Origin of the sequence: Streptomyces sp. NPDC059718 (assembly GCF_042733315.1) — a bacterium.
Lineage (GTDB): Bacteria > Actinomycetota > Actinomycetes > Streptomycetales > Streptomycetaceae > Actinacidiphila.
This window is the reverse complement of sequence record NZ_JBHWGA010000032.1, coordinates 57,044-105,234: the sequence shown is the minus strand read 5'-3', so window position 1 is coordinate 105,234 and position 48,191 is coordinate 57,044. Positions and strand designations below refer to the sequence as shown.

Genomic DNA, 48,191 nt, shown 5'->3' with positions numbered 1-48,191 from the left:
CCCCCGGGGCCGCCGCCCGGCCCGTCGCGCGAGGGCCCGCCGCCGCCCGGCGCGCCCGGGGGCCGCCGCTGACCACGGACGGTGTCCGCCAGGCGGAACACATGTCCGTCCGGGGCGCGGTGCCCGATACGGTGGAGGCACCATGAACGACGCATCGCAGGCGACCGCTGCCACCGCCGCCAATGTGCCGACGCTGCTGGTCAAGATCTTCGGGAAGGACCGGCCGGGGATCACCGCCGGGCTCTTCGAGACGCTGGCCCGCTTCCAGGTGAACGTCATCGACATCGAGCAGGTCGTCACCCGTGGGCGCATCGTGCTCTGCGCCCTGGTGCCCGCCCCCGCGGGCCGTTCGGTGGAGGGCGAGTTGCGCGCGACGGTGCACGCGTGGGCGGAGTCGATGCGCCTGCAGGCCGAGATCATCTCCGGCATCGGTGACAACCGGCCGCGCGGCGAGGGCCGCTCCCATGTGACGGTGCTGGGGCACCCGCTGACCGCGGAGTCCACGGCGGCCATAGCGGCCAGGATCACCGGCACCGGCGGCAACATCGACCGCATCTTCCGGCTCGCGAAGTACCCGGTGACGGCCGTGGAGTTCGCCGTGTCCGGTGTCGCCACCGCCACGCTGCGTCCCGCGCTGGCCCTGGAGGCCCACGAGCGCGGGGTGGACGTGGCCGTGGTCTCGGCCGGCCTGCAGCGCCGGGCGCAGCGCCTGGTGGTCATGGACGTGGACTCCACCGTCATCCAGGACGAGGTGATCGAGCTCTTCGCGGCGCACGCGGGCTGCGAGGACCAGGTCGCCGAGGTGACGGCCGCGGCGATGCGCGGCGAACTGGACTTCGAGCAGTCCCTGCACGCGCGGGTCGCCCTGCTCAAGGGGCTGGACGAGTCCGTGGTGGACAAGGTCCGCCAGGAGGTGCGGCTGACGGCCGGGGCCCGCACGCTGATCCGCACGCTCAAGCGGATGGGCTACCAGGTGGGCGTGGTCTCCGGGGGCTTCACGCAGGTCACCGACGACCTCAAGGAGCGGCTGGGTCTGGACTTCGCCGCCGCCAACACCCTGGAGATCGTGGACGGCAAGCTCACCGGCCGGGTGACCGGCGAGATCGTCGACCGGGCGGGCAAGGCCCGGTTGCTGCGGCGCTTCGCGGCCGAGGCCGGGGTACCGCTCAGCCAGACCGTCGCCATCGGCGACGGCGCCAACGACCTGGACATGCTCAACGCGGCGGGCCTCGGGGTCGCCTTCAACGCCAAGCCCGTGGTGCGGCGGGCCGCGGACGCCGCGGTCAACGTGCCGTTCCTGGACACCGTGCTCTACCTGCTGGGCATCACGCGCGAGGAGGTCGAGGCGGCCGACGCCGGGGACGGCGCGGCCTCCGGGGACTGACCGGCGCCGACCCACGGGCAGGGAAAGGGCTCCGGAGCAGGTGCTCGGTGCTCCGGGGCCCATTCCGTACGGTCCCTGCGTCCCTGCGGCTCGGCCGGTTGCGGCCTCAGTCGTGCGGCGACCAGAAGTCGACGAGGCGGCCGACGCCGTGCTCGACCGTCTTCCACGGACCGGAGAAGGTGATCACCGCGATGGCCGCCGTCGGGAATCCGGTGCGGTTCATCCGCGCGCGGGCGTCCCCGTCGCTCTCCCCCGCGAGGGCGTCGGCCAGTGCGTGGATGGTCGGGTTGTGACCCACCAGCAGCAGGTCGTCGACGTCCTCCGGGGTCTCGTTGAGGAGGGCGATCAGGTCACCGAGGGTGGCGTCGTAGAGGCGCTCCTCGTAGACGGTCCGCGGGCGGTGCGGGAGTTCGTGGGCGGCCAGCTTCCACGTCTCGCGGGTGCGCGCGGCCGAGGAGCAGAGGGTCAGTTCGAACGGGATCCCCAGCTCGGCGAGCCTGAGGCCGGCGACGGGGGCCTCCTTGCGTCCCCGTTCCGCCAGCGGTCGCTCGTGGTCGGGGACGTCGGGCCAGTCGGCTTTGGCATGCCGGAGCAGGACGATCCGGCGGGGCGATGCAGCTGCGCTCATGACCCTCAGCTTTCCAGAAATCCGGCCGCCAGGCGCGGGCTGCGGGACGGATCACGGTTCGCCGCGGGAGGGTCACAGCAGGTGCTGCAGGAGCCCCGGGAGCCCTTCGCCGACCGCGTGCAGGAGCTGTCCGACGGGCTCCGCGGCCGAGGCGTCCGCGGCGCCGGGGCCCGCGACCAGGGCGAGCAGCGCCACGAAGGCGAGTGCGGGCAGGGCGAGCGCCCACCACGGCAGGCGCGTCTGCGTGCCGTCCCCGACCGCCGGGCGGGCGGCGCGGGTTCGCGGGGTACGCGAGGGAACAGCCTGCAGGGACACGGGACGCCTCCGTGGGTCAGCCGGGGTGCCGGAGCGGTGTCCGACCTTGCACCACGACGCTACGGAAGGGCGGCCGCCGGGCCCATCGGGTGGCCCACCCACTCGACCCTGACCCTGGCCCCCTAGGGGAGGTGGGGTTGTCCCTACCCCGGGTCTCGGGGTCGCAGGTCAGCCGAACTTGGCGCCGATGATCGCGATCACCGCGACGAGGGCGGGCACGGCCATCATGAGGCCGAAGATGATCAGGAGCTTCTTCTGCGGCTGCGGGGGATCGGGCTCGAGCACGGGCATGCGGCCCAGTCTCGCACCCGGTCGCGGCAGCCGCGCACGCGGGTGGTCAGAGCTCGTCCTCCACGGCGCGGTCGCGGCCGGCGACCACGCCCGCGGCGATCTGCGGCACCAGCAGGGCCAGCATGAAGGCCACCGGCAGGTCCCAGCCGCCGGTGTGCTGGTAGAGGGCCCCGACGAGGATCGGACCGGGGATGGAGAGCAGGTAGCCCGTGCACTGCGCGAAGGCCGACAGCCGCACCACCCCGCTGCCGGTGCGCGAGCGCATCCCGATCATGGTGAGGGCGAGCGGGAACGAGCAGTTGGAGATGCCCAGCAGCAGGGCCCACACCCAGGGCGCGGCGGCCGGGGCCGCCCACAGGCCGCCGTAGCCGACGATCCCGAACAGGCCGAGGCCGACGGCGAGTCCGCCCTGGTGCCGCATCCGGCCGGCGAGCGCGGGCAGCACGAAGGAGAGCGGTACGCCCATCACCATGGTGACGGCGAGCAGCACGCCCGCGGTGGAGGCGGAGACCCCGGCGTCACGGAAGATCTGCGGCAGCCACCCCATGGTGATGTACGCGCCCGTGGCCTGGAGCCCGAAGTAGACGGCGAGTGCCCAGGCGGTACGGCTGCGGGCGATGCTGCCGGCCGGCGCCCGCTCCGCGGCCGGAGCCGCGGGGGTGGCGGCGGGGGCCGCGGGAGCGTGGTCCCGGTCCCGGACGAGGGCGAGCCAGGGCAGTACGGCGAGGGCGGCGATCACGCCCCAGGCGGCGAGGCCGAGCCGCCAGTCGCCGCCGAAGGCGCGGGTCGCCGGGACGGTCACCGCGGCGGCGAGGGCGGTGCCCAGGGACAGGGCCATCGAGTAGAGCCCCGTCATGGTGCCCACCCGGTCCGGGAACCAGCGCTTGACGACGACGGGCATCAGGACGTTGCCGACGGCTATGCCGCCGAGTGCGAGGGCGCTGGCGGCGAGGAAGAGCGCCGTGCCACCGGCGAACGGACGCAGGAAGAGCCCGAGGGTGATCGCGACCAGCCCCGCGCAGACCACGGCGCCGGGACCGCGGCGGCGGGCCAGCCGGGGCGCGGTCACCCCGAACACGGCGAAGCACAGCGCGGGGACGGAGGTGAGCAGCCCCGCGACGGTGCCGCTCATGCCGAGGCCGTCGCGGACCTCCTCCAGGAGGGCGCCGAGGCTGGTGATGGCGGGCCGCAGATTGAGGGCGGCGAGCACCAGCGCGACCGCCACCAGGATCCGGGTGCGCCGTACGCCTTGCGCGGCGGGGGGAAGGTGTGCGGGCATGGTGGCCCGTTCCGTGGCAGGGTCGAGCGTCGCTTCGTCGTCACGCATGCCGACCATCATAGAATGATGGGATGAATGTTGAGGAGACCCCATGCCCCTGACCTCACCCCGGCGCTCCGCCCTGGCCGACCAGGTGATCGCGCAGCTGCGCGCCCAGATCACCTCCGGTGAGTGGCCGGTGGGGTCGCGGATTCCCACCGAGACCCAGCTGGTCGAGCAGCTCGGGGTGGCCCGCAACACCGTCCGCGAGGCGGTGCGGGCGCTCGCGCACAACGGGCTGCTCGACATCCGGCAGGGTTCCGGCACCTATGTGCTGGCCACCAGCGAGCTCGCCGGGGTGATGCACCGCCGCTTCGCCGACGCCGACCCGCGGCACGTGGCCGAGCTGCGCAGCGCCCTGGAGGCGTCCGCGGCCGCGCTCGCCGCGCAACGGCGGACGGACCGCGACCTGAAGCAGCTGGACGCGGCCCTGGCCCGGCGCGAACGGGCCTGGGAGTCGGGCCGTACCGAGGCCTTCGTCGACGCCGACGCGGCGCTGCACCTGTCCGTCGTGGCGGCCTCGCACAACGACGTCGTCGCCGAGCTCTACGCCGACCTCGGCGAGGTGCTGCGCGCTTTCCTGCGCGCGGACGTCGGCGAGGAGCTGCGCGCCGAGCAGTACGTGGACCACGCCCGCCTGGTCGAGGCGATCCGGGCCGGCGATCAGGAGGCGGCCTCCGCCGAGGCCTCGGCGCACGCCTTCAGCTGCCGCTTCAGTCCAGCGTCCCGGTGACCCAGACCTCCTGGATCTCCTCCCAGCAGCGGTCGCTGAGCGTGACGGTCTGCGCGGGTCCGACCGGGACGGGGGCTCCGTCGACGTCCGGGTCCCACCACTGGAGGCACTCGATGTGCAGCTGCACGCGGTCCAGGTCGGGGTCGGGGTTGAAGCACACGGCGACGCCCTCGCTGCCCTGCACCGAGGTCCGGCACTGCGCGACGTCCGGCAGCCGTGCCGCGGCCCCCGCCGCCGCGGCCGCCGGGCCCACGCCCGCGGCGAGCGCCGCGACCACCGCCGCGGCGCATACGTAGGGACGCACGATCGACGCCCTCCCTCCGCTCGCCCCCGGCCCCCGCACAGCCATCCTCCCGGCCCGGGGGGTCCGGCCACCCGGTCTGCTGGGCCGAACGGGGGACGGCGCCCCGAACGCGCGTACGGCCCTGGTGCCGCCCGAGGGCGGCACCAGGGCCGTACGCGAAGGGGCCGGAACGGCCCGTACGGTCAGGCTCCGACCGCGTGCAGACCGCCGTCGACGTGGATGATCTCCCCCGTGGTCTTGGGGAACCAGTCGCTCAGCAGCGCGACGACACCGCGGCCGGCGGGCTCGGGGTCGGCGAGGTCCCACTCGAGCGGGGCCCGGTGGTTCCAGACGTCGGCCAGCTCACCGAAGCCCGGGATGGACTTGGCGGCCATGGAGCCGATCGGGCCGGCCGAGATCAGGTTGCAGCGGATGTTCTGCTTGCCCAGGTCCCGGGCGATGTAGCGGGAGGTGGCCTCCAGCGCCGCCTTGGCCGGGCCCATCCAGTCGTACTGGGGCCAGGCGAACTGCGCGTCGAAGGTGAGGCCGACGACCGAACCGCCCTCCTGCATCAGCGGCAGGCAGGCCATGGTGAGCGACTTCAGCGAGTACGCGGAGACGTGCATCGCGGTGGCGACGGACTCGAACGGCGTGTTGAGGAAGTTGCCGCCGAGGGCGTCCTGAGGCGCGAAGCCGATGGAGTGCACGACGCCGTCGAGGCCGCCCAGCTCCGCGCCGACCACGTCGGCGAGGGAGGCCAGCTGCTCGTCGTTGGTGACGTCGAGCTCGATGACCTTGACCGGCTTGGGCAGCTTCTTGGCGATGCGCTCGGTCAGCGTGGGCCGCGGGAACGCCGTGAGGATGATCTCGGCACCCTGCTCCTGGGCGAGCTTCGCGGTGTGGAACGCGATGGAGGACTCCATCAGCACGCCGGTGATGAGGATGCGCTTTCCAGCGAGGATTCCGCTCATGGTGCTCAGTGACCCATACCCAATCCGCCGTCGACGGGAATGACGGCTCCGGTGATGTATGCCGCCTCGTCGGAGGCGAGGAAGCGGACCGAGGAGGCGATCTCCTCGGGCTGCGCGTAGCGGGCCAGCGGGACCTGGCTGACGATGTTCTTCCGCTGCTCGTCGGTGAGCACACGGGTCATGTCGGTGTCGACGAAGCCGGGGGCGACGACGTTGACGGTGATGTTGCGCGAGCCGAGCTCACGGGCGAGGGAGCGCGCGAAGCCGACCAGGCCGGCCTTGGACGCGGCGTAGTTCGCCTGGCCCGCCGAGCCGAGCAGCCCCACCACGGAGGAGATCAGCACGATGCGGCCCTTGCGGGCGCGCAGCATCTTCCTCGACGCGGCCTTGACCACGCGGAAGGTGCCGGTGAGGTTGGTGTCCACGACGGAGGTGAAGTCGTCGTCGGACATCCGCAGCAGCAGCTGGTCGCGGGTGACGCCGGCGTTCGCCACCAGCACCTCCACCGCACCCTGCTGGGCCTCGATCTCCTTGAACGCCTGCTCGACCTGCTCACCGTCGGTGATGTCGCACTTGACGGCGAAGAGCCCCTCCGGGGGCTCGCCCGAGCGGTAGGTGACGGCGACCTTGTCGCCCGCGTCGGCGAACGCCCTGGCGATGGCGAGGCCGATGCCCCGGTTTCCTCCGGTGACGAGAACCGAGCGGCTCAACGGATCACCCTTTCCCTAGAGGTCTGGTACTCCAGAAAACTATCTGCCTACCTCGCGGTACGGAGAATCGACCCCCGACAGGGGCGTGTGCGAGTCGCTGTCGAGTCTCTACAGAAAACCGCAGGCGGGCGGATTGTCGGAGCGGCATGATTCACTGCGGAGACCTTGACGATTGGACAGAACGGGAGGCCGTCGTGCCCCACGAGGTCGATCAGTCATTCCTGGCGCTGCCCCTGCGGGCGCTCGCGGACGCGGCGCTGGCACGCGCCCGCGCCCTGGGAGCCGAGCACGCGGACTTCCGCCTCGAGCGGGTGCGCAGCGCCTCGTGGCGATTGCGCGACGGCAGGGCGTCCGGGTCGTCCGACACCACGGACGTCGGCTACGCGGTGCGCGTGGTGCACGGCGGGGCGTGGGGCTTCGCCTCCGGGGTCGACCTGACGATGGACGCCGCGGCGCGCGTGGCCGGGCAGGCGGTCGCGATGGCGAAGCTGTCGGCCAAGGTGATCGCCGCGGCGGGCTCCGACGAGCGGGTGGAGCTGGCGGCCGAGCCGGTCCACTCCGACAGGGTGTGGGTCTCCTCGTACGGGACCGACCCCTTCGAGGTGCCCGATGCCGACAAGACGGGTCTGCTGTCCGAGTGGAGCGGCCGGCTGCTGGCCGCCGACGGCGTGTCGCACGTCGACGCCTCCCTGATGACCGTCCACGAGAACAAGTTCTACGCGGACACGGCGGGGACGACCACGACCCAGCAGCGGGTGCGGGTGCACCCGGAGCTGACCGCCGTCGCGGTGGACCCGAAGTCCGGGGAGTTCGACTCGATGCGCACCCTCGCGCCGCCGGCCGGCCGCGGCTGGGAGTACCTGACCGGCACCGGCTGGGACTGGGACGCGGAGCTCGCGGAGATCCCCGGGCTGCTCGCCGAGAAGATGGCGGCGCCCTCGGTGGAGGCGGGCTCGTACGACCTCGTGGTCGACCCCTCGAACCTGTGGCTGACCATCCACGAGTCGATCGGCCACGCCACCGAGCTGGACCGTGCGCTGGGCTACGAGGCCGCCTACGCGGGCACCTCCTTCGCGACCTTCGACCAGCTGGGCACGCTGCAGTACGGTTCCCCGCACATGAACGTCACCGGTGACCGCACCGCCGAGCACGGCCTGGCGACCATCGGCTACGACGACGAAGGCGTGGCCGGGCAGTCCTGGGACCTGGTGAAGGACGGCGTCCTGGTCGGCTACCAGCTCGACCGCAGGATCGCCCGGCTCACCGGGTTCGAGCGCTCCAACGGCTGCGCCTACGCGGACTCCCCCGGCCACGTCCCGGTGCAGCGGATGGCGAACGTGTCGCTGCAGCCCGCGCCGGACGGGCCGTCGACGCAGGAACTGATCGGCGGCGTCGAGCGCGGCATCTACGTCGTGGGCGACCGCTCCTGGTCGATCGACATGCAGCGCTACAACTTCCAGTTCACCGGCCAGCGCTTCTTCAGGATCGAGAACGGCCGGCTGGCCGGGCAGCTGCGCGACGTCGCCTACCAGGCGACCACCACGGACTTCTGGGGCTCCATGGAGGCCGTCGGCGGGCCGCAGACCTACGTCCTGGGCGGCGCCTTCAACTGCGGCAAGGCCCAGCCGGGTCAGGTCGCCGCGGTCTCGCACGGCTGCCCCTCCGCGCTCTTCCGCGGCGTCAACATCCTCAACACCACGCAGGAGGCCGGTCGATGAGCTCCGTTTCGAAGCCCCACGAGATCGTCGAGCGCGCCCTGGAGCTGTCCCGGGCGGACGGCTGCGTCGTCATCGCCGACGAGGAGTCCTCGGCCAACCTGCGCTGGGCGGGCAACGCGCTGACCACCAACGGCGTGACGCGGGGCCGCACCCTCACGGTGATCGCCACGGTGAACGGCTCCCAGGGCACCGCCTCGGGCGTGGTGTCCCGCGCCGCGGTCACCGCGGACGAACTGGAGCCGCTGGTGCGGGCCGCCGAGGCGGCCGCGCGCGCCGCCGGCCCCGCCGAGGACGCCCAGCCGCTGGTCGAGGGGGTGCCGGCGAGCGCCTCCTTCACCGAGCCGCCGGCCGAGACCTCCTCCGAGGTGTTCGCCGCCTTCGCGCCCGCCCTCGGCGAATCCTTCGCCGCGGCCCGGGCCGGCGGCCGGCGGCTGTACGGGTTCGCCTACCACTACGTCACCTCCACCTACCTGGGCACGTCCTCGGGGCTGCGGCTCCGGCACGACCAGCCCAGCGGGACCCTGGAGCTCAACGCCAAGTCGCAGGACATGTCGCGCTCGGCGTGGGCCGGAGCCGGCACCCGCGACTTCACCGACGTCGACCCGGCGGCCCTCGACGCCGACCTGGCGCAGCGCCTGGCCTGGGCCGAGCGCCGGATCGACCTGCCCGCCGGGCGGTACGAGACGCTGCTGCCGCCCTCCGCCGTGGCGGACCTGGTGATCTACCAGCAGTGGAGCGCGGCGGCCCGGGACGCCGTGGAGGGCCGTACGGTCTTCAGCCGGCCGGGCGGGGGCACCCGGGTCGGCGAGAAGCTCTCGGAACTGCCGCTGACGCTGCGCAGCGACCCGGCCGAACCGGGGCTGGAGTCGGCGCCGTTCGTCATCGCGCACGCCTCGGGCGACACCGCGTCGGTCTTCGACAACGGGCTGCCCGTCGAGGCGACCGACTGGGTGCGCGAGGGCGTGCTCAACCGCCTGTCCACCACGCGGCACAGCGCCGGTCTGACCGGGCTGCCGTTCACGCCGTCCGGGGGCAACCTGATCCTGGACGGCGGCGGCAAGCGGTCGCTGGAGGAGATGGTGGCGGACACCGAGCGCGGCCTGCTGCTGACCTGTCTGTGGTACATCCGCGAGGTGGATCCGGCCACCTTGCTGCTGACCGGGCTGACCCGGGACGGGGTCTACCTGGTGGAGGGCGGCGAGGTGACCGGTGTGGTCAACAACTTCCGGTTCAACGAGTCGCCGGTGGACCTGCTGGGCCGGGCCACCGAGGTGGGCCGCACCGAGCGGACGCTGCCGCGCGAGTGGAGCGACTGGTTCACCCGGGCCGCGTTCCCGGCGATGCGGGTCCCGGACTTCAACATGAGCTCGGTCAGCCAGGGGGTCTGACCAGGACGATGGGTGGGGCGATGGACGAGAAGCAGACGGTCAAGGTCTCGAAGTTCCTGGCGCGGGTGCTGCGGCACGACCCGGCCTCGATCGGGATCAGCCTGGACGAGGCCGGCTGGGTGGACGTGGACGAGCTGATCGCCGCGTCCCGCCGGGCGGGCCGGCGTTTCTCGCGCACCGACCTCGACCACGTCGTGGCCACCAACAACAAGAAGCGGTACGCGTTCTCGGAGGACGGGCGGCGGATCCGGGCCAGTCAGGGGCACTCGGTGGAGGTCGACCTCGGGCTGTCGCCGGCGGAGCCGCCGGCCGTCCTCTTCCACGGCACGGCGAGCACCACCCTGCCGACCGTGCTGCGCGAGGGGCTCAAGCCGATGTCCCGGCAGGACGTCCACCTGTCCGCGGACGTGGAGACGGCCGTGCGCGTCGGTACGCGGCACGGCCGTCCGGTGGTGCTGGCGGTGGACGCGGCCGGACTGGCCGCAGCGGGCCACGAGTTCCGGGTGAGCGCCAACGGCGTGTGGCTCACCGACCTGGTGCCCCCGACGCATCTGCGCCAGCACGTGCTCTGAGCCTTGAGCGGGGCGCCCCTGTCAGGTGGCCGTCCGCCGCCGCCTGCCGCGGATCGAGGCCCACAGCGGGGTGATCACGGCGACGACGAGGATCGCGCCGAGGATCTGGAGCACGTGACGGATCCAGTCGATGCCACCGGTGTGCCGGACGCCGATCCATCCGGCGACCGCGTTGCCGAGGAAGGCGCCGAGGATGCCGCAGATGATGGTGAGCCACCAGGGGATGTCCTGTCTCCCCGGCAGGAGCAGCTTCGCCAGGAAGCCGAGCACGATGCCGACGATGATCGCCCAGAACCAGTTCATGCGGCCAGTCTCGGCGTGGCCCGGGTACGCCGCATGCCGAAGGCGGCCATACGCCGTACGGCGGGTGCTGTCACACACGGACGGCCTCCCCGGTCTCCTCTGCGGCAAACCCACGGCGTACCGTGGACAGTGCCGGAACCGGGTGGCTTCCGGCGTTTCGAGCAGGTGGTGGAACGTGATGCGGAAGCGGAGCGGTACCGAGGTCTTCCGGATCACCGGGACCGCGGCAGGGCTCACCGACGACGTCCGCGGAAGGCAGCGGCGCTACATCATCTCGATGTCGGTCCGCACCGTGTCCTTCATCCTGGCGGTCGTCCTGTGGAACGTCTCGACGCCGCTGGCCTGGATCGCGCTGGTCCTCGGCCTGGTGCTGCCGTACATCGCGGTCGTCATCGCCAACGCGGGCCGGGAGAACGCCCCCGGACTGCCGTCGGCCCGGATCGCGCCGCCGGTACGGCCGGCGCTCGGCCCCGGTGAACCACTGCTGCCGGCGGAGCGGACCCCGGAAGAGGACGGACGCTCCCCCTCCGGTCAGGTCTGAACCTTTCCACCGCTCCGGGGCTGCTCAGGGGCCGCTCCGAAGCTCAAGAAAACCTCAGATCAATCATGGGGATCCACTGCACTGCGGGCCTTTCCGCGTGACATACTGCGTACGCGCTCCGCATCCCCCGTCGGAGCGACGGACCGACGCCGGGCGGCTCCCCCCGTGGCTGCCCGGCGTCGCCATGTTTGGATGGGGTTCGTGAACGACGAATCCCCGATCTGCTCAGCCAAGGGTTGCCGCGCCCCCGCCGTGTGGGTGCTCGCCTGGAACAACCCGAAGATCCACACACCCGAGCGCCGCAAGACCTGGCTGGCGTGCGAGGAGCACCGCGAGCACCTCTCGTCGTTCCTGGGCGTCCGCGGCTTCCTGAAGGACGTCGTGCCCTTCGAACGGTGGGAGTCGAGCTCAGCCGCCGATGGCTGACATGGGCCGCTCGGGCTGCAGGAACGTGGGGTCGTCCAGGCCGGAGCCGGCCTTCTTGCCCCACATCGCCGTCCGCCAGAGCTCGGCGACCTCCTCGTCGGAGCCACCGGAGCGGAGCGCCGCGCGCAGGTCGGTCTCCTCGCGCGCGAACAGGCAGTTGCGCACCTGACCGTCGGCCGTGAGCCGGGTGCGGTCGCAGGCCCTGCAGAAGGGCCGGGTGACGGAGGCGATCACACCGACCCGGGCGGGCCCGCCGTCCACCAGCCAGCGCTCGGCGGGGGCGTGGCCGCGGGCCGCGTCGGGCTCGGCGGTCAGCGTGAACCGGGTCCGCAGGCTCTCCAGGATCTCCTGGGCGGTGACCATGTCGCTGCGCTGCCAGCCGTGCTGGGCGTCGAGCGGCATCTGCTCGATGAAGCGCAGCTCGTAGTCGCGCTCCAGGGCCCAGGCCAGCAGCTCGGGGGCCTCGTCGTCGTTGATGCCGCGCATCAGCACGGTGTTGACCTTGACCGGGGTCAGACCCGCGGCGTGGGCGGCCGCCAGGCCGCGCACGACGTCCTCGTGCCGCTTGCGACGGGTGAGGGTCTGGAAGACGTCGGGACGCAGGGTGTCCAGGGAGACGTTCACCCGGTCCAGACCCGCCCCGTTCAGCGCCTGCGCGGTACGGGCGAGGCCTATGCCGTTGGTGGTCAGGGAGAGCTTGGGGCGGGGCTCCAACTCCGCGCAGCGCTCGACGATCCCGACCAGGCCGGGGCGGAGCAGGGGCTCGCCGCCGGTGAAGCGGACGTCCTTGACGCCGAGCAGGGTGACCGCGATCCGCACCAGCCGGACGATCTCGTCGTCGGTGAGGAGATCGGGCTTGCCCAGCCACTGCAGGCCCTCCTCGGGCATGCAGTAGGTGCACCGCAGATTGCACCGGTCGGTCAGCGAGACCCTCAGGTCGGTCGCGATCCGGCCGTAGGTGTCGACCAGCACGGCGCGCCTCCCTCTGAGACCTGGTCGGTGGGACGGCAGTGCCGTCCCGTTACTTCGCAGCCTACGGGACGGCACCGACGTTCAACAGCATGTTTAATGCGCTCCGGCTCCGGTGAGGGAGCGGACCTCCAGTTCCGCGTACTTGCGGTCGGCGTCCTCTTCCGGCTTGGACAGGAGCGTGCCCACCACACCGAGGAGGAAACCGACGGGGATGGAGACGATCCCGGGGTTCTCCAGCGGGAACCAGTGGAAGTCCACGCCGGGGAACATCGCGGTCTCCTTGCCCGAGACCACGGGCGAGAAGACCACCAGGAACACGGAGGTGATCAGACCGCCGTAGATGCTCCACAGCGCCCCGGTGGTGTTGAAACGCTTCCAGAACAGGCTGTACAGGAGCGTCGGCAGGTTCGCGGACGCCGCGACGGCGAAGGCCAGGGCGACCAGGAAGGCGATGTTGAGCTTGCCCGCGAAGATGCCGAGCAGGATCGCCACGGCCCCGATGGCGACCGCCGCGATCTTCGCCGCCGCGACCTCCTCCTTCTCGCTCGCCGTGCCCTTGCGGATGACGTTGGCGTACAGGTCGTGCGCGAAGGACGACGAGGAGGCGAGGGTGAGGCCCGCGACCACGGCCAGGATCGTGGCGAAGGCGACCGCGGAGATCACGGCGAGCAGGATCGCGCCGCCCGTGGAGTCCGCACCGCCGCCGATCTCCTGGGCGAGCAGCGGGGCCGCGGTGTTGCCGGCCGCGTTGGAGGTGGTGATCGTCTCCGGGGTGAGCAGGGCGGCGGCCCCGAAGCCCAGCGCGATCGTCATCAGGTAGAAGCAGCCGATGATGCCGATCGCCCAGTTCACCGAGGTACGGGCGGCCCGGGCGGTGGGCACGGTGTAGAAGCGGATCAGGATGTGCGGCAGGCCCGCGGTGCCGAGCACGAGGGCCAGGCCCAACGAGATGAAGTCGATCTTCGAGGTGGCCGTGACGCCGTACTTCAGGCCCGGCTCCAGGAAGGCCGCGCCCTTGCCGCTCTTCTCGGCGGCGGCGCCGAGCAGCGACGACAGGTTCCAGTGGAACTTGGCGAAGACCAGGAACGTGATCAGCAGGGTCCCGCCGATCAGCAGCACCGCCTTGACCATCTGCACCCAGGTGGTGCCCTTCATGCCGCCGATGGTCACGTACAGCACCATGACGACGCCGACGAGGATGACGATCAGACGGCGCGGCCCCTCACCGGTGATGCCGAGCAGCAGGGCCACCAGGGCGCCGGCGCCCACCATCTGGGCCAGCAGGTAGAAGATGCTGACAACGATGGTCGAGATGCCCGCGGCCGTGCGCACCGGGCGCTGCCGCAGCCGGAAGGCGAGGGCGTCCGCCATGGTGAACCGGCCGGAGTTGCGCAGGGGTTCGGCGACCAGCAGCAGCGCCACCAGCCAGGCGACGAGGAATCCGATCGAGTAGAGGAAGCCGTCGTAGCCGACGAGGGCGATGGAACCCGCGATGCCCAGGAAGGACGCGGCCGACATGTAGTCGCCGGAGATCGCCAGGCCGTTCTGGAAGCCGCTGAAGGAACGGCCGCCGGCGTAGAAGTCGGTGGCGTCCTTGGTCTGGCGGCCGGCCCAGACGGTGATGCCGAGCGTCGCGACGACGAAGACCGAGAACAGGGTGATGATGAGCGGTCGGTGTTCGCTCGCGCCGACCGCGACCACCTGGACTCCCGTGGTGTGCAGCGCGGTCATGCGGTGGCCTCCGTGCTCTCGGTGTCGTCGGTGCCCTGGGGGCCAGGGCCTTCCAGGCTCGCCTTGATGGCGTCCGCGCGGGCGTCGAGCTTGGCGTTCGCGTGCCGGGAGTACCACACGGCGATCCCGAAGGTGGTGGCGAACTGCGCAAGCCCGAAGACGAGGGCCACGTTGATGTGGCCCACGACCTTGGTGTCCATGAAGCCGCCGGCGTAGTTCGACAGCAGGACGTAGAGCAGGTACCAGGTGATGAACGCGACCGTGAGCGGGAACGCGAACGAGCGGTATGAGCGGCGCAGTTGGGCGAACTCCGCGCTCGCCTGCACCTCGGCGTACGAGTCGGCAGACGGCGGACCGGAGCTTGCCGACGGTCGTGCGGGGTCCACGATGCCTCCTGTGGGGCGGAGCTTGAGAGGGCACGAGCAGGCGACGCGACCCGCGTGGGCGCACGGGGGCGCCGACGTGAGCTACGTCACGTAAAGATCGGACCCGCGCATGGTAGATGCGCGACCACGGCCTTCGACAGGGGGCGGTAGTTGAAAACTGGTTGTTCCTCGGCAACCGGAACTTGAGCTTTCTTTACCAATCCATTGATAGCGCGCCGACGGCGGCGATAGCTTCCAGCGTCATGTACCCGTCCAAGGGCAACACGGCCGCCAGGACGGGTGTTTGGACGATTGGAGATCCCATGGCTCCACTGCCAAGACGGCGCCGCGCCTTCGCTATACCGATCGGTGTCGCGGTGGCGAGTGCTCTCGCCTTCCTGCCGAACGCCGCCTCGGCCGCCACCGCCGGATCCGCCTCGGGCGGCGGCAGTGCCGCGTACGACGGCCCGACGCTGTCGTACGTGGTCAACACCAAGACCGACCGGGGAACCATCAAGTCCGTGGAGCGGGCCGTGTCCCGCAGCGGTGGCGACGTCGTCACCACCTACGACCGGATCGGCGTGATCGTCGTCCACTCGGCGAACCCCGCGTTCGCCTCCGAGATGCGCAAGGTCCGCGGTGTGCAGACCGCCGGGGCGACCCGGACGGCCGCGCTGTCCACGGCGTCGACGACGGAGCTGGGCGCGGTGCAGGAGATCACGGCCGCCGACGCCGCCCGGGCGAAGTCCGCGGCCACCGCCGCGCAGGAGCCGATGGAGCCGGACCAGTGGGACCTGCCGGCCATCGGGGCCGACAAGGCCGCCCGGATCAACCCGGGCAGCCGAAAGGTCACCGTCGCCGTCATCGACACCGGCGTCGACGACACGCACCCGGACCTCACCGCCAACTTCTCCGCCTCGCAGTCCGCCAACTGCGTGGGCGGCAAGGCCGACACCAGCCCCGGCGCCTGGCGCCCGTACACTCCGGACGCCTACCACGGCACGCACGTCGCGGGTGAGATCGCCGCGGCGCGCAACGGGATCGGCGTGGCCGGTGTGGCCCCGGGCGTGAAGGTCGCCTCCATCAAGGTGGCCGACCCCGTCACGCAGCTGTTCTTCCCGGAGAGCGTGGTCTGCGCCTTCGTCTTCGCCGCCGACCACGGCGTCGAGATCACCAACAACAGCTACTACATCGACCCGTGGCTCTACAACTGCTTCGGCGACGCCGACCAGCGGGCCATCGTCGACGCCGTCAACCGGGCCGCGCAGTACTCCCACAAGAAGGGCGTGCTGAACGTCGCCTCGGCGGGCAACTCCAACCACGACCTCGACTCGGACGCGATCGTCGACTCGACGAGCCCCGACGACACCACCCCGGTCACCCGGACCATCGACCCGCACGTCTGCTGGGACATCCCGACCCAGCTGCCGGGCGTCGTCACCGTCTCCGCGACCGGCGTGCAGAAGCTGAAGTCGTACTACTCCAGCTACGGTCTCGGCGTCGTCGACGTCGCGGGCCCCGGCGGCGACCGCTACCAGATCCCCGCCACCCCCTCGGCCAACGGGCGGATCCTGTCCACCCTGCCCGGCAACACCTACGGCTACCTGCAGGGCACGTCGATGGCCAGCCCGCACGTGGCCGCCGTCGCCGCGCTCATCAAGAGCCGCCACCCGCACGCCTCCCCGGAGCAGCTGCAGTGGTTGCTCAAGGCCCAGGCCGACGACCCGGGTTGCCCGACGGGTCTGTACGACCCGGACGGCAACGGCGTGCAGGACGCCACCTGCACCACCGGCCGGCACGTGACCAGCTTCTACGGCCACGGTGTCGTCGACGCCCTGGACGCCGTCACGAAGTGACGCGCCCCGCGTGACACGAGGAACGCCCGGCGGGATCCCCGCCGGGCGTTCCGCTGTCCGGGCGTTCCGCCGTCCGGGCCCGGGTCAGGCCTTGACGAGGACCTTCAGCGCGGTGCGCCCGTCCATCGCCTTGTAGCCGCCGGGGACGCCGTCCAGGCCGACGGTGAGGTCGAAGACCGGGGACGGGTCGATGGTGCCGTCGAGGACGTCCGGGAGCAGTTCGGGGATGTAGGTGCGGACCGGGGCGACGCCGCCGCGCAGGGAGACGTTGCGGTCGAACATGTCGCTCAGGTCGAGGCCGGTGCCGCTGCCGTGCGGGACGCCGACGTAGCCGACGGCGCCGCCGTCGCGGGTGATGGCGACGGCGGTGCGCATCGACTGCTCGGTGCCGACGGCCTCGATGACCGCGTGGGCGCCGTGGCCGCCGGTCAGTTCGCGGACCGCCGCGACGGCGGCCTCGCCGCGCTCGGCGACGACGTCGGTGGCGCCGAAGGTGCGGGCGATCTCGGTGCGGGCCTCGTGCCGGCCGAGCGCGATGATCCGCTCCGCGCCGAGCCGCCGGGCGGCCAGCACACCGCACAGTCCGACCGCGCCGTCCCCGACGACCGCGACCGTGGCACCGGGCCGCACACCGGCGCCGACGGCGGCGTGGTGGCCGGTGCCCAGTACGTCGGAGAGGGTGAGCAGACCGGCCAGCAGGCGGTCGTCGGAGAGCGCCTCCGCGGGCAGCCGTACGAGGGTGGCGTCCGCGAACGGCACGCGCACGGCCTCGCCCTGGCCGCCGTCGGAGCCGACCTGGCCCCAGAAGCCGCCGGCCGGGCAGGAGGTCGTCAGACCCTCCACGCAGTAGGCGCACGTGCCGTCGGACCACACGAAGGGCGAGACGACCAGGTCGCCCGGCCCCAGTCCGGACACCTCGGAGCCGGTCTCCTCCACGACGCCGAGGAACTCGTGCCCGATGCGCTGTCCCGGCTGACGGGCCGACTCGCCGCGGTACGCCCACAGGTCGCTGCCGCAGATGCAGGCCAGCACCACGCGCACCACCGCGTCGGTGGGCTGCCGGACCGCCGGGTCCGGCACCTCCTCCACCCGTATGTCGTGGGGGGCGTGGATCACGGTGGCGCGCATACGGAGGTCGTCCTCGCTGGTCGTACGAATGGGGTCGTACCACCGTACCGGCCGGTGGAGAGCAGGAACTGCGCCCCCAGATAGGTGAGCATGATCCAGAAGTCGGCCGCCGGGAGCTGCGGGAGGTCGGCGAGCCGGATCGCGAGCAGGGTGTCGGAGAGCAGGAAGAGCGCCCCGCCCACCGCCGTCGCCCGTGGGCCGAGCGCGGCCGCACCGGCCGCCATCGCCGTCAGCAGCAGGCTGTACGCGGCGACCGGGATCCGCAGCCCGGAGGGCAGGCCCGGCCACACCACCACGAGCGCGGCGACCCACACGACCACGTAAGCGGCCGCCGTCAGGGCGGCGCGCCGCCGGTCGGCGAAGGCCCCGCGGGCGGCGAAAAGTGTGAGGTAACAGACGTGCCCGGCCGCGAAGGCGCCCATCCCGGCGAGGAAGGACGCGTCCCCGTCGAGCTGCAGGAGCACGTCCCCGGCCCAGCCGCACAGCAGCGCGGCGACCAGCAGCCGGGGGCCGCTCCGCAGCGCCGCGCAGACCGCGAGCAGCGGTACCAGGACGGGCTTGGTGAGGTGGTCGGCCGTCACCGACCCCGCGAGCTGGGCGGCCAGGTGGACCACGGCCGCCACCGCGAAGACGGCCAGTGCCGCGCGGGCGGCGCGCTCCCGTGTCACGCCGCCGGCTCCTCGCCCCGCGGACGCCAGCCGGGACCGCGCAGGACGTGGCCCGCCCGGTCGCGCCAGGTGCGGGCGGCGGCGACGTCCCGGGCGATCGCGGCGTACTCGTGGGTGGCCACGCGCAGCGGGTTGAACGTGGTGATGTTCTTGGTGAGTCCGAAGACCGGGCGCTGCGCCTCCGCCGCGAAGGAACCGAACAGCCGGTCCCAGACGATCAGGATGCCGCCGAAGTTGCGGTCCAGGTAGCCGCCCTGCGAGGCGTGGTGCACGCGGTGGTGCGAGGGCGTGTTGAGGACGAACTCCACCGGGCGGGAGAGCTTGTCGACGCGCTCGGTGTGGATCCAGAACTGGTAGACGAGGTTGAGCGAGGAGCAGAACGCCAGTGCCGCCGGGTGCACCCCGCAGACGATCATCGGCAGGTAGAACACCCACGACGTCATGCCGGTCCAGGGCTGGCGCAGCGCGGTGGAGAGGTTGAACTTCCGGCTGGAGTGGTGCACCACGTGGGACGCCCACAGGATGCGGACCACGTGGTGGCCGCGGTGCTGCCAGTAGTAGAAGAAGTCCTGCGCGAGCAGCATCAGCGGGATCGTCCACCACACCACGGGCACCCGCAACGGGGTGAACGCGTACACAGCGGTGTAGACCGCGACGATCGGGATCTTCCAGAGGAAGTCGAAGAACAGGCTGCCGAGTCCCATCGACAGGCTCGTCGCGGTGTCCTTGGCGGCGTAGCCGGCGGCGTCCTCGTCCGGATGGATCCGGTAGCTGATCAGCTCCAGGACGGTGAGCAGCACGAACGCGGGTATCGACCACATCACGGCATCGGGCAGTTGCGGCATGCGCGCACCTTAAGGGCGCACGGCGGCCCCGGCTAGAGGTCGTTACCGATCGGTTCTACCCAGGGGTACCCGCGGGATTCCGCCGGGTCGGCCGCCTCGGAGGGGCGACGGCGCAACGGGGTCCACGCGATGGGTGGTTGACCCGCGGGGGCCGCGCCCGGAGGGCCCCGCGCGCCGCCGCGGCCGACCCCTCCCCGGCGGGATCCGACGGTGCGCCAGGGGCGGGTGGCGGCGGGCGCTGTCGGTGGCCGCCCGTATTGTGTTCCTCCATGCACGCGCCCCAGCTTCCGCACCCGTCGTGGCCAGAGGCCTACCCCGACGGATACGCCGTCGTGGACGTCGAGACCACCGGCCTCGGCCGCGACGACCGGATAGTGTCCGCGGCCGTCTACCGGCTGGACGCGCGCGGCGAGGTGGAGGACCACTGGTACACCCCCGTCAACCCGCAGCGTGACCCGGGCCCGGTGTGGATCCACGGCCTCACCTCGGCCATGCTGGCCGACGCCCCGCTCTTCGGCGAGGTCGCCGCAGAGTTGGCGGACCGGCTCTCGGGCCGGGTATTCGTCGCCCACAACGCGGTCTTCGACTGGTCCATGCTCGCCCGGGAGTTCGCGCGGGCGGGCACCGTGGCGCCGGTGGAGCACCGGCTGTGCACCATCGTGCTCTCCAAGGCGCTGGGGCTGCCGCTGGCCAACCACAAGCTGGAGTCCCTGGCCGCGCACTTCGGCGTCGTCCAGCAGCGCGCCCACCACGCCCTGGACGACGCGCGCGTGCTGGCGGAGGTGTTCCGCCCCAGCCTGCGGCAGGCCGCGGCGGGCGGCATGCAGTTGCCGCTGCACGCCTGCCGCCCCCTGACGGAGTGGATCGACACGGCCGTCCCCCGGCAGTCGGTCTCCGCGGGCTACCGCAGCACGTACCGGCCGATGAACTGGCGGACCTCGCGGAAGCGGCCGGCCTGCCCCTATCCCAACCCGGGGCGGCTGGAGTCCGGCGGACCGCTGGTCCAGGGGATGCGGGTCGCCTTTTCGGGCGACACGGGCATCGACCGCGAACTGCTGGAGGACCGCGCCACCGAGGCGGGTCTGCACGTGTCGTCCTCGGTGAGCCGGCTGACCAGCCTCCTGGTGACCAACGACCCCGACGCGCTCACCACGAAGGCCGTACGGGCCCGGCAGCTGGGCACCCCGGTCGTCGACGAGCGCCGCTTCGCCGAGCTGCTGCGGGACGTCGCCCCCGCGCCGGACGTGCACGGCTGACGCCTCCGTTCGAGTGGTGCGCCCGCGACGCACCCGGTCACCGATTGCCGCGCCAGGGCCCGGCCCGCACCCTGGGCCTCATGGCCCGATGCGAAGTATGCGGAAACGACTACGTGATGAGCTTCGAAGTGCACGCCCAGGGGGCCGTGCACGTCTTCGACAGCTTCGAGTGCGCGATCCACCGGATGGCGCCCATCTGCGAGCACTGCCGGGTACGGATCGTCGGCCACGGAGTCGAGGTCGACGGCCACTGGTACTGCGGCGGCCACTGCTCCAAGGCGGAGGGCCGCAGCGGCATCGTCGACCGGGTCGGCTCGCTGCCCGGCGGCGCCTGATCCCGGCGCCTGATCCCGGCGGCCGCGCCACGGCGCCGTCCGACCCCTCCGGAAGGCGCCCCGCGACCGAGTTGTACGGTCATGGGGTGTACCGCTTCCTGTTGTCCCGGCAGTGGGTGATCCTCACCCTCATCGCACTGCTCCTGATGCCCGCCATGGTCGAGCTGGGCTTCTGGCAGCTGCACCGGCACGAGCGCCGGGTGGCCAGCAACCACCTGATCGCGGACAACCTCGAGGCGGAGCCCGTCCCGGTGGAGTCGCTGACCGCCCCCGGCGCGGCCGTGCCGAAGCGGCAGATCTACCGCACCGTCACCGCGACCGGGCACTACGACACGGCCCACGAGGTCGTCGCCCGCCAGCGCACCGCCGCCGACGGGGACAGCATCGGCTACCACGTGATCACCCCGCTGGTCCTGGCCGACGGCCGGTCGGTGCTGGTCAACCGGGGCTGGATCCCCGCCGGCACCGACCTGACCACGTTCCCCAAGGTCCCCGCGGCGCCGTCCGGCGAGGTCACCGTCACCGGCCGGCTGCGCCCGGACGAGACCACCGCGGCGACCGGCATCAGGAACAAGGGCGGACTGCCCGACCGCATGATCATGCTGATCAACAGCGGGATGGTGGCCCAGGACCTGCCCGCGGCGGAGCGGCCGGTCGGCGGCTACATCGAGCTGGCGGCGACCTCCCCCAAGCCCTCCGGGCGGCAGCCCGAGCTGATCCCGGATCCCGACCACAGCAGCATCGGCATGCACATGGGGTATGCGATCCAGTGGTGGCTGTTCACCGCCATGGTGCCGGTCGGCTGGGTCATCCTCGTCCGCCGCGAGCGGCGGGAGCGGCTCGCCGCCCGTGACGTGGCGGCGCAGGAGAGTGCCACGGCCGAGCCGGCCGCCGCTGCGGTCGCGTCGCCCTAGCGCCGGGGGCACCCTCGTAGAGCGGGGACCCTCGTAGAGGGAGAGACGGAGGCCGACCGTGGCGGCACTGATCGAGGACTACGCGATCATCGGTGACCTGCAGACCGTCGCGCTGGTCTCCAGGAGCGGCTCCATCGACTGGCTGTGCCTGCCCCGCTTCGACTCCGGCGCCTGCTTCGCCGCGCTGCTGGGCGACGAGGACAACGGCACCTGGCGGATCGCCCCGGCCTCCGCCTGGGACGAGGAGCCGTGCACGCGCCGCTCGTACCGCGAGGGCACCCTGGTGCTGGAGAGCGTGTGGGAGACCCGCGACGGCACCGCCAAGGTGATCGACTTCATGCCGCAGCGCGATCGCGCACCGGACGTCATGCGCATCGTCGAGGGCGTGCGCGGGCACGTCGCCATGAGCAGCGAGCTGCGGCTGCGCTTCGACTACGGGCGGGTCGTCCCCTGGATGCGCCGCACCGACGGCCACCGCGTCGCGATCGCCGGGCCGGACTCGGTGTGGCTGCGCACCGAGCCCCAGGTGCCCATGTACGGCAGGGGCTTCGCCACCCACGCCGACTTCACCGTCGCCGAGGGCGAGCGGATCGCCTTCGCCCTGACCTGGCACCCCTCCCACGAGAGCCGGCCGCGCCTGATCGACCCCTACCAGGCGCTGGAGCAGAGCTGCGCGGACTGGGAGTCCTGGTCGGCCAAGTGCCGCTACGACGGTCCCTGGCGGGACGCGGTGCTGCGCTCGCTGATCACCCTCAAGGCGCTCACGTACGCGCCCAGCGGCGGCATCGTCGCCGCGGCGACCTCCTCGCTGCCCGAGGAGATCCGCGGGGTGCGGAACTGGGACTACCGCTTCTGCTGGCTGCGCGACGCGACGCTCACCTTGAACGTGCTGGTGGAGACCGGCTACCTCAAGGAGGCCTACCACTGGCGCGACTGGCTGCTGCGCGCCGTCGCCGGCGACCCCGCCGACCTGCAGATCATGTACGGGCTGGCCGGTGAGCGCCGGCTGCCCGAGGAGGAACTGGACTGGCTCGCCGGGTACGAGGCGTCCCTGCCGGTGCGGACCGGGAACGCCGCCGCCAAGCAGCTCCAGCTCGACGTCTACGGCGAGGTCCTGGACTCGCTCTTCCTCGCCCGCAGCTTCGGGCTGCGCGACGAGCCCCACGCCTGGGCGGTGCAGCGCACGCTGATGGACTTCCTGGAGTCCAAGTGGCACGAACCCGACGAGGGCCTGTGGGAGGTGCGCGGCGACCGGCAGCACTTCGTGCACTCCAAGGTGATGGCCTGGGCGGCCGCCGACCGGGCGGTGCGCACCCTGGAGGGGCGGCCGCATCTTTCCGGCGACGCGGACTCCTGGCGGGCGATGCGCAGCGAGGTGCACCGGGAGGTGTGCCGCAAGGGCTTCGACCGCGAGCGCAACACCTTCACGCAGTACTACGGCTCCAAGGAACTGGACGCGGCGACCCTGCTGATCCCGCAGGTGGGCTTCCTCCCCGTCACCGACAGCCGGGTGGTCGGCACGGTGGAGGCGGTGCGCCGCGAGCTGGACCACGGCGGCTTCGTACGCCGCTACACCCTGGAGGACAGCAGCGTGGACGGGCTGCCCGGCGGCGAAGGCGCCTTCCTGGCCTGCTCGTTCTGGCTCGCCGACGCGCTGCACCGGATCGGCCGCGCCGACGAGGCGCGCGAGCTGTTCGAGCGGCTGCTGGGCCTGCGCAACGACGTCGGCCTGCTGGCGGAGGAATGGGACCCGGTCGACCGGCGCCAGTTGGGCAACTTCCCGCAGGCGTTCAGCCACATCGGCCTGGTCAACACCGCGCTCACCCTCTCCGGCTGCGATGGGGCACGATGACGCCATGGATCTCGGGCTGAAGGACAGGGTGTACGTCGTCACGGGCGGCACCCGCGGGCTGGGCTTCGCCGCCGCGCGGGAACTGGTGGCCGACGGCGCGCGGGTGGTCGTCAGCGGCCGCCACGAGGAGTCGGTGTCCGCCGCCGTCGCGGCGCTCGGCGGCGCGGAGCGGGCGACCGGCGTCGTCGCGGACAACGCCGGGCCCCAGGCCCCGGAGCGGCTGGTCGCCGCCGCCCGCCGGGCGTTCGGCAGGCTCGACGGCTTCCTCATCAGCGTCGGCGGGCCGCCGGCGGGCGGCACCGACGTCATCGGGGACGACCAGTGGCGGGACGCGTTCGAGTCCGTCTTCCTCGGTGCCGTACGGCTGTCCCGGGCGGCCGCCGACGAGCTCGGCGAGGGCGGCGTCATCGGCTTCGTCCTCTCGGGCTCGGTGCACGAGCCGATCCCCGGGCTCGTGGTCTCCAACGGCCTGCGGCCGGGCCTGGCCGGCTACGCCAAGAGCCTGGCCAACGAGCTGGGACCGCGCGGCATCCGCGTGGTGGGGCTGCTGCCCGCCCGGATCGACACCGACCGCGTCCGCGAGCTCGACGCCCTCACCGGGGACCCGGACGCCGCCCGCGCCCGGCTCAGCGAGCGCATCCCGCTGCGCCGCTACGGCACCCCGGAGGAGTTCGGCCGTACCGCCGCCTTCCTGCTGTCGCCCGCGGCGTCCTACCTGACGGGGGTCATGCTCCCGGTGGACGGCGGGGCGCGCGGCGGGTTCTAGCGGGCGCATCCGCCGCCCCGTCGGCCGCGCCCCGTCGGCCGCGCCCCGGCGCGGTCAGCTGACGCGGGCCGCACGGTGGCTGACGGCGCGCAGACGCGCCTCGGCCGGGAGCAGGGGGAGGCCGGCGCTGACGCGGGCGCGGTCCAGGACGGCGGAGTCGAGCCCGGCGAGGACGTCCCCGGGGACGGCGTGCGGGGACAGGGCGAGCTGCAGCCGGGCGCGGGGCGCGGTGGGCGTGCCCATCAGCGCGGTGGTGGCGTGGTCGACGCCGTGGAGCTGCTCGGCGTCGGCGGCGATGATCTCCTCCAGTGCGCGGCCGCGCAGCAGGGCCACGCCGTCGTCGTCGGCGTCCACCGCCAGCCGGCGCAGCCTGCGGTCGCGCACCTGGGCGAGCAGCCACCACAGGGCGCCCAGCACGAGCAGGGCCAGCACGCCGATCACGACGGGCCACCACCACGAGGAGGCCTCGTAGCGGGTCCGGTCGCCCCCGCTGAGCAGCACGTCGTCCCGCCCGGTGTACGGACGGCGCAGCAGGCCCGTCGCGGAGCACAGCACGACGGCGCCGACGAGCACCAGGGTCAGCCCCACGAGGGCGAGGACGACACGATTGACGGTGGCGCGCACCGCGCCTCACCCCTCTTCCATGCGGCGGACGTGCAGCGCGAGGCCCAGCGGCCGGGCCAGGCCCAGCTGTTCCATGGCATCGGCCAGGGAGGACGCCAGATCGGCACGGACCGCCTCCGTCTCCCGGAAGGAGATCACGGCGCGCACGGTGGCGGTACGGCGGGTGACCGTGACGCGCGCCGAGCGCACCCCGGAGACCTCCACCGCGCGGTCGCGCAGGGTGAGTTCGGCGGCGTGACGGTCGAGTCCGGCCCGTACGGGCTCCGTTCCGGCGCGCATGGCGAGCACGTCGCGGAGCCCCGGGGTGACGGCGAGGACGAGCAGCCACAGCCCGAGCAGGACCGCCACACAGGCCCCGGCGAGGATCCACGGGTCGTCCAGCGGGCGGGTGGCCAGTTCGTCCGCGAGGATCCGGCGCCAGGCCATCCCGGACCGTCCGGCGCGCACCGCGGCGACGTCGTACAGCAGCAGCCCGGCCGCGGCGGCCAGGAGGGCGGCGGTGATCGCGGCCGGGAGGCGGCGCGGGGACCAGAAGCGCCGCGGGCGGGAGCCGTACGGCGGCCGTCCGGCCGGCGGAAGGGGTGCCGGGCCGAGATCGCTCACCGGACCCTCGCCTCCTCCAGGATGTGGCTGGCCCGCGAGTGCAGCCGCTCGACCTCCACGGTCACCCCGAAGACCACGACACCGGTCAACTCCTCGACCCGGGCCGCGACATGACGGCGCACCGAGCGGCACACCGCGGCGATGTCCACCGGGTAGCCGAGTTCGACGGAGAGCCGTACGTACACCTGCTCGCGGTGGACGGAGACGCCGGCCTGGGGGCGCGCCCCGCGCGGCACGTACTCCCTGCCGGGCGCGTCGGCCAGCGCCTCGCGGGCCGCCTGGGAGGCGATCTTCGCCAGCACGCGGTCGGCGAGGCGGAGCGAGCCGCGCTCGCCGGGGACGAGGGGCGGAACGGAGGACGCCGGCGTCGGCACCGCGGCCGTCATCCGGGGGCTCACCGCCTCCGGTCACGGCTGCGGAAGAACTCCCCTGGCTCCAGGTCGCCGTCGAGGAACCGGCCGACGACGAACCCGACGGCGCCGAGCGCCGCCACGAGCAGGAAGGCCGCGAACCCACCGAAGTACCCGGCGAATCCGAGCGCCATCCCGACGATCAAGCCGAGCACGGCCATGCTCATCGTCCGCTCCCTGTTTCCCACCCGGGGCCCGTCACTGGACCCGCTGCTCCTGGTCGTCGTCGTCCGTGTCCTCGGGCAGCTTGACGTCGCCCACCGCGATGTTGACCTCGATGACCTCGAGGCCGGTCATCCGCTCCACGGCCGCGATGACGTTCTCGCGCACCCCGTGCGCGACCGCCACGATCGAGACCCCGTAGTCCACGACGATGTCCAGGTCGAGGGCGGCCTGCACCTCGCCCACCTCGGCCCGTACGCCCCGGGTCACGGACTTGCCGCCGGGCACCCGGTCGCGGACCGCGCCGAAACCGCGGGAGACCCCGGAACCGAGGGCGTGCACACCCTCCACGTCACGCGCCGCAAGCCCGGCGATCTTCTCGACCACGCCGTCCGCGATGGTGGTCCGCCCGCGCGTCGCGGGATCACCCAGGGGCGCCCGCCGCTGCCCTGACGTGCCGTTGCCGGCCGGGCTGGTCCCCTTCTCCAGGGTCCGGCCCCGCCCCTCCGGCTGCTGCGCGGTGTCGGTCATCGCACCTCTTCCCTTCGGGATTCCGATGGCGGGAGCGGTACGGGCTGCTCCGTGCACCACACTATGTGGGCATGCCCCGTCGCGCCGTGAGGATGCAGCGATCAGGGCCAGGATGGCGGCCCGCGCGGACGCGCGCGGTGGAGGGAGGCGACGGCCGATGACCGCGGACCGGCTGGCTCGTGCGGTACGCCGGCAGCTCGGGTTCGGCCGGGTGCTCCCCCTCGGCGGGCCCGGGGACACGGTGTGGGTCACCGAGCGGGCGGCGGCCGGGGTGCTGCGCGCGGCCGCCGACGCGGTGCCCGGGATCCGCCTGGGCACCCTGCGCATCGGCACGGCGGACGGACCGGACGGGCCACATGACGGGGAGCCCGGGAACGCGGCGGCGGTGCTGCCGGAGTCGGCGCCGTCCGGGGCGCTGCCGAGGCGGCCGCTGCGGGTGGAGGCCGGCTTCGAGGCCACCCCGGAGCTTCCGCTGCCCGAGTCGGCCGGACGGCTGCGCGACGCGCTGTGGGAGGCGGCGACCGAGGGCGTCGGTCTGGAGCCGGAGGCGGTCGACCTGACGGTCACCGGACTGCTGGAGGAGGGCAGCCCGCCGGCGGCACGGCCCGCGGAGGCCGCCGACCCGCCGGAGGACGGGCGGTCCGCCACCACCGCGGGCCGTGTCGCGGCGGCGGTGCCCGGGGTGGCCGGGCTGACCTCGCGGCTGGGCGGGCAGCGCCATCCGTCACAGGTGCAGATCGCGGTGGACGCGGGTCACCGTGCCCTGGACGTCGGGCGGGCGGTGGCCACGGCGGTGACGGCCGTGACGCAGGACGTCACGACCGTCGTGGTCACCGACATCGCCAAGGGCTGAGCCCAAGGGGACCCGGGCCGCGACACGGCGGCCGCGGAGCGGCGCGCGGACGCCGTCGGCGCCGGGCGCCCGGTCCATCGTGCGCGCGCCCGGTCGGGGCGTTACTCCCCCACGCCCGCCAGGTCCCGCAGCCGGCGGCCCTGCGCGGCGCGTTCGGCCACCCGCTGCTCGTCGTACGAACGGCCGGTGGCCTCGCGGAGCAGGGCCTTGGTCTCGATCACCGCGTCGCGCGGCGCGGCCAGCAGGGCGCCCACCAGGTCCTTGACCGTGGCGTCCAGCTCGGCGGCCGGGACGGCGACGTTGGCCAGGCCGGTGGCGCAGGCCTCCTCGGCGCCGACGAAGCGGCTCGTGGCGCAGATCTCCAACGCCCGGGCGTAGCCGACCAGTTCGGTCAGCGGCTTGGTGCCGGCGAGGTCGGGGACCAGGCCCAGGCTGGTCTCGCGCATGGCGAACTGCACGTCGTCGGCGACGACGCGCAGGTCGCAGGCGAGGGCCAACTGGAAACCCGCTCCGATGGCGTGCCCCTGCACGGCGGCGACGGTGACGACGTCGTTCCGCCGCCACCAGGTGAACGCCGACTGGTACTCGGCGATCGTGCCGTCGAGTTCGCCCTCGGGAGCGCGCGCGAGGTCGATGAACGACGGCTCGCCGTCGAATCCTTCAGGCGTGAAGGCCTGCCGGTCCAGCCCGGCGGAGAAGGACACGCCCTCCGCGCGGAGCACGACGACCCGTACGCCGCCCGGGAGCAGACGACCGGCCTCGACCAGCGCCCGCCACAGGGCGGGCGACTGGGCGTTGCGCTTGGCCGCGTTGCACAGCGTGACGGTGGCGACGGAATCCTCCGTCACGAGTCGTACGCCGTCACGTTCCAGCAACACAATGGGGTCGGACATCGGGCACCTCCTGGCGATCCGCAGTCTGGATTACCGAAGAGTAACCACCCGGTCGGCCGTTTCCGCGACCGGGTGGTGCTGCCACGACTCCGAGCCGCCGCACGGGGCGCCCGGCTGTGTCAGGCCGTGGAAACCTTCTTGCCCCGTGTCGCCCCACCGCGACCGCGCAGGGTCACGCCGGACTCACTGAGCATCCGGTGGACGAAGCCGTACGAGCGGCCGGTCTCCTCGGCCAGCGCCCGGATGCTTGCTCCACCGTCGTACTTCTTCTTGAGGTCTGCCGCGAGCTTCTCGCGCGCGGCGCCGGTCACCCGGCTGCCCTTCTTCAGAGTCTCGGCCACCCGTGCCTCCTCTAGGGAAGTGCGCTCTGTGACTCTCATGATCACCCCTAGGAGACTTCCTGGCCACCCATTCGGCAAGGTCCGTGCGACAACATTTGGCGCGCCGTTGACGCGGACACCCGCCGCCGAGCAAGTGGAATCCGGCATTCCGCCGGGCCGTCCCGGACTCCCTCCGGATCACGGCGGAGAAAAGGCAGGTCACCCGGGCCGGTAAGGAGTTTCCCCACGTGACGCGGCTGATCCATTCGTACGTCCGGTATTTCGCACGTTCCCGCGCCGGTGTACGAGCCGGTCTCACACAGATGAAGGATCACCCGTCGGCCGAATGATCCAGTGGAGTGATCCACACGGATGATCGGCCGCGGGTACCGGAAGGATCAGGCGAGCGTGACGAGGTCGGCGTAGTCCTGGCCCCACAGGTCCTCGACGCCGTCGGGCAGGAGGATGATCCGCTCCGGCTGCAGCGCCTCCACCGCGCCCTCGTCGTGGGTGACGAGGACGACCGCGCCCGTGAAGGTGCGCAGCGCGCCGAGGATCTCCTCGCGGCTGGCCGGGTCGAGGTTGTTGGTGGGCTCGTCGAGCAGCAGCACGTTGGCGCTGGAGACGACGAGGGTGGCGAGCGCCAGCCGGGTCTTCTCCCCACCGGACAGCACGCCGGCGGGCTTGTCGACGTCGTCGCCGGAGAAGAGGAACGAGCCGAGGATCTTGCGGACGGCGACCAGGTCCATGTCGGGCGCCGACGAGCGCATGTTCTCCAGCACGGTCCGGTCGGGGTCGAGGGTCTCGTGCTCCTGGGCGTAGTAGCCGAGCTTGAGGCCGTGCCCGGGCACGACCTCCCCGGTGTCGGGCTGCTCGACGCCCGCCAGCAGCCGCAGCAGCGTCGTCTTGCCGGCGCCGTTGAGACCCAGGATGACGACCCGCGAGCCCTTGTCGATGGCCAGGTCGACGTCGGTGAAGATCTCCAGCGAGCCGTACGACTTGGACAGGCCCTCGGCGGTCAGGGGCGTCTTGCCGCACGGCGCGGGGTCGGGGAAGCGCAGCTTGGCGACCTTGTCGGACTGCCGCACCGCCTCCAGCCCCGACAGCAGCTTGTCGGCTCGGCGGGCCATGTTCTGGGCGGCGACGGTCTTGGTGGCCTTGGCGCGCATCTTGTCGGCCTGGGCGTTGAGGGTCGCGGCCTTCTTCTCGGCGTTGGCGCGCTCGCGCTTGCGGCGCTTCTCGTCGGCCTCGCGCTGGGTCAGGTACTGCTTCCAGCCCATGTTGTAGACGTCGATCTGGGAGCGGTTGGCGTCCAGGTAGAACACCTTGTTGACGACCGTCTCGACCAGGTTGATGTCGTGGGAGATGACGATGAACCCACCGCGGTAGGTCTTGAGGAAGTCCCGCAGCCAGACGATCGAGTCGGCGTCGAGGTGGTTGGTCGGCTCGTCGAGCAGCAGGGTGTCGGCGTCGGAGAAGAGGATGCGGGCCAGCTCGACGCGGCGGCGCTGACCACCGGAGAGGGTGTGCAGCGGCTGGGCGAGGACCCGGTCGGGCAGGCCCAGGGCGGCGGCGATGGTGGCGGCCTCGGCCTCGGCGGCGTAGCCGCCCTTGGTGAGGAACTCGGTCTCCAGGCGCGCGTACTTCTTCATCGCGTTGTCGCGGGTGGCGCCCTTGCCGTTGGCCATCCGGTCCTCGTTCTCGCGCATCTTGCGCAGGACGGTGTCCAGCCCGCGGGCGGACAGGATGCGGTCGCGGGCCAGGACGTCGAGGTCGCCGGTACGCGGGTCCTGGGGCAGATAACCGACCTCACCGGAACGCGTCACGGTGCCGCCGGCGGGCAGGCCCTCGCCCGCGAGCACCTTGGTGAGGGTGGTCTTGCCGGCGCCGTTGCGGCCGACCAGGCCGACGCGGTCGCCGCGGGCGATGCGGAAGGAGGCGGACTCGATGAGGACGCGGGCTCCGGCGCGCAGCTCGATGCCGGTGGCAGTAATCACGGGAAGAAGCTCCAGAACGTGGCGGACGGCAGTCGGACGATGTGGTCGCGGTGGGTCGCGGTCGGACGCCGTCTAATGCGTGAGGATCACTGCCATGTCTCCAGTCTACCGGGGGCGGCACGGGTCCCCGGCAAACGGTTTTCCGCCGGGGACCCGGGGCGGGCCCGGCCGGGGGCCGCGACGGGGGCCGTGACGGGCCGGGAGGGACAAAGCGGCAGATAATCGTAGGTATGCAGTTCGACGACGACGCATCGCTCGACACGTCCCAGGTGGAGGACCGGCGAAGCGGCGGACGGTTCGGCGGCAGGCCGCGGGGCAAGATGGTGGGCGGCGGCCTCGCCGGGCTGATCGTCCTGGCGATCGGGCTGATCTTCGGCATCAGTCCCGACCAGCTGGGGCTCTCCTCCGATCCGCCGGGCCAGGCCCCGGGCACCACCTCGGGCTCGGACCTCGCCGCAGGCTGCCGCACCGGCGCGGACGCCAACGCCCACCAGGAGTGCCGCATGGTCGCGGTGATCAACAACGTGCAGGCGTACTGGGCGTCGGAGTTCCGCGAGCGCGGCATGACGTACGAACCCGCGCCGACCGTCTTCTTCGACCAGCCCATCCGCACCGGGTGCGGGGTCGCGGACCCCGCGTCGGGGCCGTTCTACTGCCCCGTGGACCGCAAGGTCTACCTGGACCTGGACTTCTTCTCGACGCTGAGCAGCCGTTTCGGCGCGGAGGGCGGGCCGTTCGCCGAGAGCTACGTCGTCGCCCACGAGTACGGGCACCACGTGCAGGACCTGGTGGGGACGCTGGGCAAGGCGCAGGACCGGCTCACCGGCCCCGGCAGCAACTCGGTGCGCGTGGAGCTGCAGGCCGACTGCTACGCGGGGGTGTGGGCGCACAACGCCACGCGGACCCTCGACGAGGACACCGGCAGCCCGATGATCCGCGCGCTCGACGAGGAGGACATCCGGCGGGGGCTGGACGCGGCCGCGGCGGTCGGCGACGACGCGATCCAGTCCCGGGTCCAGGGCCGGGTGACCCCGGAATCCTGGACGCACGGCTCGTCCGCGCAGCGGCAGCAGTGGTTCACCACCGGACTGGACACCGGTGACCCCGGCAACTGCGACACCTTCCAGCGCTGACCGGCCGGAATGTCCGTGCGCGGGGCCATTGTCGGACCCCCCTGCCAGACTGGGATCCACGTCACACAGGACGTCAGGTCCCGGAAGGGGAGGGTGATCGTCATGGCCGGCAAGGGAACCGCGCCCACCGTCTACCCGACGCTGCGCTACAAGGACGCGAAGGCCGCCATCGCCTTCCTCAAGGAGGCCTTCGGCTTCACCGAGGTCGCGGTGCACCAGGGCGAGGACGGCGTCGTGGAGCACGCGGAACTCGCGTACGGCAACGGCGTGGTGATGCTCGGCAACGAGCGCTCGGGGACGGCTTTCAGCCGGATCGCCGCGGACCTGGGCGCCGTGTCGGTGTACGTGGTCGTGGAGGACACCGACGCCCACCACGAGCGCGCCGTCGCCGCCGGGGCCGAGGTCGTGCTGCCGCTCACCGACCAGGACTACGGGTCGCGGGACTACACGGCCCGCGACCCCGAGGGCAACCTCTGGTCCTTCGGCACCTACGTGCCGCGGATACCGGACGAGTAGGCCCTGTCGTCGCGGGCCCGTCGTCGCGGCCCCGTCGTCACTCTCCCCCGGTGTGCACCTGGAAGGCGGCCCGGCGGATCATCTTGGACAGGGCCGGGTCGGGGTGGGCGGCCGCGAGGGCGACCAGCACCTGGACGGTGCGGGGGTGGCCCGCGTGGCGCAGCTCCTCCAGCAGTCGGCTGACCGAGCCCTGGACGGCCGTCTCGAGATGGCTCACCAGCAGGTGGCTCTCGCCGTGGTCGGCGACGGCCGCGGCGGTGTCCACCCACAGCCAGGTGGACTCCTCGCGGGTGAGCAGCGCGGCGACGTCCTCCGGGTCCCCTCCCTCGTGCTCGGCGAGCCACAGCAGCGCGTAGGGCCGCAGGCCGGCCTCGTCCACCACGACGCGCACGGCCGGTTCCGCCGGGCCGCCGACGACGCGCAGCGCCTCGAAGGCCAGGGCGCGCAGCAGGGCGTCGTCGCCGCGGGCCACGTCCAGGAACTCGCCCACCGCCTGGGCCACCGGGCGGGCCGCCAGCCAGGCCTTGTACTCGTCGCGGGCGGCACCCGGCGGCATCCCGATGCAGGCCTTGAGCATCTCCTCGGCGGAGTGCTCGAAGTGCCCGGCGGGTCCCTGCGCGGCCACGCAGATCTGCTCCAGCTTCACCCACACCGCCCAGCTGCCGAGCGCGGTGACGGTGACCTCGCCGGGGCGGGCGGCGTCGCGGGGCCTGAGCGCGCCGACCCGGGCGAGCGCGTCCAGCGTCCAGTCCAGCAGCGCGGGCAGTTCGTCGCGGGCGGCACCGGCCGGGGGCTCGTGGCGCTCCGCGCGTAGCTCGGCCACACGCTGCCGCAACAGGTCCAGCAGCACGGCCACGGCGACCGGACCGGAGGAGAGGTGGAGCAGGGAGAGCAGCTGCGGTGCGGCCTCGACGACCTCGGCGACGAGCGAGGGGTCGGCGTCGGCGCACTCCGGCTCGAGCGCCGCGGGGTGCGCGAGCGACCACGCGTCGAAGAGCGCGACCCAGCCGCGCAGCACGGCGGTGTCGTCGCGGTCCCAGGCGCGCAGTCGCCAGCCGGGCCGGGCGGCTCCTCCTTTGTGCAGCTCGATCAGGCCGGTCAGCCGGGCCCGGTCCCAGGCGGTGCGCACCTGCCGCTCCGTCAGGCCCAGGGCGGCGGCCGCGCGCAGCACGTCGGGGTCCCGTAGTATCCCGGCGGTCCCGGGGGCGGCGGCGCCGGTCTCCGCGTCGGCCCAGCGGGCCAGCCGTACGGCGTCCGCGAGTTCGGTGCGCGCCCTGCGGGCGAGCTCGGGCAGCGCCGGGATTCCCTCCGGAGGCCGCGGCGGACGGCTTCGCCGCACTGTGGCGGCACGGCGCGCGGTGGCGAGTGGCCTGCGCGGGACAAGACGCAGCGGAGTGTCTCGCGGGATACGGGACGTCACGGGAGCAGTCTTGCGGGTGAGCACCCGGAAACCCAAACGAGCGTCCCCGTACCGGGATCGTCCCCGCCCGAATTGAAGGGAGAGATAGGTCTTTGTGCGGATAATAAAGACCACGTATGGCGAGCGTCAGAGGAGGGGGGTGAGGAAGCGCCGGAGGGCCTCCTCGTATGTTGAGGGGTTGGCGTTCCACATGGCCGCGTGCGAGGCGCCGCTGACGGCGTGCAGCGTGACCAGGTCCGGGCGCTGCCGGGCGAGTTGGCGGGACGGCCCCCACGGGGCGAGCGTGTCGTCGGGACCGTGGAAGACGAGTGCCGGGACGTCCAGCCGCTCGGGGTGGGCGGCCTCGGCGATCCGCTCCGCGTGCAGTCCGGTGCGGCCCTCGGCGGCGCGCACGCCGAGCGGCAGCAGCGCGCGGGGGGCACCCCGGGAAGCGGCGGCGGCACGGACCGTGCTCTGCCAGTCGAGCACCGGGGAGTCCAGGACCATCCCGGACACCAGGGCGCGCAGCGGGGAGTGGCAGGCGGCCCGGAGCGCCATCGTCGCGCCGGTGGACCAGCCGTGCAGCACCAGCCGGCGCGCGCCGTGCCGTACCGCGTAGCGCATCGCCGCGTCGAGGTCGCGCCACTCTGAGTCGCCGAGGTGGCCGATGCCGTCCCACGAGGGGGGCGCGCCGGCGTCGTTGCGGTAGGAGAACGCGAGCACGGGCAGCCGCAGTTTGGCCAGGAACGCCATGACGTTCATGCCGAGCTCGCGGGAGGTGCCGAGGCCGTGCGCGAGGACGACCCAGGTGTCACGGGCGCCGGGCACGAACCAGGCGGGCAGCAGGCCGAGTTCGGCGGGTATCTCGGCGTCCCGGTACTCCAGGCCGAGGGCCGATCCCGGAGTGCCGACGTGCGTCTGCGGGGTGAGCCGCACCTGGTCGCCCGGCGCGACGCCGCCGCGGTTGATCCGCACCAGACGGCGGGTGACCGAGTCCGGGGCCGTCGAGAGCACCTCGCCGACGGTGACGTGCACCCCGGCCGCGATCAGGCCGTGCACACCGCGCCGGGCGGTGCCCAGGGTCCGGCTGAGGGTGACGTCCTGCCCGGTCACGGCGTGGACGGTGAGCGGATCCGGGTCGACGCCGTTCGCGGTCGGCCTGAGGGCAAGCTCGGAGACATGCCGCCCGGCCGCCACCGCGGCCGCACCGGCACCGAACGCTGTCGTGGCGGCGAGGGCCGCCGCGGTGGTGAGGCGCATCGCTTCCAGTCTCCGCGCGCTCACCCCGCGCGGCCAGTGGGCGGGGCCGTCCGGGCTCAGTCGTTCTCGGCGTCGTGGGCCGCGCGGGGCCGGGGGACGTCGGCACGTGCGGCCCGGTGCTCCCCCTGCTCGCCGTACCCGCCGTGCTCCCCGTGGGCCTCGTGCTCGCCGTGTGCCCCGTGCCCTTCGTGCTCCTCCTCCGGCTCGTCCCCGGGCTGGCCGTACTGGCGCAGTCTCTCGGCGACACGGGCGAGTTCGCGCTTGGAGAGCAGGGAGGGCGAGAAGCCGGCCACGGAGCGGGCGGCGAGCCAGACCTGGCACATCCACTCCAGCTGCGCGGTGCGGTCGTAGGCCTGCTCGAGGTCGTCGCCGTAGACGATGGTGCCGTGGTTGCGCAGCAGGCAGCCCGTGCGGTCGCGGAGCGCGCGCAGGACGTTGGCGGCCAGTTCCTCGCTGCCGTACGTGGCGTAGTCGGCGACGCGTATCCGGCCGCCCAGGGCCGCGGCCATGTAGTGGATGGCGGGCAGCTCGTAGAGGAGCGTGGAGACGGCGGTGGCGTGCACGGCGTGGGTGTGCACGACGGCGCCCGCATCGGTGTGCCGGTAGATCGCGAGGTGCATCGCCAGCTCGCTCGTCGGGCGCAGTTCGCCGAGCACCTGCTTGCCGTCCAGGCCGACGCCGACCGTGTCGTCCGGGCCCAGGCGGTGGTAGGGAACCCCGCTGGGGGTGACCAGCACGAGGTCGTCGCCCACCCGCACCGACACATTGCCGGACGTACCGACCACGAGACCGTCGTCGACCGAGCGGCGGGCCGTGTCCACCAGCTCCGACCAGGCCCGTGCCACCGCGTTCCGCACCGACATCCGTGTCACCTCCGAGCGCTGATCCTGACAGGTTGGCCGTTGCCCCACGCTCCCGGGGCACAGTAGCGTCCCGGCACAGTTTCCGGACCGATCACGCATACGAATTGCAGGGGCACCATGACCACCGTCAACGGCGGCATCTCCTTCTGGTACGCGAAGTCAGGGCTCCCGGTGCCGCGTGAGCCGCTGCCCGGGGACACCACCGCCGACGTGTGCATCGTCGGGGGCGGCTACACCGGGCTGTGGACCGCCTACTACCTGAAGAAGGCCGTGCCCTTCCTGCGGATCGTCGTCCTGGAGCAGCGCTTCTGCGGCTACGGCGCCTCCGGCCGCAACGGCGGCTGGCTGTACAACGGCATCGCCGGCCGCGACCGCTACGCCGCGCTGCACGGCCGTGAGGCAGCCGTGGCGCTGCAGCGCGCGATGAACGGGACCGTGGACGAGGTGATCCGGGTCGCCGCCGAGGAGGGCATCGACGCGGACATCCACAAGGGCGGGGTGCTGGAGGTCGCGTACTCCCCCGCGCAGCTGGCGCGGCTCAGGGCGTTCCACGAGGCCGAGGTCGCCTTCGGCGAGAAGGACCGCCTGCTGCTGGGCGCCGCCGAGTCCGCCGCGCGGATCCGGGTCGCCGGGACGGCCGGCGGCACCTGGACGCCGCACGGGGCGCGCGTCCACCCGGCGAAGCTGGTGCAGGGGCTGGCCCGGGCGGTGGAGGCGCTCGGCGTCGTCGTCCACGAGTCGACCCCGGTGACCGAGATCCGGCCGAAGCACGCGGTCACCCCGTTCGGCAGCGTGCGCGCCCCCTACGTCCTGCGCTGCACCGAGGGCTTCACCGCCTCGCTCAAGGGCCAGAAGCGGTCGTGGCTGCCGATGAACTCCTCGATGATCGTGACGGAGCCACTGCCGAAGGAGGTCTGGGACACCATCGGCTGGGAGGGCCGGGAGGCGCTCGGCGACATGGCGCACGCGTACATGTACGCGCAGCGCACCGCCGACGACCGGATCGCCATCGGCGGCCGCGGGGTGCCGTACCGCTTCGGCTCCCGTACGGACAACGACGGCCGCACCCAGGCGGCGACGGTCGAGGCGCTGCGCGAGATCCTGGTGCGCTTCTTCCCGGCGACGGGGCGCGTGGCGGTCGACCACGCGTGGTCCGGGGTGCTCGGCGTGCCGCGCGACTGGTGCGCGAGCGTCGAACTGGACCGCTCCACCGGCCTCGGCTGGGCGGGCGGCTACGTCGGCAGCGGGGTCGCGACGGCGAACCTCGCGGCGCGGACGCTGCGCGACCTCGTCCAGCTGGACTCCGGCCAGGCGCACGGCACGGAGCTGACGTCCCTGCCGTGGGTGCACCACCGCGTGCGCCGCTGGGAGCCCGAGCCCTTCCGGTGGATCGGGGTGCACGGGCTGTACGCGGCCTACCGCGCCGCCGACCGGCGCGAGCAGACCGGACGCAGCGCGGAGACCGACCGGGTGGCGCGCGTCGCGGACCGCATCTCGGGCCGCCACTAGGCCGCGGCCCAGGGCCCGTCCCCCCGCTGGGCCACGACGGCCCCGGGCCGTGACCAGGATCTCTTCCGGAGGCGCCGGGAAGGGCGATCGAAGCACGTCAAAGGCCGGATTCCGGGGCGAAGTCCACACGGGCCCACACCCCCCGCACGCACCGGCACCGCCACGCCTCCCCTCGTTCACCTTCCGTTCATCCAGACTCCGTACGGTCGCCACCGCCACTGTCCGATCGAACGAATGCCTGGGTCAATGGAACACATCACGCTCCTGATCGGAATCGTGATCATTACCGCACTCGTGTTCGACTTCACGAACGGTTTCCACGACACCGCCAATGCGATGGCGACCACCATCTCCACTGGCGCGCTCAAGCCCAAGACGGCGGTGGCCATGTCCGCCGTGCTCAACCTCGTCGGCGCCTTCCTCTCCGTCGAGGTGGCGAAGACGATCTCCGGCGGCATCCTCGACGAGAGCGCGGGCATCAAGCCCGAGGTGATCTTCGCGGGGCTCGTCGGCGCCATCGTCTGGAACCTGCTGACCTGGCTGGCGGGCCTCCCCTCCAGCTCCTCCCACGCCCTCTTCGGCGGCCTCATCGGCGCCTCCGTCGCCTCCGCGGGCTTCAGCTCGATCAACGGTGACGCGGTCGTCATGAAGGTCCTGATCCCGGCCGTCTGCGCCCCGGTGGTCGCCGGTCTCGCCGCGATGCTGGCGACCCGCCTGACCTACCGCATCGGCCGCAACGCCGACCCGAAGGCAACCGCCAAGGGCTACCGGGCCGGGCAGATCGCCTCGGCCGGTCTGGTCTCCCTCGCGCACGGCACCAACGACGCACAGAAGACCATGGGTGTCATCACCCTCGCCCTGATCGCCGGCAACGTCGTCGCCCCCGACTCCGACCCGCCGCTGTGGGTCATCGTGTCGGCCGGCATGGCGATCGCGCTCGGCACCTTCATCGGTGGCTGGCGGATCATCCGCACCATGGGCAAGGGCATCACCGACATCCAGCCGCCGCAGGGCTTCGCCGCCCAGACCGGCGCCGCCACCGTCATCCTCGCCTCCTCCCACCTCGGCTTCTCGCTCTCCACCACGCAGGTCTGCTCCGGCTCCGTCATGGGCGCCGGTGTCGGCCGCAAGGGCGGCGTCGTCCGGTGGAGCACCGCGGGCCGCATGTTCGCCGCGTGGGGGCTCACCCTTCCGGCCGCGGGTCTGGTCGCGGCGGGCGCCGCGCTCCTGGCCGACCAGGGGGACCTGGGCGTCACCGCGGTCGCCGTCCTGGCGCTCGCCGCCTGCGTCGCGATCTGGATCGCCTCGCGCCGCAAGCCCATCGACCACACCAACGTCAACGAGGCCCACGGCGAGGCCGAGGAGCCGGGCGTCATCACCACGGCGATCGCCGCCGTGATCCCGCCGCCCGCCGGCCTCACGGCCGCCACCGTCGACGCCGACCCCGCCCAGGCCTCCGCCTGACGGCGGCGCCGCACCGGCCCCGGAAGGAATCAGCATCATGCACATCGACTGGGCTGCCCTCGGCTCCGTCTTCGGCGTCAGCCTCGCCGTGACCATCGGACTCGTCGGCCTGTTCACCCTCGGCATCGTGGGCCTGTCCAAGCAGGGCGCGGCCACCGGCGAGGCGGGCGGCGGCTCCGCCGCAGGCTCGACCGCGCTGGCCCGCAGCGGCGCGTACCTGTGCTTCGCGCTGTGCGCGGCAGCCGTCGCGTACGGGATCTTCCTGATCGTCGCCTGACCCGCGGGTCAGCGGGCCGCGTGCGCGCGGCCCGGTGTGAAGTTGACCTCAGCTCCCGGCTTTCCTGCCGTGAGCTGGGGTTTCTTCTTTTCCACAGGCCGTAGCGGTGAGTTGACGCGCCGGAGCGGCGCGTGGTGGTATCGGAACCGCCAAACGGCGGCAGGAGAGGAAGTCCGGTGCGAATCCGGCGCGGTCCCGCCACTGTCACCGGGGAGCGGACCCCCGCCCATGGCCACGGCCCCGTGAGGGGCTGGAAGGCCGGGGGTGCCGCCGATCCGGGAGCCAGGAGACTCTCGTCGCCGGTCACGTCGAACCAGGGCGCGGACCCTGAGTGAGGACTCCTGTGATGCGCGGCCCCGGCCGTTCACCCGACACCGGCGCCGCGGCGCCGTGCGCGTTCGCCACCGGTGCCGCCCTCGGCTGGCTCGCCGACCTCGCCCTCGCCGACCCGCGCCGCGGTCACCCCGTGGCGGTCTTCGGCAGCGCCGCCGCCGGCCTGGAGCGTGCGCTGTGGCGCGACCACCGCGGCCGGGGCGCCCTCCACACGGCGCTGTGCGCGGGCGGCGCGGTGGCGGCCGCGGCCGGGCTCCAGCGTGCGGCACGCCGTTCCGGCCCCGCCTCCGTCGCCCTGACGGCGGCGGCGACCTGGGCCGTGCTCGGCGGGACCTCCCTGGTACGGGAGGCGCGCGCCATCGGCGCCGCCCTGTCCGCCGGGGACACCGAGGCGGCGCGCGGTCGGCTGCCCCATCTGTGCGGCCGCGACCCGCAGGCGCTGGACGAGGCCCAGTTGGCCCGGGCCGTCGTGGAGTCCGTCGCGGAGAACACCTCGGACGCCGTCGTGGGCGCCCTGGTGTGGGGCGCGCTGGGTGGCGTGCCCGGGCTGGTGGGCTTCCGGGCGGTCAACACCCTCGACGCGATGGTGGGTCACAAGTCGCCGCGGCACCGGCGGTTCGGCTGGGCGGCGGCCCGGCTGGACGACGTGGCCGGCTATCCCGGCGCCCGGCTGACCGCCGCGCTCGCGGTGCTGGCCGGGCCCGACCCCCGGGGGGCCTGGCGGGCCTGGCGCAGGGACGGCTCCCGGCATCCCAGCCCGAACGCGGGGCCGGTGGAGGCCTCGTTCGCGGGGGCGTTGGGCGTGCGCCTCGGGGGGACGCTTGCCTATGGCGGGCGGGTCGAGCACCGGCCCGTCCTGGGGGCGGGGAACCGGCCGGTGGAGGTACGGGACATCGAACGGGCGGCGCGGTTGTCGCGGCGGGTCGGCGCGCTGGCGCTGGCGGTCGCGGTGGGCGGGCGCCTGGCGTGGGGCGCGGTCGCCCGGAGGAGGAACGCATGAGGGGCGGGGGCCTGCTGGTCGCCGGGACCACGTCGGACGCCGGCAAGAGCGTCGTCACGGCGGGGATCTGCCGGTGGCTGGCGCGGCAGGGTGTGTCCGTGGCGCCGTTCAAGGCGCAGAACATGTCGCTGAACTCGTACGTGACGCGCGAGGGCGCCGAGATCGGCCGCGCCCAGGCGATGCAGGCCCAGGCGGCGCGCGTGGAGCCCTCGGCCCTGATGAACCCGGTGCTGCTCAAGCCCGGCGGGGACCGGACGAGCCAGGTCGTCCTGATGGGGCGCCCGGTGGGCGAGATGAGCGCGCGCGGCTACCACAACGGGAGCCGCGCGCAGCTGCTGGAGACCGTCACCGGCTGCCTGGAGGAGCTGCGCGGCCGGTACGACGCGGTGATCTGCGAGGGCGCCGGCAGCCCCGCCGAGATCAACCTGCGGCGGGGCGACATCGTCAACATGGGGCTGGCGCGGGCCGCCCGGCTCCCGGTGGTCGTGGTCGGCGACATCGACCGGGGCGGGGTCTTCGCCTCGTTCTTCGGGACGACGGCACTGCTGGCCCCCGAGGACCAGGAGCTGGTCTGCGGCTACCTGGTCAACAAGTTCCGCGGCGACGTGTCCTTGCTGGAGCCGGGTCTCGAGATGCTGCGCGGGCTGACCGGACGCCGCTTCTACGGGGTGCTGCCGTACCGGCACGGCCTCGGCATCGACGAGGAGGACGGCCTGCGGATGTCGCTGCGCGGCACCGTCAGGGAGTCGGACACGGCGGCGCCGCACGGTGAGGACGTCCTGCGGGTCGCCGTCGCGGCGGTCCCTCTGATGTCGAACTTCACCGACGTGGACGCGCTCGCCGCCGAGCCCGGCGTCGTCGTCCGCTTCGTCGACCGGCCCGAGGAACTGGCCGACGCCGACCTCGTCGTGCTGCCCGGCACCCGCGGCACGGTCAAGGCCCTGGAGTGGCTGCGGCAGCGGGGCCTGGCCGATGCCGTCACCCGCCGGGCCGCGCAGGGGCGCCCGGTGCTGGGGATCTGCGGCGGCTTCCAGATGCTCGCCGAGACGATCGAGGACGACGTCGAGTCCCGCGCGGGCACGGTCGCCGGGCTCGGCCTGCTGCCGGTGCGGGTCCGCTTCGCCGTGGCGAAGACCCTGGCCCGGCCCTCCGGGATGGCGTACGGCGAACCGGTCGAGGGGTACGAGATCCACCACGGGGTCGCCGACGTCCGCGGCGGCGACGAGCCCTTCCTGGACGGCTGCCGCACCGGCGCGGTCTGGGGCACCCACTGGCACGGCTCGCTGGAGAGCGACGGCTTCCGCCGCGCCTTCCTGCGCCGCGTCGCCCAGGCCGCGGGACGGCGTTTCGTGCCCGCCCCCGGCACCGCCTTCGGCGCGCTCCGCGAGGAGCAGCTGGACCGGCTGGGCGACCTGATCGAGGAGCACGCCGACACCGGCGCGCTGCTCCGCCTCATCGAACAGGGCCCCCCCGCGGGGCTGCCCTTCGTCCCCCCGGGAGCGCCGTGAACACCCCGTCGCGGCCCCGGAGCGGGGCCGTCCGTGAGCACCGCCGCAACGACCGTTCGACCCAGGAGGCCGCGTGAGCACCCCTTACCCCTTCACCGCGATCGTAGGGATGGCGGACCTGCGCTTGGCGTTGCTGCTGAACGCGGTCAGCCCGGCGGTGGGCGGTGTGCTGGTGCGCGGCGAGAAGGGCACCGCCAAGTCGACCGCCGTACGGGCGCTGTCGGCACTGCTGCCGCCCGTGGACGTCGTGCCCGGCTGCCGCTTCGGCTGCGACCCGGCGGCGCCCGACCCGGCCTGCCCGGACGGGCCGCACGGCCCGGACGCCGGCGCGGAGAGCCGGGCGGCGCGCATGGTGGAGCTGCCGGTCGGCGCGTCCGAGGACCGCCTCGTCGGCGCCCTGGACATCGAACGGGCCCTGGTGGACGGCGTGAAGGCCTTCGAGCCGGGGCTGCTCGCCGACGCGCACCGCGGCGTGCTGTACGTGGACGAGGTCAACCTCCTCCACGACCACCTGGTGGACCTGCTGCTGGACGCGGCCGCCATGGGTGCCTCCTACGTCGAGCGGGAGGGCGTCTCCGTGCGCCACGCCGCGCGCTTCCTCCTCGTCGGCACGATGAACCCCGAAGAGGGCGAGCTGCGGCCGCAGTTGCTGGACCGCTTCGGTCTCACGGTGGAGGTCGCGGCGTCCCGGGAGACCGACGAGCGGGTGCAGGTCGTCCGGCGGCGCCTCGCCTACGACGCGGACCCGCCGGGCTTCGCCGCCGCCTGGCAGGCCGAGGAGCGGGAACTGCGCGAGCGGATCGCGGCGGCGCGGGCGCTGTTGCCCGCGGTGTCGCTCGGCGACGGCGCGCTCCGCCAGATCGCGGCCACCTGCGCGGCCTTCGAGGTGGACGGGATGCGCGCGGACATCGTCATGGCGCGCACGGCGACCGCACTGGCCGCCTGGGCCGGACGCACCGACGTGACCGACGCCGACGTACGGCAGGCCGCGCTGCTGGCGCTGCCGCACCGGCGCCGCCGGAACCCCTTCGACGCGCCGGGCCTGGACGAGGACAAGCTCGACGAGACCCTGGAGCGCAACCGCGCCGAGGACGACGACCCGGACCCGGACCCCGGTCCCGGCCCCGACGGGGGCGGACCCGACGGCGGCGGCCGCCCGCCGCAGGGTGACGACGGCGCCCCCGACGCCACCCCTGACATCGCCCCGCCCCGGGAGCCGGCGGACTCCGGTCCGCAGCCCGAGCCCGGGCCCGAGCCCGCGCAGGCGCCGCAGGGCGGCGCCGGGGAACGGGCCGCGGTGCCCGCGGCCGAGCCGTTCAAGGCCCGCGCCCTGACCGTTCCCGGCCTCGGCGAGGGCGCCGCGGGCCGCCGCTCACGGGCCCGTACGGCGCACGGCAGGACGACGGGCGCCCGGCGGCCCCGCGGCACCCTGTCCAAGCTGCACCTGGCCGCCACCGTGCTCGCCGCCGCCCCGCACCAGCGGGCGCGCGGGCGCGGCGGCCCGGGCCTGGTGATCCGCCGGGACGACCTGCGCGAGGCGGTGCGGGAGGGCCGCGAGGGCAACCTGGTGCTCTTCGTCGTCGACGCCTCGGGCTCGATGGCCGCCCGGCAGCGCATGAGCGCGGTCAAGGGCGCGGTGCTGTCGCTGCTGCTCGACGCCTACCAGCGGCGCGACAAGGTCGGCCTGGTCACCTTCCGCGGCGCGACGGCGGAGCTGGCGCTGCCGCCGACCTCGTCGGTCGAGGCGGGCGCGGCACGCCTGGAGAAGCTGCCCACCGGCGGCCGCACCCCGCTGGCCGCCGGGCTGCTGAAGGCGCAGGACGTGCTGCGCGTGGAGCGGCTGCGGGACCCCTCGCGCCGCCCGCTGCTGGTCGTGGTCACCGACGGCCGGGCGACCGGGGGCCACGAGCCGGTGCGCACGGCCGCGCGGGCCGCACGGCTGCTGGCGGCCGAGGGCACCGCGTCGGTGGTCGTCGACTGCGAGTCCGGGCCGGTGCGCCTGGGGCTCGCGGGTGAGCTGGCCCGCGAACTGCACGGCACCGCCGTGACGTTGGACGAGCTGCGCGCGGACAGCGTCGCGGCACTGGTACGGGATGCACGGAGGGCCGCGTAATGCCGCAGGGACAGCCGAGCGTGGTGCCGCAGGACGGTCTGACCACGCGCCAGCGCCGCAACCGTCCGCTGGTGATGGTGCACACCGGCACCGGCAAGGGGAAGTCGACCGCCGCCTTCGGCCTGGCGCTGCGGGCCTGGAACCAGGGCTGGCCGGTCGGGGTGTTCCAGTTCGTCAAGTCCGCGAAGTGGAAGGTCGGCGAGGAGCGGGCGCTGCGCGTGCTCGGCGCCTCCGGCGAGGGCGGCACCGTCGCCTGGCACAAGATGGGCGAGGGCTGGTCCTGGGTCCAGCGGGACATCTCCGAGAGCGAGGACGCCGCGCGCGAGGGCTGGGAGCAGGTCAAGCGCGACCTGGCCGCCGAGACCTACCGGCTGTACGTGCTGGACGAGTTCGCCTACCCGCTGCACTGGGGGTGGATCGACACCGACGAGGTGGTCTCCGTGCTCCGGGACCGGCCCGGCACCCAGCACGTCGTCATCACCGGGCGCAACGCCCCGCAGCCGCTGCTGGACTTCGCGGACCTGGTCACCGAGATGGGCAAGGTGAAGCACCCGATGGACGCCGGCCAGAAGGGCCAGAAGGGCATCGAGTGGTAGCCAGGATCGTCGTCGCGGCCCCGGCCTCGGGGAGCGGCAAGACCACCGTCGCCACGGGCCTGATGGCCGCCTTCGCGGAGGCCGGGCTCGCGGTCTCCCCGCACAAGGTGGGCCCCGACTACATCGACCCCGGCTACCACGCGCTGGCCACCGGCCGCCCGGGCCGCAACCTGGACGCGTACATGTGCGGCCCGGAGCGGATCGCACCGCTGTTCCTGCACGGCGCGCGGGGCGCCGACCTGGCCGTCGTGGAGGGCGTGATGGGGCTCTTCGACGGCGCCTCCGGGATGGGCGAGCTGGCCTCCACCGCTCACGTGGCGAAGCTGCTGCGGGCACCGGTGGTGCTGGTGGTGGACGCCTCGTCGCAGTCCCGTTCGGTGGCGGCGCTGGTGCACGGGTTCGCCTCGTGGGACCCGGAGGTGCGGGTCGCCGGCGTCATCCTCAACAAGGTCGGCTCCGACCGGCACGAGGAGCTGCTGCGCGACGCCCTCGACGGCGCCGGCGTGCCCGTGCTGGGCGCGCTGCGGCGCGACACGGCGGTCGGCACGCCCTCCCGGCACCTGGGTCTGGTCCCGGTCGCGGAGCGGCGCGCGGACGCCGTCGACGCCGTGCGGGCCCTGGCCGCCCGGGTGCGGGAGGGCTGCGACATGGACGCGCTGCTGGCGCTGGCGCGCAGTGCTCCCCCGCTCGCGGACGAGCCCTGGGACCCGCAGGAGGCGGCGGCCGGTCCGGCGGCGCCGGGCGCACGGCCGGTGGTCGCGGTGGCGGGCGGGGCGGCGTTCACCTTCTCGTACGCCGAGCACCTCGAACTGCTCGCCGCGGCGGGGGCGGAGGTCGTCACCTTCGACCCGCTGCGCGACGTGCACCTGCCGCCCGGCGCCGCGGGGCTGGTCATAGGCGGCGGCTTCCCGGAGATGTACGCCCCCGAACTGTCCGCCAACGAGCCGCTGCGCAAGGCCGTCGCCGCCTTCGCCGGGCCCGTGACGGCGGAGTGCGCGGGCCTGCTCTACCTGGGGCGGGAACTGGACGGACGTCCCATGTGCGGGGTCCTGGACACCACGGCCCGCATGTCGGACCGGCTCACGCTGGGCTATCGCGAGGCGGTCGCGATCGCCGACAACGCGCTGGCGGCCGCCGGGACGCGGGTGCGCGGCCACGAGTTCCACCGCACCGTCGTGGAACCCGCCGCCGGGGCCACCCCCGCCTGGGGACTGATCCGGCCGGAGCGGCGCGTGGAGGGCTTCGTGCGGGGCGGCGTCCACGCCTCGTACCTGCACGTCCACTGGGCCGCCGAACCGACCCTGGCACGGCGGTTCGTCGCCTCCTGCACGGGTGGCGCGGCCGCGTGAGCGTGGTCGTCGGCGTCGGGGCGAGCCGTGGTGTGGCAGCGGCCGACGTGCTCGCGCTCGTACGGTCCGTGCTCGCCGAGGCCGGGGTGCCGGAGCCGTCCGTCACGGCGCTGGCGACCGTGGACGGCAAGGCCGGTGAGCCGGGTCTCGTCGCGGCGGCGGCGCGGCTGGGCGTCCCCCTGGTGACGTACGACGCGCGTACGCTGGCCGCGGTCGACGTGCCGAGCCCCTCGGGCGCCCCGCTGGCCGCGGTCGGCACACCCTCCGTCGCGGAGGCGGCCGCGCTCGCCGCGGCGCCCGGCGGCGAACTGCTGGTACCGAAGAGGAAGTCCGCCCCCGGGAACGGTGCGGCGAGGGCGACCGCGGCCCTGGCGCGGCACCGTACGCCCGATCGCGGCGCGGACGGCAGGCGCGGCACGCACGGCACGACGGAGGAGAAGGCACCGTGATCAACCCCCCGCCCGAGGACGTGCTGGAGCGGCGCGTCGACGCCGCGCTGGGCGGCGGCCGCCGTACGCCACTGGATCTGGCGGCGACCATGGTGCTGCTGGTCGGCGCCGGCTCCCCCGAGGCCGCCGACAACGCCGAAGTGGCCCGTACCGCACGGCTGCTGTGGGAGGGCCGGGGCTACGCGGGCGTGGAGACCGCCTTCCTGACGACGGCGGCGCCGGACGTGCCCGCGGGCCTGGAACGCTGCGCACGGCTCGGAGCCCGGCGGATCGTCGTGCTGACCTGCTTCCCGGCGGACGCGGCCCTGGAGGAGCGGGTCGGGCAGCAGGCGGAGGGCTGGGCCGAGGCGCGTCCCGAGGCCGACGTACGGCACGCGCCGCCCGGCGACGCCGGGGCCCTGCGGCAGGAGCCCGGCGAGGGCGACCACGACCTGCGGCACCACGGCGACGCCGAGGTCCGCGACGGCGGCGGGGACCTGACGGACCTGGCCGTGAACGTGCGCGCGGGAACACCGCCCCGGTGGCTCAAGGAACGCCTCGCCGCCACCCTCGACGGGCTGGCCGGCTACCCCGACGACCGCGCCGCGCACCGGGCGGTCGCGGCCCGCCACGGCCGACCCGTGGAGGAGGTGCTGCTCACGGCGGGTGCCGCGGAGGCGTTCGTCCTGCTGGCCCGCACCACCCGGGCCCGCCACGCGGTGGTCGTGCACCCGCAGTTCACGGAGCCGGAGGCGGCGCTGAGGGATGCCGGGCACCTCGTGCACCGCGTGGTGCTGCGCGCGGAGGACGGCTTCCGCCTCGACCCGCGCGCGGTGCCGGACGCCGCCGACCTGGTCGTCGTCGGCAACCCGACCAACCCCACCTCCGTGCTGCACCCCGCGGCGGGCCTCGCCCGCCTGGCCCGCCCCGGCCGCACCCTCGTCGTGGACGAGGCGTTCATGGACGCGGTGCCCGGTGAGCCCGAGAGCCTCGCCGCCCGCCGCGACCTGCCCGGCCTGGTGGTGCTGCGCAGCCTCACCAAGACCTGGGGCCTCGCGGGGCTGCGGGTCGGCTACGTCCTCGGCGACCGCGAGCGCATGGCGGCGCTCCGCCGCGCCCAGCCCCTGTGGGCGGTCTCCGCGCCCGGCCTCACCGCCGCCGAGGCGTGCAGCGCCCCCGCGGCCCTCGCGGAGGCCGAAGAGGCGGCCCGCCGGATCGCCGCCGACCGGGCCCACCTGCTGCGCCGGCTCGCCGAGTTCGACGACGTCGAGGTCGCCGGTCCGGCGCACGGTCCCTTCGTCCTGCTGCGCCTCCCCGGGGCGGTCTCCGTCCGCGAGCGCCTGCGCGACCTCGACTTCGCCGTCCGCCGCGCCGACACCTTCCCCGGCCTGTCCCCCGACTGGCTCCGCCTCGCCGTCCGCGACCCCGCGACGACCGACCGCTTCGCGGCCGCCCTGTCGAAGGCGCTCGACGGCTGACGCCCCTGGCGGGCCGGCCCGTTCCCCTCGGAGCCGGCCTCCGTCAGGGCGCGGTGGCCGGAGGCGACCTCCGCTCCGGCTCGGTGTCCGATTCACGGATCCGGCCGGCCAGGGACCGCAACGCCTCCGCGGACGGTGAGCCGGGTGGAGCCGTGCACACGTACAACCACTGGTCCGGGTCGCCGGGGAACACGAGGGTCTCGTAGTCGAGGACGAATTCCCCGAGCAAGGGGTGCCAACAGCGCCGGGTGCCGTGGGAGAACACCTCCACATCATGTGCCGCCCACCACCGGCTGAAATCGG

At 73.6% G+C, this 48,191-nt stretch carries 50 protein-coding genes, 2 pseudogenes and 1 riboswitch (1 of these 53 cut by a window edge); of the genes and pseudogenes, 26 read left to right on the top strand and 26 right to left on the bottom strand.

Going from position 1 to position 48,191, the window contains the following annotated elements:
- Nucleotides 1-142 precede the first annotated feature (142 nt).
- Nucleotides 143-1,384: a phosphoserine phosphatase SerB gene (gene serB, locus ACFV3E_RS31130; RefSeq protein ID WP_500537687.1), complete on the top strand. Its 1,242-nt coding sequence runs from the start codon at nt 143-145 to the stop codon at nt 1,382-1,384.
- A gap of 106 nt (nt 1,385-1,490) precedes the next feature.
- On the opposite strand, the gene ACFV3E_RS31125 is transcribed toward serB, so the two are convergent.
- From ACFV3E_RS31125 to ACFV3E_RS31110, 4 genes are all read right to left on the bottom strand, one after another.
- Complete coding sequence (locus ACFV3E_RS31125; protein WP_500370287.1) at nt 1,491-2,012, bottom strand: SixA phosphatase family protein; 522 nt, start codon at nt 2,010-2,012, stop codon at nt 1,491-1,493.
- Between the two features lie 72 nt (nt 2,013-2,084).
- A complete protein-coding gene (locus tag ACFV3E_RS31120) occupies nt 2,085-2,327 on the bottom strand; it encodes a hypothetical protein (protein WP_500537686.1) in 243 nt (80 codons plus the stop codon).
- Between the two features lie 168 nt (nt 2,328-2,495).
- A complete protein-coding gene (locus ACFV3E_RS31115; RefSeq protein WP_500327381.1) occupies nt 2,496-2,618 on the bottom strand; it encodes an SGM_5486 family transporter-associated protein in 123 nt (40 codons plus the stop codon).
- Between the two features lie 46 nt (nt 2,619-2,664).
- Nucleotides 2,665-3,897, bottom strand: coding sequence for a CynX/NimT family MFS transporter (locus ACFV3E_RS31110; RefSeq protein ID WP_500537692.1), 1,233 nt, complete (start codon nt 3,895-3,897; stop codon nt 2,665-2,667).
- 91 nt (nt 3,898-3,988) lie between these two features.
- Between ACFV3E_RS31110 and ACFV3E_RS31105 the strand changes: the two genes are divergently transcribed.
- The gene (locus ACFV3E_RS31105; protein WP_499511118.1) at nt 3,989-4,669 is read left to right on the top strand and encodes a FadR/GntR family transcriptional regulator; all 681 of its coding nucleotides are present in this window, start codon (nt 3,989-3,991) and stop codon (nt 4,667-4,669) included.
- On the opposite strand, the gene ACFV3E_RS31100 is transcribed toward ACFV3E_RS31105, so the two are convergent.
- The 3 genes from ACFV3E_RS31100 to fabG form a co-directional block, all read right to left on the bottom strand.
- The gene (locus ACFV3E_RS31100; RefSeq protein WP_500537685.1) at nt 4,650-4,973 is read right to left on the bottom strand and encodes a hypothetical protein; all 324 of its coding nucleotides are present in this window, start codon (nt 4,971-4,973) and stop codon (nt 4,650-4,652) included. The two genes, ACFV3E_RS31105 and ACFV3E_RS31100, sit on opposite strands and share 20 nt — an antisense overlap.
- 182 nt (nt 4,974-5,155) lie before the next feature.
- A complete protein-coding gene (gene fabI, locus ACFV3E_RS31095) occupies nt 5,156-5,923 on the bottom strand; it encodes an enoyl-ACP reductase (RefSeq protein ID WP_499511120.1) in 768 nt (255 codons plus the stop codon).
- Between the two features lie 5 nt (nt 5,924-5,928).
- Nucleotides 5,929-6,633: a beta-ketoacyl-ACP reductase gene (gene fabG / locus ACFV3E_RS31090; RefSeq protein WP_499511121.1), complete on the bottom strand. Its 705-nt coding sequence runs from the start codon at nt 6,631-6,633 to the stop codon at nt 5,929-5,931.
- 194 nt (nt 6,634-6,827) lie between these two features.
- On the opposite strand from fabG, the gene ACFV3E_RS31085 reads away from it, so the two are divergent.
- The 3 genes from ACFV3E_RS31085 to ACFV3E_RS31075 are packed head-to-tail and all read left to right on the top strand — an operon-like array spanning nt 6,828 to nt 10,311.
- Nucleotides 6,828-8,351 carry a TldD/PmbA family protein gene (locus ACFV3E_RS31085; RefSeq protein WP_500370285.1) on the top strand — a complete coding sequence of 508 codons (1,524 nt, stop codon included), beginning with the start codon at nt 6,828-6,830 and terminating at the stop codon, nt 8,349-8,351.
- The gene (locus tag ACFV3E_RS31080; protein WP_500537684.1) at nt 8,348-9,739 is read left to right on the top strand and encodes a metallopeptidase TldD-related protein; all 1,392 of its coding nucleotides are present in this window, start codon (nt 8,348-8,350) and stop codon (nt 9,737-9,739) included. The genes ACFV3E_RS31085 and ACFV3E_RS31080 overlap by 4 nt, the downstream gene beginning before the upstream one ends.
- Before the next feature lie 20 nt (nt 9,740-9,759).
- The gene (locus ACFV3E_RS31075) at nt 9,760-10,311 is read left to right on the top strand and encodes an RNA 2'-phosphotransferase (RefSeq protein ID WP_500537683.1); all 552 of its coding nucleotides are present in this window, start codon (nt 9,760-9,762) and stop codon (nt 10,309-10,311) included.
- Between the two features lie 21 nt (nt 10,312-10,332).
- Here ACFV3E_RS31075 and ACFV3E_RS31070 read toward each other — a convergent pair whose 3' ends face one another.
- Nucleotides 10,333-10,614, bottom strand: a complete 282-nt coding sequence (locus tag ACFV3E_RS31070; RefSeq protein ID WP_499511125.1) for a GlsB/YeaQ/YmgE family stress response membrane protein — start codon at nt 10,612-10,614, stop codon at nt 10,333-10,335.
- Nucleotides 10,615-10,792: 178 nt separating this feature from the next.
- Here ACFV3E_RS31070 and ACFV3E_RS31065 point away from each other — a divergent pair, with 178 nt between their 5' ends.
- Both ACFV3E_RS31065 and ACFV3E_RS31060 read left to right on the top strand, forming a co-directional pair.
- Nucleotides 10,793-11,155 (top strand): DUF3099 domain-containing protein, encoded by a 363-nt coding sequence (locus tag ACFV3E_RS31065; protein ID WP_500370282.1) that lies wholly within the window; start codon nt 10,793-10,795, stop codon nt 11,153-11,155.
- Nucleotides 11,156-11,356: 201 nt separating this feature from the next.
- Nucleotides 11,357-11,581: a hypothetical protein gene (locus ACFV3E_RS31060; RefSeq protein WP_500537682.1), complete on the top strand. Its 225-nt coding sequence runs from the start codon at nt 11,357-11,359 to the stop codon at nt 11,579-11,581.
- Here the strand turns inward: ACFV3E_RS31060 and moaA are convergent.
- From moaA to ACFV3E_RS31045, 3 genes are all read right to left on the bottom strand, one after another.
- Nucleotides 11,564-12,553: a GTP 3',8-cyclase MoaA gene (gene moaA / locus ACFV3E_RS31055; protein WP_500537681.1), complete on the bottom strand. Its 990-nt coding sequence runs from the start codon at nt 12,551-12,553 to the stop codon at nt 11,564-11,566. The genes ACFV3E_RS31060 and moaA overlap by 18 nt on opposite strands.
- 93 nt (nt 12,554-12,646) lie before the next feature.
- Nucleotides 12,647-14,284, bottom strand: coding sequence for a monocarboxylic acid transporter (locus ACFV3E_RS31050; RefSeq protein WP_500370280.1), 1,638 nt, complete (start codon nt 14,282-14,284; stop codon nt 12,647-12,649).
- Nucleotides 14,281-14,670 carry a DUF485 domain-containing protein gene (locus tag ACFV3E_RS31045; protein ID WP_499511130.1) on the bottom strand — a complete coding sequence of 130 codons (390 nt, stop codon included), beginning with the start codon at nt 14,668-14,670 and terminating at the stop codon, nt 14,281-14,283. The genes ACFV3E_RS31050 and ACFV3E_RS31045 overlap by 4 nt, the downstream gene beginning before the upstream one ends.
- A gap of 302 nt (nt 14,671-14,972) precedes the next feature.
- Between ACFV3E_RS31045 and ACFV3E_RS31040 the strand changes: the two genes are divergently transcribed.
- Nucleotides 14,973-16,505 (top strand): S8 family peptidase, encoded by a 1,533-nt coding sequence (locus tag ACFV3E_RS31040; RefSeq protein ID WP_500537680.1) that lies wholly within the window; start codon nt 14,973-14,975, stop codon nt 16,503-16,505.
- A gap of 84 nt (nt 16,506-16,589) precedes the next feature.
- Here the strand turns inward: ACFV3E_RS31040 and ACFV3E_RS31035 are convergent, their stop codons facing one another.
- Genes ACFV3E_RS31035 through ACFV3E_RS31025 form a run of 3 tightly spaced genes read right to left on the bottom strand, consistent with a single transcriptional unit; the run spans nt 16,590 to nt 19,146 of the window.
- A complete protein-coding gene (locus ACFV3E_RS31035; protein ID WP_500537679.1) occupies nt 16,590-17,633 on the bottom strand; it encodes a zinc-dependent alcohol dehydrogenase family protein in 1,044 nt (347 codons plus the stop codon).
- Complete coding sequence (locus ACFV3E_RS31030) at nt 17,618-18,301, bottom strand: lysoplasmalogenase (protein WP_500537678.1); 684 nt, start codon at nt 18,299-18,301, stop codon at nt 17,618-17,620. The genes ACFV3E_RS31035 and ACFV3E_RS31030 overlap by 16 nt, the downstream gene beginning before the upstream one ends.
- The gene (locus ACFV3E_RS31025) at nt 18,298-19,146 is read right to left on the bottom strand and encodes a sterol desaturase family protein (protein WP_500537677.1); all 849 of its coding nucleotides are present in this window, start codon (nt 19,144-19,146) and stop codon (nt 18,298-18,300) included. The genes ACFV3E_RS31030 and ACFV3E_RS31025 overlap by 4 nt, the downstream gene beginning before the upstream one ends.
- 269 nt (nt 19,147-19,415) lie before the next feature.
- Between ACFV3E_RS31025 and ACFV3E_RS31020 the strand changes: the two genes are divergently transcribed.
- The 5 genes from ACFV3E_RS31020 (at nt 19,416) to ACFV3E_RS31000 (ending at nt 24,269) form a co-directional block, all read left to right on the top strand.
- Nucleotides 19,416-20,402 carry a DEDDh family exonuclease gene (locus tag ACFV3E_RS31020; RefSeq protein ID WP_500537676.1) on the top strand — a complete coding sequence of 329 codons (987 nt, stop codon included), beginning with the start codon at nt 19,416-19,418 and terminating at the stop codon, nt 20,400-20,402.
- Nucleotides 20,403-20,482: 80 nt separating this feature from the next.
- The gene (locus ACFV3E_RS31015; protein ID WP_500537675.1) at nt 20,483-20,737 is read left to right on the top strand and encodes a metallothionein; all 255 of its coding nucleotides are present in this window, start codon (nt 20,483-20,485) and stop codon (nt 20,735-20,737) included.
- A gap of 86 nt (nt 20,738-20,823) precedes the next feature.
- The gene (locus ACFV3E_RS31010; protein ID WP_500537674.1) at nt 20,824-21,651 is read left to right on the top strand and encodes an SURF1 family cytochrome oxidase biogenesis protein; all 828 of its coding nucleotides are present in this window, start codon (nt 20,824-20,826) and stop codon (nt 21,649-21,651) included.
- Nucleotides 21,652-21,709: 58 nt separating this feature from the next.
- Nucleotides 21,710-23,503 (top strand): glycoside hydrolase family 15 protein, encoded by a 1,794-nt coding sequence (locus ACFV3E_RS31005; protein ID WP_500537673.1) that lies wholly within the window; start codon nt 21,710-21,712, stop codon nt 23,501-23,503.
- A gap of 4 nt (nt 23,504-23,507) precedes the next feature.
- The gene (locus ACFV3E_RS31000) at nt 23,508-24,269 is read left to right on the top strand and encodes an SDR family oxidoreductase (protein WP_500537672.1); all 762 of its coding nucleotides are present in this window, start codon (nt 23,508-23,510) and stop codon (nt 24,267-24,269) included.
- A gap of 54 nt (nt 24,270-24,323) precedes the next feature.
- Here ACFV3E_RS31000 and ACFV3E_RS30995 read toward each other — a convergent pair whose 3' ends face one another.
- From ACFV3E_RS30995 to ACFV3E_RS30975, 5 genes are read right to left on the bottom strand one after another with little or no spacing between them, the layout of a single operon-like run.
- Complete coding sequence (locus tag ACFV3E_RS30995) at nt 24,324-24,893, bottom strand: alkaline shock response membrane anchor protein AmaP (RefSeq protein WP_500537671.1); 570 nt, start codon at nt 24,891-24,893, stop codon at nt 24,324-24,326.
- Nucleotides 24,894-24,899: 6 nt separating this feature from the next.
- Nucleotides 24,900-25,496: a DUF6286 domain-containing protein gene (locus tag ACFV3E_RS30990; RefSeq protein ID WP_500537670.1), complete on the bottom strand. Its 597-nt coding sequence runs from the start codon at nt 25,494-25,496 to the stop codon at nt 24,900-24,902.
- Entirely contained in the window at nt 25,493-25,882 is a 390-nt protein-coding gene (locus tag ACFV3E_RS30985; RefSeq protein ID WP_500370269.1) for an Asp23/Gls24 family envelope stress response protein, read from the bottom strand. Before ACFV3E_RS30985 ends, ACFV3E_RS30990 begins: the two co-directional genes overlap by 4 nt.
- A gap of 8 nt (nt 25,883-25,890) precedes the next feature.
- Nucleotides 25,891-26,073, bottom strand: a complete 183-nt coding sequence (locus tag ACFV3E_RS30980; RefSeq protein ID WP_018560608.1) for a hypothetical protein — start codon at nt 26,071-26,073, stop codon at nt 25,891-25,893.
- A 31-nt stretch (nt 26,074-26,104) separates the two neighbouring features.
- Nucleotides 26,105-26,599, bottom strand: a complete 495-nt coding sequence (locus ACFV3E_RS30975; RefSeq protein ID WP_500537669.1) for an Asp23/Gls24 family envelope stress response protein — start codon at nt 26,597-26,599, stop codon at nt 26,105-26,107.
- 157 nt (nt 26,600-26,756) lie between these two features.
- On the opposite strand from ACFV3E_RS30975, the gene ACFV3E_RS30970 reads away from it, so the two are divergent.
- A complete protein-coding gene (locus tag ACFV3E_RS30970) occupies nt 26,757-27,452 on the top strand; it encodes a hypothetical protein (RefSeq protein ID WP_500537668.1) in 696 nt (231 codons plus the stop codon).
- A 101-nt stretch (nt 27,453-27,553) separates the two neighbouring features.
- Here the strand turns inward: ACFV3E_RS30970 and ACFV3E_RS30965 are convergent, their stop codons facing one another.
- The 3 genes from ACFV3E_RS30965 to ACFV3E_RS30955 all read right to left on the bottom strand — a co-directional run bounded on the left by ACFV3E_RS30965 (nt 27,554) and on the right by ACFV3E_RS30955 (nt 30,662).
- Nucleotides 27,554-28,345, bottom strand: coding sequence for an enoyl-CoA hydratase/isomerase family protein (locus ACFV3E_RS30965; protein ID WP_500537667.1), 792 nt, complete (start codon nt 28,343-28,345; stop codon nt 27,554-27,556).
- A 119-nt stretch (nt 28,346-28,464) separates the two neighbouring features.
- Nucleotides 28,465-28,686, bottom strand: coding sequence for a helix-turn-helix domain-containing protein (locus tag ACFV3E_RS30960; RefSeq protein ID WP_018560612.1), 222 nt, complete (start codon nt 28,684-28,686; stop codon nt 28,465-28,467).
- 377 nt (nt 28,687-29,063) lie between these two features.
- Nucleotides 29,064-30,662 carry an ABC-F family ATP-binding cassette domain-containing protein gene (locus ACFV3E_RS30955; RefSeq protein ID WP_499511146.1) on the bottom strand — a complete coding sequence of 533 codons (1,599 nt, stop codon included), beginning with the start codon at nt 30,660-30,662 and terminating at the stop codon, nt 29,064-29,066.
- 230 nt (nt 30,663-30,892) lie between these two features.
- On the opposite strand from ACFV3E_RS30955, the gene ypfJ reads away from it, so the two are divergent.
- Nucleotides 30,893-31,795 (top strand): KPN_02809 family neutral zinc metallopeptidase, encoded by a 903-nt coding sequence (ypfJ, locus tag ACFV3E_RS30950; RefSeq protein ID WP_500537666.1) that lies wholly within the window; start codon nt 30,893-30,895, stop codon nt 31,793-31,795.
- Nucleotides 31,796-31,897: 102 nt separating this feature from the next.
- Nucleotides 31,898-32,311, top strand: coding sequence for a VOC family protein (locus ACFV3E_RS30945; protein WP_500537665.1), 414 nt, complete (start codon nt 31,898-31,900; stop codon nt 32,309-32,311).
- A 37-nt stretch (nt 32,312-32,348) separates the two neighbouring features.
- On the opposite strand, the gene ACFV3E_RS30940 is transcribed toward ACFV3E_RS30945, so the two are convergent.
- The 3 genes and pseudogenes from ACFV3E_RS30940 to ACFV3E_RS30930 all read right to left on the bottom strand — a co-directional run.
- Entirely contained in the window at nt 32,349-33,731 is a 1,383-nt protein-coding gene (locus ACFV3E_RS30940) for a hypothetical protein (protein ID WP_500537664.1), read from the bottom strand.
- A gap of 126 nt (nt 33,732-33,857) precedes the next feature.
- The gene (locus ACFV3E_RS30935; protein ID WP_500370263.1) at nt 33,858-34,970 is read right to left on the bottom strand and encodes an alpha/beta hydrolase family protein; all 1,113 of its coding nucleotides are present in this window, start codon (nt 34,968-34,970) and stop codon (nt 33,858-33,860) included.
- 209 nt (nt 34,971-35,179) lie between these two features.
- Nucleotides 35,180-35,833 (bottom strand): annotated as a pseudogene (locus ACFV3E_RS30930) (class II aldolase/adducin family protein); the annotation flags it as partial.
- Between the two features lie 117 nt (nt 35,834-35,950).
- On the opposite strand from ACFV3E_RS30930, the gene ACFV3E_RS30925 reads away from it, so the two are divergent.
- The 10 genes and pseudogenes from ACFV3E_RS30925 (at nt 35,951) to cobC (ending at nt 47,888) form a co-directional block, all read left to right on the top strand.
- Nucleotides 35,951-37,342, top strand: a complete 1,392-nt coding sequence (locus tag ACFV3E_RS30925) for an NAD(P)/FAD-dependent oxidoreductase (RefSeq protein ID WP_500537663.1) — start codon at nt 35,951-35,953, stop codon at nt 37,340-37,342.
- A gap of 246 nt (nt 37,343-37,588) precedes the next feature.
- Nucleotides 37,589-38,806, top strand: a complete 1,218-nt coding sequence (locus tag ACFV3E_RS30920) for an inorganic phosphate transporter (protein ID WP_500537662.1) — start codon at nt 37,589-37,591, stop codon at nt 38,804-38,806.
- A gap of 37 nt (nt 38,807-38,843) precedes the next feature.
- Nucleotides 38,844-39,083 (top strand): hypothetical protein, encoded by a 240-nt coding sequence (locus ACFV3E_RS30915; protein WP_499511153.1) that lies wholly within the window; start codon nt 38,844-38,846, stop codon nt 39,081-39,083.
- Nucleotides 39,084-39,249: 166 nt separating this feature from the next.
- A riboswitch (cobalamin riboswitch) is annotated at nt 39,250-39,375 on the top strand.
- A 54-nt stretch (nt 39,376-39,429) separates the two neighbouring features.
- On the top strand, nt 39,430-40,416 hold the full coding sequence (locus tag ACFV3E_RS30910) for a cobalamin biosynthesis protein (RefSeq protein WP_500537661.1): 987 nt from the start codon (nt 39,430-39,432) through the stop codon (nt 40,414-40,416).
- Nucleotides 40,413-41,924 carry a cobyric acid synthase gene (locus ACFV3E_RS30905; RefSeq protein WP_500537660.1) on the top strand — a complete coding sequence of 504 codons (1,512 nt, stop codon included), beginning with the start codon at nt 40,413-40,415 and terminating at the stop codon, nt 41,922-41,924. The genes ACFV3E_RS30910 and ACFV3E_RS30905 overlap by 4 nt, the downstream gene beginning before the upstream one ends.
- Before the next feature lie 73 nt (nt 41,925-41,997).
- Entirely contained in the window at nt 41,998-44,037 is a 2,040-nt protein-coding gene (locus tag ACFV3E_RS30900) for a putative cobaltochelatase (RefSeq protein WP_500537659.1), read from the top strand.
- The gene (cobO, locus tag ACFV3E_RS30895; RefSeq protein ID WP_499511157.1) at nt 44,037-44,633 is read left to right on the top strand and encodes a cob(I)yrinic acid a,c-diamide adenosyltransferase; all 597 of its coding nucleotides are present in this window, start codon (nt 44,037-44,039) and stop codon (nt 44,631-44,633) included. The genes ACFV3E_RS30900 and cobO overlap by 1 nt, the downstream gene beginning before the upstream one ends.
- The gene (locus ACFV3E_RS30890; RefSeq protein WP_500537658.1) at nt 44,627-45,982 is read left to right on the top strand and encodes a cobyrinic acid a,c-diamide synthase CobB; all 1,356 of its coding nucleotides are present in this window, start codon (nt 44,627-44,629) and stop codon (nt 45,980-45,982) included. Before cobO ends, ACFV3E_RS30890 begins: the two co-directional genes overlap by 7 nt.
- A pseudogene (locus ACFV3E_RS30885) lies at nt 45,982-46,377 on the top strand (cobalamin biosynthesis protein); the annotation flags it as partial. The gene ACFV3E_RS30890 and the pseudogene ACFV3E_RS30885, both read left to right, overlap by 1 nt.
- A gap of 143 nt (nt 46,378-46,520) precedes the next feature.
- On the top strand, nt 46,521-47,888 hold the full coding sequence (gene cobC / locus ACFV3E_RS30880) for an Rv2231c family histidinol phosphate aminotransferase CobC (RefSeq protein WP_500537691.1): 1,368 nt from the start codon (nt 46,521-46,523) through the stop codon (nt 47,886-47,888).
- Nucleotides 47,889-47,931: 43 nt separating this feature from the next.
- On the opposite strand, the gene ACFV3E_RS30875 is transcribed toward cobC, so the two are convergent.
- Nucleotides 47,932-48,191: the 3' end of a helix-turn-helix transcriptional regulator gene (locus tag ACFV3E_RS30875; RefSeq protein ID WP_500537657.1), read on the bottom strand. The gene runs 643 nt beyond the window's last position; only the last 260 of its 903 coding nucleotides appear in the window; its start codon lies beyond the right edge, outside the window; its stop codon occupies nt 47,932-47,934.

Coding starts and splice junctions, on each gene's coding strand:
- ACFV3E_RS30935 (WP_500370263.1), bottom strand. CDS start 34,970: ATGCGCCTCACCACCGCGGCGGCCCTCGCCGCCACGACAGCGTTCGGT.
- ACFV3E_RS31075 (WP_500537683.1), top strand. CDS start 9,760: ATGGACGAGAAGCAGACGGTCAAGGTCTCGAAGTTCCTGGCGCGGGTG.
- ACFV3E_RS31105 (WP_499511118.1), top strand. CDS start 3,989: ATGCCCCTGACCTCACCCCGGCGCTCCGCCCTGGCCGACCAGGTGATC.
- ACFV3E_RS31000 (WP_500537672.1), top strand. CDS start 23,508: ATGGATCTCGGGCTGAAGGACAGGGTGTACGTCGTCACGGGCGGCACC.
- ACFV3E_RS31115 (WP_500327381.1), bottom strand. CDS start 2,618: ATGCCCGTGCTCGAGCCCGATCCCCCGCAGCCGCAGAAGAAGCTCCTG.
- ACFV3E_RS30920 (WP_500537662.1), top strand. CDS start 37,589: ATGGAACACATCACGCTCCTGATCGGAATCGTGATCATTACCGCACTC.
- ACFV3E_RS31040 (WP_500537680.1), top strand. CDS start 14,973: ATGGCTCCACTGCCAAGACGGCGCCGCGCCTTCGCTATACCGATCGGT.
- ACFV3E_RS31025 (WP_500537677.1), bottom strand. CDS start 19,146: ATGCCGCAACTGCCCGATGCCGTGATGTGGTCGATACCCGCGTTCGTG.
- ACFV3E_RS31125 (WP_500370287.1), bottom strand. CDS start 2,012: ATGAGCGCAGCTGCATCGCCCCGCCGGATCGTCCTGCTCCGGCATGCC.
- ACFV3E_RS31110 (WP_500537692.1), bottom strand. CDS start 3,897: ATGCCCGCACACCTTCCCCCCGCCGCGCAAGGCGTACGGCGCACCCGG.
- ACFV3E_RS31050 (WP_500370280.1), bottom strand. CDS start 14,284: ATGACCGCGCTGCACACCACGGGAGTCCAGGTGGTCGCGGTCGGCGCG.
- fabI (WP_499511120.1), bottom strand. CDS start 5,923: ATGAGCGGAATCCTCGCTGGAAAGCGCATCCTCATCACCGGCGTGCTG.
- cobO (WP_499511157.1), top strand. CDS start 44,037: ATGCCGCAGGGACAGCCGAGCGTGGTGCCGCAGGACGGTCTGACCACG.
- ACFV3E_RS31080 (WP_500537684.1), top strand. CDS start 8,348: ATGAGCTCCGTTTCGAAGCCCCACGAGATCGTCGAGCGCGCCCTGGAG.
- ACFV3E_RS30945 (WP_500537665.1), top strand. CDS start 31,898: ATGGCCGGCAAGGGAACCGCGCCCACCGTCTACCCGACGCTGCGCTAC.
- ACFV3E_RS31065 (WP_500370282.1), top strand. CDS start 10,793: ATGCGGAAGCGGAGCGGTACCGAGGTCTTCCGGATCACCGGGACCGCG.
- serB (WP_500537687.1), top strand. CDS start 143: ATGAACGACGCATCGCAGGCGACCGCTGCCACCGCCGCCAATGTGCCG.
- ACFV3E_RS30970 (WP_500537668.1), top strand. CDS start 26,757: ATGACCGCGGACCGGCTGGCTCGTGCGGTACGCCGGCAGCTCGGGTTC.
- ACFV3E_RS30910 (WP_500537661.1), top strand. CDS start 39,430: ATGCGCGGCCCCGGCCGTTCACCCGACACCGGCGCCGCGGCGCCGTGC.
- ACFV3E_RS30965 (WP_500537667.1), bottom strand. CDS start 28,345: ATGTCCGACCCCATTGTGTTGCTGGAACGTGACGGCGTACGACTCGTG.
- ACFV3E_RS31035 (WP_500537679.1), bottom strand. CDS start 17,633: ATGCGCGCCACCGTGATCCACGCCCCCCACGACATACGGGTGGAGGAG.
- ACFV3E_RS31015 (WP_500537675.1), top strand. CDS start 20,483: ATGGCCCGATGCGAAGTATGCGGAAACGACTACGTGATGAGCTTCGAA.
- cobC (WP_500537691.1), top strand. CDS start 46,521: ATGGTGCTGCTGGTCGGCGCCGGCTCCCCCGAGGCCGCCGACAACGCC.
- ACFV3E_RS30915 (WP_499511153.1), top strand. CDS start 38,844: ATGCACATCGACTGGGCTGCCCTCGGCTCCGTCTTCGGCGTCAGCCTC.
- ypfJ (WP_500537666.1), top strand. CDS start 30,893: ATGCAGTTCGACGACGACGCATCGCTCGACACGTCCCAGGTGGAGGAC.
- ACFV3E_RS31070 (WP_499511125.1), bottom strand. CDS start 10,614: ATGAACTGGTTCTGGGCGATCATCGTCGGCATCGTGCTCGGCTTCCTG.
- ACFV3E_RS30980 (WP_018560608.1), bottom strand. CDS start 26,073: ATGAGCATGGCCGTGCTCGGCTTGATCGTCGGGATGGCGCTCGGATTC.
- ACFV3E_RS30975 (WP_500537669.1), bottom strand. CDS start 26,599: ATGACCGACACCGCGCAGCAGCCGGAGGGGCGGGGCCGGACCCTGGAG.
- ACFV3E_RS30985 (WP_500370269.1), bottom strand. CDS start 25,882: ATGACGGCCGCGGTGCCGACGCCGGCGTCCTCCGTTCCGCCCCTCGTC.
- ACFV3E_RS31020 (WP_500537676.1), top strand. CDS start 19,416: ATGCACGCGCCCCAGCTTCCGCACCCGTCGTGGCCAGAGGCCTACCCC.
- ACFV3E_RS30905 (WP_500537660.1), top strand. CDS start 40,413: ATGAGGGGCGGGGGCCTGCTGGTCGCCGGGACCACGTCGGACGCCGGC.
- ACFV3E_RS30925 (WP_500537663.1), top strand. CDS start 35,951: ATGACCACCGTCAACGGCGGCATCTCCTTCTGGTACGCGAAGTCAGGG.